Here is a 56455-nt window from a genome sequence, read left to right as displayed (position 1 = left end):
TGCACGGTGCGGTCGTCGGGTCGCTCGCTGGGCGGCGCACGGCGTTCCTCGCCCGGCACGGGGCGGGTCACCGGGTGCCGCCGAACCGGGTGAACGCCCGGGCGCAGCTCTGGGCTCTCGCGTCGCTCGGTGCGCGGATCCTCGTCTCGACCAACGCGGTCGGCGGCCTCGAATCCGACATGCGGCCCGGCGACATCGTCCTGACGGACCAGCTGATCGACCGCACGTGGGGTCGGGCCGATTCGTATTTCGACGGTGGTGAGATCGTCGAAGGCGTGCAGCATCTGCCCTTCGCCGAACCGTACAGTCGCGAGCTGCGCCGCATCGCCGCGAACGCACTGCGATCCCTGGGGGAGACTCCGCGCGAGCAGGCGACGAGCGTCGTGGTCCAGGGGCCGAGGTTCTCCACGCGTGCGGAGGCCGCCTGGCACCGTCTCATGGGCGCGAACATCGTCAACATGACCCAGCTCCCCGAGGCATCCCTCGCGGCCGAGCTCGGATTCGCGCACGTCAACCTCGCGATCGTCACCGATACCGACACCGAGCACGGCGCAGGCGACCAGGACCGGTCAGCCACCGCGGAGCGCGTCTTCCAGGTGATGGCCGAAGCCGAGCCGCGCCTGAACCGTGCGATCGCCGCCATCGTCGATGCGATCCCGGCGGGCTTCACGGAGCCGCCCCTGCTGTCTGAGGACGTCGTCCGCAGCATCCTGTCGGCCGAACCGCTGCGTCGGGACGGGGACAGCGGATGAGCCGCACGCTGCTCGTGACCGGCGGGCGCGGTTTCATCGGCGGCGCGGTCGTCGAGCAGGCGCTCGCGCACGGCTGGTCGGTCCGTGTGCTCGATTCGATGCGCCCCGACGTGCACGACCCGTCGGAGGGTCGACCGCTGCCGGCGGGCGTCGAGTTCGTGCAGGGCGACGTCCGCGACACGGACGTCCTCGCCGCGGCGCTGCGCGGGGTCGACGCCGTGTGCCACCAGGCCGCGAAGGTGGGGCTGGGCGTCGACATCGGAGACGCTCCGGACTACGTGGCGTCGAACTCACTCGGCACCGCGATGCTGCTCACGGCGATGCGCGATGCCGGCATCCGCCGCCTCGTCCTGGCATCCTCGATGGTCGTCTACGGGGAGGGCCTGTACCGTGACGGCGACCGGCAGCTGCAGGCGCCGCCTCGGCGGCTCGCCGACCTCGAAGCCGGCGTCTTCGACCCCCGCTCGCCCGAGACCGGACGCCTGCTGCAACCGGAGCTGATCGACGAAGACCAGCCGTGCGACCCGCGCAACACGTACGCTGCGACCAAGTTCGAGCAGGAGCTGCTCGCGCGGGACTGGGCCCGCAGCACCGGTGGTGCCGCGGCGATGCTGCGCTACCACAACGTCTACGGGCCGTGGATGCCGCAGGGCACACCCTACGCCGGGGTCGCGTCGCTGTTCCGCTCCGCGCTGGAACGCGGGGAGGCGCCGGACGTGTTCGAGGACGGGCAGCAGCGTCGCGACTTCGTCCACGTGACCGACGTCGCCGCGGCCAACGTCGCCGCGCTCGAGTGGACCGCGACCGTGGACGCGGGGGTGGCGAGGGCGTTCAACGTCGCCAGCGGCGACGTCCGCACGATCGGCGACTTCGCCCGTGCGCTCGCCGAGGCCATGGGCGGTCCGGCTCCACGCGTCAGCGGGCGGTTCCGCGCGGGCGACGTGCGGCACATCACGGCATCCTCCGCCCGCATCCGCGCCGAGCTCGGCTGGCGGCCGCAGGTCGCATTCGAGGAGGGTGTCGCGCAGTTCGCGCAGGATCCGTTGCGAGCGGCGGTCGAGCAGCCGTGAGCGTCGTGCGGCCACGGGTGGCGCTGTGGAGCGGGGCCGTCGCGGTCCTGCTGATCGCCGCCGCGATCGCGATACCGGCACTGACCGGGTGGAATGTGCGGGTCAAGTCGTTCCCCCCGTTGCACGCCGAATGGATGCCGAGGATCGGCCCTGGCCTGCCGGTGGCTGTGGCGGTCGGCGTGCTGGCGGTGCTGTTCGGTCATAGGCTCGCCGCCCGCGTGCGGTGGGTGCCGCTGCAGTTGATCGTGTTCGGCGCGGCGTTGGTGTGGCTGCTCTCGCTGGCGCTCGTCGACGGTCTCGACGGGATCGGGACGATCCTGAACCATCGCTACGAGTACCTCGGCACGGCGCGTGAGGTCACCGATTTCGGGGCGACCCTGCGCGAGTACGTCGAGCGCATCCCGTACGCGCACGAGGACAACTGGCCGGTGCACATCGCGGGGCACCCGCCTGGGGCGCTGCTGTTCTTCTACGTCCTCGTGCGCGTCGGGCTCGGCAGCGGACTCGCCGCCGGCCTCGTCGTGATCGTGCTGGGGGCGACCATCCCCGTCGCCGTGCTGGGCGCACTGCGCGCCCTGGGGGCCGAGGCATCCGCTCGCCGGGCCGCACCGTTCCTCGTCTTCACGCCCGCCGCCATCTGGATCGGGGTTTCCGGCGACGGCATGTTCACCGCGTTCGCCGCCTGGGGGCTGTGGGCGCTCGCCCGTGCGGCCACCTCAGCACGTCGCGGCGAGGGCCCGGTCGCGATGATCGCGTGGTCTCTGCTCGCCGGTGCACTGCTGGGCTACTGCGTCATGCTGTCGTACGGCCTGCCGCTGCTCGGCGTGCTCGCCCTCGCCGTCCTGTTCGCGGCGCGTCGATGGTGGCCGCTGCCGATCGCGGCGGGTGCGGCTCTCGTGGTCGTCCTGGCGTTCGCCGCCGGCGGCTTCGCCTGGTGGGAGGCGTTCCCCGTGCTGCAGCAGCGGTACTGGGACGGCGTCGCCTCGCGACGACCGCCGACGTACTGGATGTGGGGCAACCTCGCGGCGTTCGCGATCAGTGCGGGCCCCATGGTCGCGGCATCGCTCGGGGGAGCAGCCGATGCCGGCATCCGGCGTCGTCGTACCGGGCCTCCGAGCGACGACGGCGTGCGGGTCGTGCTGCTGCTCGTGGCGGCGGCGTGGCTGAGCATCCTGCTGGCGGACCTGTCGAACATGAGCCGTGCGGAGGTCGAGCGGATCTGGCTGCCGTTCGTGCCGTGGGCGCTGCTGGGCCTGGCGCTGTTCGGAAGGCGGACGCGCCAGGTCATGCTCGCGGTGCAGGTCGTGTTCGCGATCGTCGTGCAGTCGCTGCTGCACACCGGGTGGTGAACAGCAGCGACCGTCGCGGGGGAGATCGGATGGGAGGAGAACTCGCGGATGGGAGGAGCGATTCCGGCGATTCGGCCCTCCCGTGCAGGTGTTCTCCTCCGACGCGGATGCCGGAGATCGCGCGGCTTCGCCCTGAATCGCGCCCGCGCCCGCCGGGCTCAGCCGGCGATCGTCGAGGCGTCGATGACGAACCGATACCGGACGTCCGACGCGAGCACGCGGTCCCAGGCCTCGTTGACCTCGGATGCCGAGACGATCTCGACCTCGGGGGAGATGCCGTGCTCGGCGCAGAAGTCCAGCATCTCCTGCGTCTCGGCGATTCCGCCGATGTTGGAGCCGGCGAACGAGCGCCGCCCGCCGATCAGCGTCCCCACGTGCAGGCTGAGCGGCTCGGCCGGTGCGCCGACGTTCACGAGGGTGCCGTCGAGGGCGAGCAGCTTCAGATGCGCGTCGACGTCGATCGGCGCCGAGACCGTGTTGATGATGAGGTCGAAGGCGCCGCGGAGCTCGCGGAACGTCTCCGGATCGTTCGTCGCGAACGCACGGTCGGCGCCGAGCGCGATCGCGTCGTCCTTCTTCGCGAGTGTGCGGGTGAGCACCGTCACCTCCGCGCCCATGGCGTGCGCGAGCTTGACGGCCATGTGGCCGAGCCCGCCGAGCCCGACGACAGCGACGCGCGTGCCGGGGCCGGCGTTCCAGTGCCGCAGCGGCGAGTAGGTCGTGATACCGGCGCACAGCAGCGGCGCCGCCTTCTCGAACGGGATCTCCTCGGGCAGGCGCAGGACGAAGTCCTCGGTCACGACGACGCTCGTGGAGTAGCCGCCCTGCGTGATCGTGCCGTCGACGTCCTTCGCGCCGTAGGTGCCGATCGCGCCGTTCAGGCAGTACTGCTCCGAACCGGCCGTGCAGTTCGCGCACTCCCCGCACGAGTTCACCAGGCATCCGACGCCGACGCGGTCACCGACCCGGTGCTTCGTCACCTCGGAGCCGACCTCCGCGACGACCCCCGCGATCTCGTGCCCGACCGTCAGCGGGTACTGCTGCGGACCCCAGTCGCCCTTGATCGTGTGGATGTCGGAGTGGCAGATCCCCGCCCAGCGGATGTCGATGAGCACGTCGTGCGGCCCGACATCGCGGCGCTCGATGGTGCTGACGGTGAGACGGTCGGTGGCGGAGGGCGCGACGATCGCGGCGACGGTGCTTGGCATAAGGATGAGAATACGCCTTCCGGTCTCGACGCGCTCGAATCGATTCGATACAATCGGAGGTCGCACCTCTGCGTGTGCATCCCCGATCCGCCCCCTCCTGCCTGTCGAGCGACTGTGTCCCCTTCCCTCACCACCGGCGCGCCCTGGCGCGTCATCCTCGCCTTCTCCGTGCCGCTGCTGATCGGCAACGTCGTCCAGCAGCTGTACCAGTTCGTCGACACCATCGTCGTCGGACGTCAGCTCGGCGTCGACGCGCTCGCCGCCGTCGGCGCGACCGGCAGCCTGCTCTTCCTGCTGCTCGGCTTCGCGTGGGGTCTCACGAGCGGTTTCGCGATCCCGACCGCACAGGCTTACGGCGCCGGGGATGCCCGGGCCGTCCGACGCTCGGTCGCGGTCGGAACGATCCTCACCGGGGGGATGAGCATCGTGCTCACGATCGCCGCTCCGCTGCTCGCGGAGCCGGCGCTCGCGGCCATGCAGACCCCGCCAGAGCTCATGGACGATGCGGTCGTGTTCGCTCAGGTGAGCTTCCTGGGTGCCGCGGCGACGATGTTCTTCAACTATCTCGCCGCGATCATCCGCGCGATCGGCGACTCTCGCACGCCGCTGTGGTTCCTCACGCTCGCCTGCGCGCTGAACGTCGGCCTCGTCGTCCTGCTGGTCGGACCCGTCGGCTGGGGCGTCGCCGGCGCGGCCCTCGCGACCGTCGTGGCGCAGGCCATCTCGGTCGCGCTCTGCCTGGAGTACCTGCGCCGCCGCCTGCACGAGCTGCACGTCAAGCGCGATGACTGGCGCGTGACCCGCACCGAGATCTGGGAGCACCTGCGTCTCGGCCTGCCCATGGGCTTCCAGGCCTCGATCATCGCGATCGGCACGCTCGCGGTCCAGGTCGCGCTGAACGAACTCGGCGCGGATGCGGTCGCAGCATGGACCGCCGGGTCACGCGTCGACAGCCTCGCCTCCGCGCTGCTGGCCTCGCTCGGACTGGCCACCAGCATGTACGTCGCTCAGAACGTGGGTGCCGGACGCCCCGATCGCATCCGCCGCGGCGTGGTCCAGGCGACGTGGATCGCGGTCATCGGGTCCGTCCTCCTCGGCGTTCTCCTGATCACCACCGGCGCCGCCATCGTCGGGGTGTTCGTGGGCGACACCGCTCCCGTGGTCGTCGACCTCGCGCATCAGATGCTCATCATCAACGCGTCCTGCTACGCCATCCTCGGCGTGCTGTTCGTTCTCCGTGGCGCCCTGCAGGGACTCGGCCACGCGATGATCCCAACCGTCACCGGGGTCATCGAGCTCGTCGCGCGCGTCGTCGCCGCCGTCGTCCTGGGTTCGTTGTGGGGCTTCGTCGGTGTGGCTTGGAGCAATCCGCTGGCGTGGATCGGCGCCGTCGTCATCCTCATCCCGGCCTACGTCCGCGAGCACCGCCGCCTGGCACGCATGCCGATCACGTCCACCGTGTTCACCGAGACGACGCCGATCCCGGTCGTCGGCCCGACGAACAGCTCGCTCGTCGTCGACGCCGTCCTGACCTCGCCGATCCCGCTCCCCGGCGCGATCAACGCTCCGCGAGGAAGGCGAGGGCTGCTTCGCGGAAGGCGCGGGAACCGGGCGCGTTGAAATGATGCCGGTCCGGGATCTCGAGGAAACGGCCCTGCGGGGCCGCGGATGCCAGGCTCCGTGATCCCTCGATGATCGCGTCCTGCGATCCGGTCGCGAACAGCACCGGCTGCTGCGGTGCATCCGACTCATCCGGGTCGATCGTGCGGGACGCGCGCATGCCCTCCGCGAGGGCGAGCAGCGCGTTCAGGTCGTTGCCCGGCACCCGCTCGGTCAGCGCGATGTAGTTCTGCGTCGCGGCATCCACAACGGGCGTGCCGTCCGAGATGTACGCGCGCACCTGGTCGAGATCGAGCCGTGCCAGCGGGATGCCCTCCGGGACGCCACCGAGCACTGCGCGGGTGATGCGGGCCGGGAGGTCGACCGCGACCTGCCACCCGACCCTGGCCCCGAGCGAGTAGCCGACGTAGCACGCCTCCTCGACGAGGTAGGTGTCGAGCACGGTCTCCATGTCCGAGGCGAGGGCGCGGATGTCGTAGCCTTCCGGCTCGTGCGGCTTGTCGCTGAGGCCGTGCCCGCGCTGGTCGACGCCGAGCACGAAGTAGCCGGCGCGCTCCAGCATCCGTGTCCAGCCGGTCAGCACCCAGTTGTCGCGCGTGCTGGAGGCGAACCCGTGCACGATGACGACCGCCGGCGCATCGGGATCCCCCCAGGTGTAGGTCGCCAGGCGCACGCCTTCGCCGACGAAGACCATCTGCGGGTCCGGCATCCGATTCAGTTCCGAAAGAGGTACGGCCATGAACCCATCCTGCACCCGCACAGCATCACACCGGAGGATGACGCAGGGTAGTCCTTCCGGTGGATGTGCGGCGGCTCCGACTCGCCTACTCTGGAGATACACAGAGCGCATCGGGGGGTGCACGATGGTGACATCGTCAGCAGTGGCAAACGAATTGGCCGGATTGTTCGTACCGATCGGGGTGGCCGGAGCCGTGATCGCCGTGATCTGCGCGGTGATCGCGCTGGTCGCGCTGGCCCGCGGTTCCGAGGGCGTGGTCGGCGGCGCGATCGCCGCGTGGATCGTCGGAGCGATGCTGAGCGCAGCGGCAGGGTTCGCGCACAATTGGATCCCCGCTCTCGTGGCCGGCGCCGCGCTGGTCGTCGCGCTGACAGCGGGCGGAATCGTACGGGCGATCCTGGTCCGTCGGCCGGTGCGCGAGCCGAAGCCGATCACGGAGGCAGTGGCCGCCACACCGACCAAGCCGGTCACGGCGGAGGCGCCTCGGCAGCCCGCTTTCGAGGTTCCGCGCGCCGCGTTCGAGGCCGGCGCTTCGGCGGCGCATTCATAACTCCTCATCGATCGCGGCGGCTCGATCCGCGAGAGCGGTGATTCCGCGGTTTCCAGCCCGGCATCGCCGCTGGACAGCGCGGATCTGAGGAGTTGTGAACTCTCAGCGGTAGTCGCGGTCCAGGTGCTGCCCTGTGCGGTCCCCTCCGGCGGCGACCCGCTGCGCCTCGCGGGTGCGCAGCTCGACGCGGCGGATCTTCCCTGAAATCGTCTTCGGCAGCTCCGGTACGAACTCGATGATCCGCACCCACAGGTGCGCGGACAGCCGCTCGCGTGCGAAGGCGTAGATCGCGGATGCCGCGGCCGACTCGTCCCCGGCATCCGGCCGAAGGCACACGTACGCCTTCGGAACCGACAGCCGCGTCGGATCCGGGCTCGGCACGACGGCGGCCTCGATCACGAGCTCGTGCTCCAGCAGCACCGACTCGAGCTCGAACGGAGAGATCTTGTAGTCGGATGCCTTGAACACGTCGTCCGCTCGGCCGATGTAGGTCAGATACCCGTCCGCATCGCGGGTGGCGATGTCGCCGGTGTGATGGAACCCGCCCTCGCGGGACTCGGCGGTCTTCGCGGCATCCCGGTAGTAGCCGGCCATCAGGCCCACCGGCGCCTCGGCCAGGTCGAGCGCGATCTCGCCCTCGCCGTCGGTGACCTGGCCGGTGACCGGGTCCAGCAGGACCACCGGGTACCCAGGGAGCGGACGACCCATCGAGCCGTCCTTCACGACCTGACCGGGGGAGTTGCCGACGCAGGCGGTCATCTCGGTCTGCCCGAATCCGTCGCGAATGGTTCCGCCCCAGGCGTCGCGCACCCGCGCGATCACCTCCGGATTCAGAGGTTCGCCGGCGCCGACGAGCTCACGTGGAGGCTGCGCGAGCCGACCGAGGTCGGCCTGGATCAGCATCCGCCAGACCGTCGGCGGAGCGCAGAAGGTCGAGACGTGATGCGTCTGCATGACGTGCATCAGAGTGTTCGCGTCGAAGCGGTCGTAGTTGTAGACGAACACGGTCGCCTGGGCGAGGAACGGCGAGTAGAAGCTCGACCAGGCGTGCTTGGCCCACCCCGGCGAGGAGATGTTCAAGTGCACGTCCTCCGGTCGCACGCCCAGCCACCACATCGTCGACAGGTGCCCGACGGGGTACGACGCGTGGGTGTGCTGCACGAGCTTCGGACGGCTGGTCGTGCCCGACGTGAAGTACAGCAGGCTCGTGTCGGATGCCGGGGTGGGGCCATCCGGTTCGAAGGCCTCCGGCGCGCTCGCCGACTCGGCGAAGTCGGTCCAGTCGGCGGGCGCCCCGTCGACCGCGATCCGCAGGATGTCGCCGCCGACACGGTCAGCGAGCGATCCGAGCGCCACGACTGCGCTGGCCTCGCCGTGCTCGATGCGGTACGCCAGGTCGGATGCCGAGAGCAGTGTCGAGGTGGGGATGGACACCGCGCCGATCTTCGTGATCGCGAGCATGACCTCCCACAACTCGATCGAGTTGTTCAGCATAACGATGACGTGATCGCTGCGTCGGATGCCGAGACTCAGAAGCCAATTCGCCACCTGATCGCTGCGGCGGGACAACTCCCCGTAGCTCCACGTGCGAACGCTCAGGTCGGCGGAGACGATCTGCACCGCCGGACGCTCAGGGTGCTCACCGGCCACGACATCGAACCATTCGAGTGCGAAGTTGAACGCGTCGAGCCGCGGCCAGCGGAAGCCGCTCCTCGCGCCGTCGTAGTCGGTGGCGTGGTCGAAGAGGAAGTCGCGCATCTCGCGGATGGCGGTCGTGGCAGCGGTGGCAGGACGGCTCATGCCTTCCATCCTGCACCCCGAGCGGGCGGGCCCCGGATCGAGGATCAGTAGTCGGCGTGCCGTTCCTTCTGGATCTCCAGCTCGGTTTCGCAGTCCGCCCATGCGAGCAGCGCGCTGTCGAGCTGTCGTCGCAGCCAGACCGCATCGAGCTCATCGCCTCCGAGTCCGTGCAGCTGCGTCCGGCGGTCGTCGACCGTCCCTGTCAGGTCTGCCGGTATCGCGTTCGTCGTTCGTTCCATGGGATCGCCTTCCGATCAGTGAGTGGGTTGCTACCGGTTCCAGCGCCGCAGCTTGTCCGGGTTGCACACGACCCAGACGTTCACGAGGAGCTGGGATCGCTTCTCGGCCGTGAGAGCTCCGACGACACGCTGATCGCGAATGAGCGTGAGCCCCGGGACGCCGTTGATGGACGCCGCCGCCGTGCCGGTGCCGTTCGGCATGACCTGCAGCAGCTCGGATGCCGCTGCCTCCCTGCCCTGCACCGGAGCCGCCGCCGTGGGCAGGTGTCCGCCGCTGTCGATGACGACGGCGACGTCGGGATGCAGGAGCGCCCGGACCGCATCCTCGTCGTGGGAGCACAGCGCATCGGCGAGTTCTTCCAGGATGCCGTGGTCGGCGGCGCCGCGGCGCCGCCTGCGAAGCCACGCCGGGTAGTGCTTCCGGCTCATGCGCTGACCGCGCCGACGTGGTTGAGCTTCTGGGGACTCATCACCCACAGCAGCTGAAGGATGCTGTCGCCGGACGTCGTCGCCGTCACCATCGTCGTGATCACACCGTTTTCGGTGAGAGTCGCCGCCGGCTGCCCGTTGACGTGCACCCAGTCGATGGTCTTCCCGGTCCAGAAGTGGTGCGCGAAAGCCGCGACGAACTGAGCGACGCGTTCGCGCCCGATGACCGGGATGCGGGCGGCCAGCTTCGTGCCGTTGCCGTCCGTGTAGCTCACGACATCCGCGGCGAACAGCGCTTCGAGCTCGTGCGCATCCCCGTTCCGCGCAGCAGTGAGGAACGCCTCCAGCAGGCGTCGCTGCGCGGTGGCATCCGTCGGGACGTTCCTGGGGGAGGACAGATGGGCACGGGCACGGCTCACCAGCTGTCGTGCGCTGACGACGCTGCTGGAGATCACTTCGGCAATCCGGGTGTACGGGTAATCGAACGCTTCGCGCAGGATGTACGCCGCACGCTCCGTCGGCGTGAGCTTCTCCAGCGTCAGCAGGATCGCGAACTGCAGGGCCTCGGCACGCTCGGCGCCGAGCGCCGGGTCGTCGTCCGTGTTGACCGGCTCGGGAAGCCATGGCCCGATGTAGGTCTCTCTGCGTGTGTGGGAGGACTGCAGGACGTTGATCGCCAACCGGGTCGTGATGGTCGTGAGGAACGCCACCGGTTCCTGGATCTTCGAGCGATCCGTGTTCTGCCAGCGGATCCACGTCTCCTGGACGATGTCCTCCGCATCCGCCACGGTGCTCAGCATTCGGTAGGCGATTCCGAACAGACGTCGTCGATGCGCGTCGAAGATCCTCAGCGCTTCGTCGAGGTCGTCGTGTGCATCGAAAGCGTCGTCGACGGCCACGTCATGCTCACCCATGGCTCATCGAACCCCCGCCAGGCTGCGACGGCCTTCGTCGTGCATCCAGGTGTCGAGCGTCGTGGCCGCGATGCGCATGGGGTCACGAGGCAGCAGCAGGTCGCCGGAGATGTTGAAGCCCACCGGAGCGGTGTCGTCATCCGCCACGACGTAACGCGGGTCGTGATCGATTCCGAGGACGCGGCGCACGAACTCCGACAGCGGCATCCGCTCCGGCCCGCCGAAGTCGACCGCGCCGTTGAGGGGTCCTCCCAGCGCCAGCTCGACGAGAACGTCGGCGACATCGGATGCCGCGACCGGCTGCACCGGTTTGATGGGCAGGTGGACGGTGTCCTCGGCGGTGTTCCATTCGGCGATCCGGCGGGCGAAGTCGTAGAACTGCGTCGACCGGAGGATGGAGTGCTCGATCGGGCCGGCTTTCACCAGGTTCTCCTGCACGCCCTTGGCCGCGAAATAGCCGTCTTCGCCCGCGTGATCCGCACCGACGATCGACAGCGCGACGTGATGCTTCACGCCCGCTCGCCGCTCGGCATCCAGCACGTTGCGCGTCGTCGTCTCGAAGAACTCCCGTGCCGCCTCGCCGGACGGGTTCGGAGCGTTGGTCGCATCGATCACGGCATCCGCATACTCCAGGGCCGCATCCAGTCCGCGACCGGATCGCGCATCGACTCCGCTCGTCGGCGAGGCCACCACGACGGCCTGAGCGCGCCGTTCGAGCTTCTCGACGACCTTCCGGCCCACTTGGCCGGTTCCACCCAAAACAACGATTCGCATCTCGTCCGCTCCGTTTCTGGACCTGCGCCACTACGCAGACTGCCCTATATGCACTGACCGCGCAGTGGTTCGGTCTGTGACAGGGGGCGACTCCTCTCCCGAGATCTCGGTCGAGCGCGCAGCGAGGGCCGCTTTCACCCGGTCCTCCGGATCCGTCGTCGCTCGTATCCGAGCGTCGCCATGAGAAGTCCGAGTCCCACCGCGACGCCCGCGATCTGCGCTGGTGCGGCCGGGATGCCGAGGCCGACGATGAGGACGAGCGCGACGATCGCACCGCCGAGCACCGAGTTGACCGCTCCGATCATGCTGGCCATCGTGAACAGGAACGACGAACGGGCGTACCGCACTCCCAGCTCCCCGGTGCGCGGGTCGTCGAGGGCGATCAGCTCGGGACCCAGGGGATGCAGGCCCACGAAGTACTCGCGGATGCGTTCCATGCGCCGGCGTGCGGTGATGTTCTCGACGCTGTTGTCGACCAGTCGCACGACCGTGAACCAGCCGAGCATGAAGATCGTCGGGAACACCGTGAACGCGAGGGAGGCGAGCAGGGCCGGCGAACCGGAGGCGAATCCGATCGCCACCAGTCCGCTGGACAGCGTCGACAGATAGATGGCGCTGCGGGTTCCTGCTTCGTTGATCGTGGAGCTGGCGATCGCCTGCAGCACGAACAACTCCGTGCCGGCGGCGCTGTTCAAGGCGCCGCGGTCGGCGTCAGCGGTCGACATGGCCGTCACGCCGCCGATTCCGTCACGAACGCCCGCAGATCATCCGGCGCGAGGGCGTCCCGGGTCGTGATGAGCTTCTCGACGTCGGCGATCCGGTTGGGCGTGTTGATCGTCATCCCGGCCTGCACGACCCCCTTCTTCGTCCAGAACGCGACGAACGACGCCGCGTCGACATCTCCGCTGATCTGAAGGTCGTCATAATCATCCGCACCTCCGACGAAGCCGCTGTACTCCATGCTGATGTCGAACTGATCGCTGTAGAAATACGGCAGGCGGACGAAGTCCGCATCCGTGCCGAGCATCGATCTCGCGGCGTGCGGGCCCGTCCGCAGCGCCGTGGCCCAGTGCTCGACCCGAAGCGGACGGCCGTATCTGGCGGACGGAATACTCGCGATGTCGCCGGCGGCGTACACGTGCGGAGCGGATGTGGCCAGGCGGCCGTCCACCGCGACCCCGCCGCCCAGCGCTCGATCTCGCAGCGCGAGCCCCGCAGCACTGGCGAGCCCGATGTTCGGCGCGGCTCCCACGCCGACGAGGACGACGTCGGCGGGGATCCGCTCACCCGTGGAAAGGGTGACCCCGGTCACCCGGCCCGCCGTGCCTTCGATGGCGGCGACCTCGACCTGGCGCCGCAGCTGCACCCCGCGGCTCGTATGGACGTCGGCGTAGAAGGCCCCCATCCTCGCGCCGAGCACCTTCGCAAGCGGCTGCGCGCCGTGGCCGAGCACGGTGACCTCGAGCCCCAGCATCCGTGCGGACGCCGCGACCTCGAGTCCGATCCAGCCGTCCCCGATCACGACCAGACGCCCGGCGCCTGCTTCACGTGCGTCGATGAGTGCCGCCCGCAGGAGATCCGAGCTCTCCAGCGTGCGCAACGAGAGCACCCCCAGAAGGTCAGCACCGGGAAGACTCAACGGGCGTGGCGACGAACCCGTTGCCATGAGCAGCTCGCTGTACGACTCGGTGGACCCATCGGACACCGTCAGTGTGCGGCCGGCGACATCCAGATCGACGACCGTCGCCGCGGTGCGGACGATCACCCCGTTGTCGGAGTACCACTCCGGCACGAGGGTGAAGACGCTGGTGCGGTCGCTTTCGCGGCGCAGGTAGTCCTTCGACAGCGGTGGCCGCTCGTACGGGTGATGCGGTTCCGCGCTGATCACGGTGACATCGCCGTCGTGGCCGGCCCGACGGATGGCCTTCACCGCTCCGATGGTCGCGAGGCCGCCGCCCACGATCACGATCGGCGCGGCTGAATCGCCGGCGGTCCGTGTTGATGTGCTGGAGATCGACATGTTCACCTTTCGGGGCGGGTGTTCCGTGGAGTACGGCAGTCCTGCCATCAAAGACCGGGCAACGAGCGCGGTTGTGACGAACTGCATGGCGCGACAGAGCACTGTCACAGCACGGACGCGCTCCCTGTCACATTGACAGCGTCCCCCAGATCGGACGGAGACACCGTCGACCAGCGCCACGGATCAGGAGAGCACGATGAATGACAGACTCAACGGCAAAGGGGTCCTCGTCACCGGCGCATCGTCGGGGATCGGCCGCGCAACGGCTTTGGCGCTGTCCCGAGCGGGCGCGAGAGTCGTCGCGGCCGGGCGGAGGATCGACGAGCTGAACGCGCTGGTGGACGAAGCGCCGACGGAGATGCTCGCTGTGACGCTCGACGTCACCCGCCGAGACTCGGTCGACCACGCGGTCGCATCCGCCGTCCGTCGGTTCGGTCGGCTCGATGCGCTCGTCAACAACGCCGGGCAGATGCTGGCGGGCATGATTCTCGATGCAGACGTCGATCAATGGGTGCGGATGGTGGAGACGAATCTGCTCGGGTCGATGTTCAGCGTGCATGCCGCGCTTCCGCACCTCATCGAATCGCGGGGCGCGATCATCCAGGTCTCGTCGACATCCGGTCGAATCGCGTCGGCCGGCAGCGGCGTCTACGCGGCGACCAAGTTCGGCATCGCCGCCTTCACGGAGTCACTCCGTCAGGAGGTCACCGAGCGTGGCGTTCGCGTCGTCGTCGTCGAGCCGGGCTTCGTGGCCACGGAGCTGACGACGCACATCACCGATCCGACGATGAGGGCGGCAGCGGACAGCATCGGTCAGTCGATGCGCACCCTGCAGCCCGAGGACATCGCAGAGGTGATCGTCTTCGCGCTCGGCCGACCCGGGACGTGTCGGTGAACGAGGTCCTGGTCCGACCGACCGATCAGGTCCGCTGACTCGCTGGGACGGCGCGGTGCGACACCTGGATGGCGGCGCACCGCGCCTTCACGTCGTTCCCTCGCCGTCACCCGGCGGCTCTGCGACATCCGCCACCGCCTGAGCGAAGGCGTGCGGTGCCTCAGCGGGCAGGTGATGACCCGCGTGCGGGATCTGACGGTGCTCGCGAGGCCCGGTGAACAGGTGCGCGTGCTGCGTTCCGTCGGTGGCGGGGAAGTTGCCGTCCGCGGTCCCGTCGAGCGTGATCGTCGGGACGGTGATCGCGGGAGCCGTCGCCAACCGCTCCTCGAGCTCGACGTATCGGTCCGCTCCGGGCGCGAGCCCGAGCCGGTGCCGGTAGGAGTGGATGACGACCTCGACGTAGTCGGGATTGTCGAACGCGATCGCCGTGCGATCGACGTCTGCGGCGCTGAACGCCCATTCCGGGGAGTTGCGGCGCCAGATCACCTCGGCGATGTCGCGCCTGTTCGCCTCGAGCCCTCGACGCCCTCGTTCGGTCGCGAAGTACCAGAAGTACCAGAAGCCGGCCTCCAGGTCGGGGCGGATCGGCGTCTGCGAGGCGGCGATGTTCTGGATGAGGTAACCGTTCACGGAGACGAGGCCGGAGATCCGCTCCGGCCACAGAGCTGCGACCACGCATGCGGCCCGCCCTCCCCAGTCGTAGCCCGCCAGGACCGGTTCCTCCAGCTCGAGGGCGTCGATGAACGCCAGAAGATCCGACCCCAGTGCCGCCTGCTCACCGGTTCGCGGTGCGCGAGCATCCCGGAACCTGGTGGGTCCGTGACCGCGCAGGTACGGCACGACGACGCGGAATCCGGCTTCTACGAGCAGAGGTGCGACGTCGACGTAGCTGTGGACGTCGTAGGGGTACCCGTGCAGGAGCACCACGGGCTCCGCCTGCGGATCGCCGATATCCACGTAGGCGACCGAGAGATCGCCGGCGTCGATTCGGCGCACGTTCGTGAACGGTTCGGCGGTGATAGTCATCTTCATCCTTCCGTGGTGCGATGCCCCGCCCGGGGTGATCCGGGCAGGGCACCGCACGGTTCGGTCACGCGACGGTCGGCTGCAGGCTCGCGACGTACGCCTTGCCTGCCGAGGCGATGACCTCGGCGACGGCGTCGGGGTTCGAGACCGAGATCGCGTGCGATGCGCCTGCGATCTCGCGCGTGCCCTGCGAGGCGGCGCGCACGGCGCCGGCGCGATGGACGGCGACGGGAATGTTCAGATCCTGGTCTCCGAACACGTGCCAGGACGGGATGCTCTTCCACGCGGGGTTTCCGGTCGGCAGCGCTTCCGAGAGCGCCGCCTCGGTCGCCGGCCGCTGGGTGGCGGCCATGAGCGCTGCGACCTCTGCCGGCACGTCAGCGGCGAACTGGTGGTGGAACAGCTCCTGACGGATCACGAACTCGGTGCCGCCTGTGGCGACCGGGTAGGCGGCGAGTGCGTTTCCGAGGGTGCTGCCCGGTTCGCTCGTGGACAGTTCGAAGGCGCTCTGGCCGGTCTCGGGCACGAAGGCCGCGACGTACACCAGCCCGACGACGGACTCGTTATCCGAGGCGGCTTCGGTGATGACGAGTCCGCCGTAGGAGTGACCGACGAGGATGACGGGGCCTCCGATCGACGCGATCACGTCGCGGACGTACGCGGCGTCGCCCGAGAGGCTGCGCAGCGGGTTCGCGACCGCCACGGCGGTGACGCCGTGGCTCTGCAGGCGTTCGACGACGCCGTTCCAGGATGCGGATTCGGCGAAAGCGCCGTGGACGAGGACGATGGTGGGCTTCTGGCTGGTCATGATCTTCTCTCTGATTGGTGGTGGTGGCAGGCGGATCAGGCGGTGGCGAAGGCTTTGCGGAGGACGTGGACGGCCTGCTCGATCGCTGCAGTGCTGGCAGCGGAGCCGCGCAGCGGGTTGAGCATCATGAAGTCGTGGATCGTCGCGTCGTACCGGACGAGCGTGGTGCGCACGCCTGCTTCGATGAGCTTGCGACCGTAGGCCTCTCCCTCATCGCGCAGGACGTCGTTCTCGTCGACGATGAGGAGCGTCTCGGGCAGCCCCTTGAGCTCGTCGACCGGGGCCCGCAGCGGGGACGCGGTCACGTCTTTGCGTGCCTGCACGTCCGGGAGGTAGTTGTCCCAGAACCAGGCCATCGCATCGGCGCGAAGGTGGAAGCCCTCGGCGAACTCGCGATAGCTGTCGGTGTTCTGCCCGGCGTCGGTGACGGGGTAGTAGAGCGACTGATGGATGAACGCGACGTCGCCGCGCCGCTTCGCGAGGATGGCGACGACAGCCGCCATATTGCCGCCCACGGAGTCGCCGGCGATGGCGAGCCGGGAGGCGTCCAGGCCCTTGCTCGCCCCGTCGTTCATGATCCAGCGCGCCGTCGCGTAGGCCTGTTCGACGGCGACCGGATGCCGCGCTTCCGGTGACCGGTCGTATTCGACGAACACGATCGCCGCGTCGGCGCCCGTCGCGAGGTCGCGTACGAGTCGGTCATGCGTCCCGGAGTCGCCGAGCACCCAGCCTCCGCCGTGGATGTAGAGCACCACGGGCAGGTCACCCTCGGCGCTTGTCGGCTTGACGATGCGCACGCGCACGTCGCCGACGTCGGCGGACACGGTGATCCATTCGTCGATGACATCCGGCTTCGAGATGGGGGCGGATTGCACGTCGTCGAGCAACTGCCGTGCGCCGTCGACGCCGCGGTCGACGAGGGACGGCGGTTGGGCTGCGGCATCCGCGAACGCCTGAGCCTCGGGCTGCAGAATGTGGTCGGTCATGTCGGTCCTTTCGTATGAAGGTGAGGACTGGGCCTCGACCGCGACTGGTCACCTGCAGCCCATGCCAGACAAGACCGGGCAGCATCGTCCGCTGTGACGACGCGGACCGGTCGGATTCACATCGGGGCGATGTGTCACAGCTCGAGGCCGTGTCTTGTCAGATGAGTGCAGACGGATTCCCGTGGCAGCCAAGCGGAACGAAGGAGCGACATGAAAATCACGGTCATCGGCGGAACGGGTCTGATCGGCGCGCGACTCGTCAGGAGCCTCCGTTCAGCAGGCCACGAGGTCCTGGCCGCTGCTCGCTCGACCGGCGTCAACTCCTATACCGGCGAAGGCTTGGAGGATGCGCTGGAGGGCGCAGAGGTCGTCGTCGACGTCTCGAATTCGTCGTACACGGACGAAGCGGCGGCGCGCGAGTTCTTCTACACCTCGACCATGAACCTGCTCAGTTACGGCGAAGCCGCCGGTGTTCGCCACCACGTGGCGCTCTCGGTCGTCGGCACGGATCGGCTCGCCCGTGCCGAGGGCGGCTATTTCGTCGCCAAGGAGCAGCAGGAACGACTCATCATGGCCTCGCAGCGCCCGTACTCCCTCGTGCATGCCACGCAGTTCTTCGAGTTCATCCGCAACATCACCGACCACGCGGTCCGCAGCGGCACGGTCCGGATCGCTGACGTCCTCATCCAGCCCATGGCCGCAGACGACGTCGCCGAAGCGGTCGCTCGAACGGCACTGGGCAAGCCCCTCCACGGCATGGTCGAGTTCGGTGGGCCCGAGGTGTTCAGCCTCGAGGAACTCGCCGTCATCGACATGCGATCGCGCCAGGACGAGCGCGAAGTCGTCCCTGACCCGCTCGGGACGTATTTCGGGGCGCATCTCGCGAACCGCGATCTGCTTCCGGAGGCCACCGCGTCGATCGCTCCGACGAGCTACCACGACTGGCGCATCCAGACGCGTGGAGCGGTCTGAGCAGCTCGGTGGCATAAATAGCTTCCTATTTACTAGGAAGCGAGGTAATCTTTCGCTCGGTTGCATCCCGCAGCCTCTCAGGAGCGGCCGATGACACGGAATCCGCACGACGAGCCCCGTTCCGAAGACGAATCGCTCGCGGCGTTCGAAGCGCAGCGCCGGCGGCTCTTCGGGATCGCCTATCGCATCCTCGGAAGCGCCTTCGAGGCGGAGGATGTCGTGCAGGAGACCTGGATCCGCTGGCATCTGTGCGACCGATCGGCTGTCCGCGACGTGGGCGCCTTCCTCGCGACGACCGCGACCCGCATCGCCATCAACGTCCTCAACAGCGCGCGATCGCGGCGGGAGACCTACATCGGCCCCTGGCTGCCGAGCCCGGTCGATACGTCCGACGATCCGCTCCTGGGTGCGGAGAACGCCGAAGCCCTCGAACTGGCGACCCTGCTGCTGATGGAGCGGCTGACCGCGACGGAACGTGCGGCCTTCGTCCTGCGCGAGGCGTTCACGTATCCGTATCCGCGGATCGGTGAGATCCTTCGGGTCTCCGAGACCGCCGCGCGGCAGCTCGTAAGCCGTGCCCGCAAGCATCTCGCGGTCGATGCCATGCACGCCGTGGACACGAGCGCCCAGAAGCGCCTGTTCCGCGTCTTCCTGGACGCGGCCCGGGGCGGGGATGCCGGCGCGCTGGAATCCCTGCTGGCCGCGGATGCGGTGAGCTACACGGACGGTGGCGGGGCCGTCCGTCGTACCGCCCGCCGCCCGATCCAGGGCAGCGAGAAGCTACAGCGGTTCCTCCTGGGCGTCGCGACGTGGTTCTGGGACGACGTCACGGTCGAACTCGTCGACGCGAACGGACGGGCCGGAGCGGTGCTCTGGCGCGGATCGCGACCCTTCGCTCTGCTCACGGTTGCGATCCGTGATGAGCGCGTGACGCGGATCTTCTGGGTCATGAATCCGGCGAAGCTGGCATCGCTCGCACCACTCGCCCTCCCGGAGGGCATGTCGTGTTAGGTTCGGCCCGTGCCAGAAGAAGCCGGACCCTCGAACGTCGCCCTCGACGACATGGTGTGCTTCAACCTGCACGCCGCCTACCGCGCCGTCACCGCCGCATACCGGCCGCTGCTCGAACCGCTGGGCGTCTCGTACCCGCAATATCTGGTCCTCGCGGCGCTCTGGGATTCCGGTGACCTCTCGGTCGGGACGCTCGTGACCCGCCTGCAGTCGGACTATGGGACGATGACGCCGCTTCTCAAGCGCATGGAGAAGCAGGGGCTGATCCGCCGCACGCGGAATGCGCAGGACGAACGCTCGGTCATCATCGCGCTGACGGAGCACGGCGAAGCCTTGCGCGTTCATTCGCCCGGCATCTATCAGTCCGTCGTCGAGACGTTCGGCTTCACCCCCGAGCGGGCTCACGCCGCCCTCGAGGTGCTGCGCTCGATCACAGCCCACGTGGCCCCGAACGATCGCTGAGGCGACAGCCTCGTTTTCGGACTGCCGTCACATCGACGGCCCTCGCCTTGTCATACCTGGTAGGCGCCGACAGTGGCGCTCGTCCAGACCGAAAGGCATGAAATGGCAAAGATCGTCGTCATCGGAGGCACCGGCCTCATCGGATCCAAGGTCGTCGCGAAGCTGACCGCGCACGGGCATGAGGCGATCGCCGCTTCGCCGAACACGGGCGTCAACTCGCTCACCGGCGAAGGGCTCGCCGAAGCGCTCGAGGGGGCCAGCACCGTCGTCGACGTGTCGAACTCGCCCTCCTTCGCGCCGGACGACGTGCTCGAGTTCTTCACCACCTCGACCCGCAATCTGCTCGCGGCCGAGCGGGCGGCCGGAGTCACCCACCACGTCGCCCTCACGATCGTGGGCACGAACCGCCCCCAGAACATCCCGTACTTCGCGGCGAAGGTCGCCCAGGAAGAGCTCATCCGCGAGTCCGGCATCGCCTACTCGCTGGTCCATGCGACGCAGTTCTTCGAGTTCGTCGGCAGCATCGCGGACATCTCGACCACGGATGACACGGTCGTGCTCCCCGGGGCTCTCATCCAGCCGATCGCCGCAGAGGATGTCGCTACCGCGGTGGCCAGAGCGGCCGCCGGCGACCCGACCGGCGACATCGAGATCGCCGGTCCCGAAGCCTTCGGGATGGACGAGTTCGCGCGGCGCGCGCTGACCTTCCGGGGTGACTCGCGGACGGTCGTCCGCGACGACACGGCTCCGTACTACGGCGCGCAGATCGAGGAGCGCACGCTCATCCCGGTCGAGGGGGCGCACATCTTCGAGACCACCCTGGAGGAGTGGCTGCCGCTCAACCCGCCGCGCAAGTAAGCGGCACCGTGCTCGATCCGGAGGAGAACACGCGAATCGGAGGACCGTCTGGCGTCGAACGGACCTCCCGACCGCGTGTTCTCCTCCGGTTCGGTGTTCCGGGCGTCCCGTAGGCCGGGCTGTCGGGTGCAGCCCGCGCCCGCCCGCGCTCACCCCAGCAGTCCGCGTCCGTCCCGGAGCTCGAAGACCAGTTGCGTCTCGGTGCCTCGCACCACGGGATGCACCGTGATGTGCTCGAGGACGATGTCGCGCAGCGCCGCGGCATCCTGCACGGCGACGTGCACGAGGAAGTCGTCGACGCCGGCGACGTGGAAGACCTGCAGCACCCGGGGGATCGCGACGAGCGCGTCGAACAGCGCGGTGACCTTCGCGCCGGTGTGGTTCGCCAGACGAACCTTGATCATCGCCTGCAGCGGATAGCCGAGTGCGGCCTCGTCGAGGCGGATGCGGGTGTCACGGATGATCCCGCGTGTCCGAAGCGACCGGACGCGGTGCGCGCACGTCGACTCCGCCAGTGACAGACGGGCCGCGAGCGCCTTGTTCGTGATGTCGGCGTGCGCGCTGAGCGCGGCCAGGATCTCGAGATCGAGCTCGTCCAGCACCGCTGGTGTTTTCGACAAGGTCGGGCTCCTTCCGGCATCCGAATTCGCTTGAAATCTTGTTCTCATCACCAGAACTTGCGGATGTTGTCGAATCCTCCCATCTGTCTTGCGATGTGAGCAAGCATGGAGAGCATGCATCCCGACACGATGGCCGTGCACAGCGGCCGCGCCGACCTCACCGCCCTCGGCGTCCACGCGCTTCCGATCGATCTGTCGACGACGAACCCGCTGCCGGATGTCGAGCGCGGCGGAGAGTCCTATGAGGCCATGGCGACGGGCGGTCGTCCGCCGGCGAATGGAAGCATGGTCTATGCGCGGCTTTGGAACCCGACCGTCGCTCGGTTCGAGGATGCGCTCGCGGAGCTGGAGCACGCCGAGGCATCCGTCGCCTTCGGATCGGGGATGGCGGCGATGACCGCGGCGATCCTCGCGATGTGCGGTGCGACCGGACGCCGTCACGTCGTCGCGGTGCGTCCGCTCTACGGCGGGACGGATCATCTTCTGGGCTCCGGCCTCCTCGGAGTCGAGACGACCTACTGCGAACCGACGGATGTGGCCTCGGCCGTGCGGGCCGACACGGGACTCGTCGTCGTGGAGACCCCGGCGAACCCGACGCTCGACCTTGTCGACATCGCCGCGATCGTCGCCGCGGCGGACGGGGTGCCGGTGCTGGTCGACAACACGTTCGCCACCCCGGTGCTGCAGAATCCGCTGGATCACGGTGCCGCGCTGTCGCTGCACAGCGCCACCAAGTATCTCGGCGGGCACGGCGACGTGATCGCCGGCGTCATCGCGTGCAGTGAGGAGACCGCCGAGGCGCTGCGCCGCGTTCGGGCTGTGACCGGCGGGCTGCTGCATCCGCTCGGCGCCTACCTGCTGCATCGCGGACTCACCACCCTGCCGATCCGGATGCAGCGGCAGCAGGAGAGCGCGCAGCGCATCGTGCAGTGGCTGATCGATCGACCGGAGATCGAGGAGGTCTTCTTCCCCGGACTCGACGGCGACCCCCGGGGCATCCTCACGCGTCAGATGCGCGGCACGGGCGCGATGATCGCGATGCGCGTACGCGGTGGTTACGCGGCCGCGAGCGCCGTCGCGTCAGCCGTGCAGCTGTTCACGCACGCCGTCTCTCTCGGGGGAGTGGATTCGCTCATCCAGCACCCGGCGGCCCTGACGCACCGCCCGGTGCCGGCGGAGGCGCGACCGGCGGCCGATGTGCTGCGGCTGTCGATCGGGCTCGAGCATCCGGATGACCTCACCGCGGACCTCGCGCAGGCGTTCGCGGCCATGCCGTCGCTCACGCTCGCGCACTGAGCCGGAGCGGCGGCCCGGATGTCCGGGTTGGTGCGGGTGCGGGTGCCATCCACCCGCGCGAACCCGGACACGGGGAGGGGTGCTCAGCCCGCCAGCCACGCACCGAAGGCGTCGAACGAGTACGGCCGTCCGAGGAACGAGGCCACGAGATCCGCGGCATCCGCTGACCCTCCGCGCGCGAGCACTTCGTCGCGGTACCGGCCTGCGACCTCGGGGGCGAACAGATCCGCGGGGTCGAATGCGCTGAACAGATCCTTCGCGATCACCAGGCTCCACATGTACGTGTAATAGCCCGAGCTGTACGAGGTCAGGTGCCCGAAGCCGGCCTGGAAGTGCGTATCGGGCAGCAGCGAGATCACGGAGTAGCGCTGGGACAGCTCGCGCATCGCCGCGTCATGATCGGCCGGACGCTCCAGGTGCAGCCGGTAAGACACCGCCGCATAGAAGATCTGCGTCCGCACGGAGCGCCCGCGGTCGGAGTCAGCGGCTTCCCGCATGCGCGACACGAGGTCGGCGGGGATCGGGGCGCCATCGGCGTCCAGAGCGAAGGTCCGCAGGATGTCGGCATCCCAGGCCCACTCCTCCAGCATCTGCGACGGGGCCTCGACGAAGTCCCACTCGGTCGCGACGCCGGAGAACCGCGCCCAGACCTGGTCGCCGCCGAGCACATGGTGCAGCAGGTGACCGAACTCGTGGAACAGCGTCTTGACCTGCTCGTGCTCCATCAGACCCCGGGGGAAGTTGCACACCAGCACTCCTTCAGGGAGCTGGATGCCGCGCACACCCGTGACCAGATCGAACTGCGCCGCGTGCTTGTACTTGCCGTCCCGAGGATGCAGGTCGAGGTGGATGCGGCCGATGCGCTCGCCGTCGCGCAGGACGTCGTAACTGGCGACTTCGTCGGCCCAGACGGGAGCGTCGGGGACCTCGCGGTAGGTGAGCCCGAACAGGCGCCCCGTGACATCCAGCAATCCCTGGCGCACGCGCGAGAAGTCGAAGTATCGACGGACCTCCTGCGCGTCGACGTCGTACTGTTCGCGACGCAGGATCTCGCCGTAGTACTCGGCGTCGGCCGTCGTGATCTCGGTGATCGTCGGGTCGTCCCGGCGCGCGCGGGTCAGCAGCGCATCAAGATCGGCCGCGGCCCGGCCACCGGAGAGCTCGGCGATGCGCTCGATAAAGTCCCCGATCGCGGCGCCGGTGCCGATCATCTTCACCTCGGTGTCGAAGTCCGGCCAGGAGTCGTATCCCAGCAGCTGCGCCTGCTCGGCGCGCAGGTCGAGCAGCTCATGCAGCAGGGCGCCGTTGACCGGCCAGCCGCGATCGTTGTAGGCGCGGGCGATCTCCTCGCGCGCGGCGGCGTCATGGGCGTACGCACGGAACGGCCGGAAATCCGGATAGTCCGTCGTGATCTCGACGAGTCCGTCCTCGTCCTCCGGGTGCGCCGCGACGAAGTCCTCCGGGAGTCCCGCCAGACGTTCCGGCGCGATGCGGATGCTGCGGACGTCGTCGCGCACGTTGCGCGAGAACTCCTGGTCCACGACCGTGATGCGCGCACTGATCTCGGCGAGCCGGGTGCGCGTGGCGTCGTCCTGGTCGACGCCGCCTCGACGGAAGTCGCGGAGGATGCGCTCGAGCAGACGGGCGGCCTGGGCGTCGAGATCGTCGGCGTCAAGTGCCGCGAAGACCTCATAGAGCTCCCGGTCCTGGTCACGTTCGGTGACGAAGGCGGATGCCTCCTGCAGTGCCTGCTCGGCCAGTTCGCGGGCGGCGGCATCCGGGTGAACCTCGGCCAGCAGCTGCGTGAAGCTGGACGCGTTCGCCGTCGCGATCTCGCCGAGGTTCCAGAGCTGCAGCGTCTCGAGCGCCGTGCGGGACGTGCCGTCCTTGAGTCGTGCGACGACATCGCGGGCGGCCGAGAGCGAGGATTCGGAGCGTTCGGCGATGAACGCGTTCCAGTCGGCGGCGGGCAGGGCGAGCGGTTCCAGAGCCATGCGCTTCAGCTTATGGGGCGGGGTGCTTCCGTCCGGCGTGTCCGGGTTCGTGCGGGTGTGCGGCGGAGTTGGTCGCCTCAACCTGGACACGCCTGGAGGGCGTGTCCAGGTTCGTGCGCGTGCGGAGGTCGGTCACCCGCGCGAACCCGGACAAGCCAGTGCGCTTTTTCTCGTTCGTTGAGCGAGGACGTGCTCGCTCAACGCGCGAGGGAACGCCGCGCGAACACCCGCCGCCCGATCAGCCCCTGGCGCGGCGCGAACAGGTACACCAGCGCGAACGCCGCGCCCTGCACGACGACGACCAGTCCGCCAGGCGCCGCGTCGAGCCAGTAGCTGAGGTAGATGCCGGTGATGCTGCAGGCAGCAGACAGCACGGGCGCGATCAGCAGCATCCGACCGAACCGATCGGTCAGCAGCTGCGCCGTCGCGCCGGGGATGATCAGCATCGCGACCACGAGCACGACGCCGACCACCTGCAGCGCCACCACGGCCGTCAGCGCGAGGACTCCGAGCAGCAGCGCCCCCAGCATCCGCGGCGACAGGCCGATCGCGAACGCGTGCGTCGGGTCGAATGCGTACAGCGTGAGGTCGCGCCGCTTGACGATCAGCACGGCGAACGCGACGGCGGCGAGGATCCCCACCTGCACCAGGTCGCCCACCGAGACTCCGAGGATGTTCCCGAAGATGATGTGGTTGAGGTCCGTCTGACTGGGGGTCACAGAGATGAGCACGAGTCCGAGGGCGAAGAGCGTGGTGAACACGATGCCGATCGCGGCATCCTCCTTCACCCTGCTGGTGCCGCGGATCGCGCCGATCAGTGCGACCGCGAGGAAGCCGAACACAAGGGCTCCGAGCGCGAAGGGTGCTCCGACGACGTAGGCGATCACGACGCCCGGCAGGACGGCGTGCGAGACGGCGTCGCCCATCAGCGACCAGCCGACGAGCACCAGCCAGCACGACAGCAGCGCGCACACCACGGCCGCCATGACGGTGGTCGCCAGCGCCCGCACCATGAAGTCGTACTGCAGCGGTTCGAGGATCCAGTCCCAGATCACGGGGCGTCCTCCTCGGCATCCAGCCCGAAGGCTCTCGCCAACTGGGCCGGCTCCAGCGCTTCGGCGACCGCCCCGTGGAACAGCACGCGCCGCAGCAGCAGCACCGCCTCGTCGGCGAGCTCCGGCAGTGCGTGCAGGTCGTGCGTCGACACGAGCACGGTCCGGCCGGACGCCGCCAGCTCGCGCAGGAGCCGGACGATGGTCGCCTCGCTGCGCTTGTCGACACCGGCGAAGGGCTCGTCGAGCAGCAGGATGCGGGCATCCTGAGCGATGCCGCGGGCGACGAACGCGCGCTTGCGCTGCCCACCCGACAGTTGCCCGATCTGACGATCGGCGAGGCCCTGCAGTTCCACCCGTTCCAGCGCCTCGTCGACCGCCGCGCGATCGCCCGGCCGCGCGCGCCGGGTGATGCCCTGGCGTCCGTACCGGCCCATCATGACGACGTCGCGCACCGAGACGGGGAAGGTCCAGTCCACGTCCTCGCTCTGCGGTACGTAGCCGACGAGCCCGCGGCGCCGAGCGGATGCCGAGTCGCCGCCCTCAAGCCGGACCGTCCCTGCGGTGGGCCGCACGAGCCCCAGGATGGATTTGAACAGCGTGGACTTGCCGGAACCGTTCATGCCGATCAGTCCCGTCACCCGGCCGGTGTCGACCGTGAGCGAGACGTCGTCGAGCGCGACGATCTCGTCGTAGCGGACCGTGAGGCCGCTGACTTCGATCGCGCTCATCCCGTCAGCCCCGCGACGATCGTGTCGGCGTCGTGCCGGATCAGGTCGAGATATGTCGGCACGGGCCCGTCGGCCTCCGAGAGGGAGTCGACGTAGAGGATGCCGCCGAACGCGGCGTCCGTCGCCTCGGCGACCTGCTGCATGGGCTTGTCGGACACGGTCGACTCGCAGAACACTGCGGGGACGTCGTTGTCGTCGACGAACTCGATGACGTCCGCGATCTGCTGCGGGGTCGCCTGCTGCTCGGCGTTGACCGGCCAGAGGTAGGCCTCGGTGAGTCCGGCATCCCTGGCGAGATATGAGAAGGCTCCTTCGCACGTCACGAGGGCTCGCTGGTTATCGGGGAGTTCCGCGAGGGCGGCGGCGAGGTCGTCCTGCACCTGCTGCAGGTCGGCCTTGTAGGCCTCGGCGTTGGCGGCGTAGTCGTCGGCGTGCCCGGGGTCCAGTTCCGCGAAGGCCTCGGCCATCGTGTCGACGTAGAGCTGCGCGTTCGACGGACTCATCCAGGCGTGCGGATTGGGTTTTCCCGCGTAGGCGTCACCGGCGATGTCGATGACGTCGACGTCGTCGGAGACCACGACGTGCGGAACGTCGATCGTGTCGACGAACTGCGTGAACCACACCTCGAGGTTCAGGCCGTTGTCGAGGATGAGGTCGGCGTCCGCGGCCTTCCGGATGTCACCGGGGGTGGGCTCGTAACCGTGGATCTCCGCACCGGGCTTCGTGATCGACTCCACGCGCAGGTGGTCGCCCGCGACGTTCTGCGCGATGTCCGCGAGGACGGTGAACGTCGTGAGCACCAGCGGACGGTCGTCCTCGGAGGACGCGTCAGGGCCTGCGCATCCGGCGAGCAGAAGGGTGCCTGCCGCCAGGGATGCTGCGGCGAAACGAGGATTTTTAGGCACACCGAAAACATACCTTCCCGGTGTGTCCGGGACAACCGTGCGGTGCGAGGCGCGGGTGATGCGTGGGGTGTCGCGAATCGGCGCCTGGCGGCGCGGGAGACGACTATGCACGTCACCTCCAGGGGCGTTGCATCGTGGCGCCCCCAAGGGAGGGGGCGCGTTCTGCCGCATCGACTCCGGCGAGGCGGCCGTGTGCGCCACCTCCACGTAAGGCGGCCGCCCTGCTCACGGCGGATCCGCCCACGGCGGATTCGGGCCACAGGACGGATGTCGCGGCGCACGCTGGAGCCATGAGCGAAGAGAACCCCATCCCGCAGTTCGGTCCCGAGGCCAGACGCGCACTGTTCCACGAGCGCGTGCTCGTGCTCGACGGCGGCCTCGATGACGACAACGGCACGCTGCTGATGACGCAGCTGCTCACCCTGTCCGCGGAGGATCCCGTCGCGGACATCGCGCTGTGGATCCACTCGCCGGGCGGATCCGTGCCGGCGATGCTGGCCATCCGCGACCTCATGCATCTCATCCCGAATGACGTGTCCACGCTCGTCCTCGGGATGGCAGCCAGCGCAGGACAGTTCCTCCTCTCCGGAGGCGCGAAGGGCAAACGCCGCGCGCTTCCGCACGCTCGCGTGCTGATGCACCAGGGTTCGGCGGGCATCGGCGGCTCAGCCGTGGAGATCGAGGTGCAGGCGGGTGATCTCCGTCAGATGCGCGACACGGTCCTCGGGCTCATCGCCGGGGACACCGGCCAGGCGCCGGAGCGCATCTTCGAGGACTCCCTGCACGACCGGTGGTACACGGCATCCGAAGCCCTCGAGTACGGCTTCATCGACGAGATCATCACCTCGTCCGCCGACGTCTTCCCGCGTCGACGCGCACGGGTCGGACTGGGAGGACAGTCATGAGCAGCTACACCATCCCGAACGTCATCGCGCAGCATCCCCGCGGGGAGCGCATCATGGACGTCTACTCCCATCTGCTCGCCGAACGGGTGATCTACCTCGGAACGGGCATCGACGCCGGGGTCGCCAATGCGCTGATCGCCCAGTTGCTGCATCTCGACGCGGATGCCCCTGACGCCGCGATCCAGTTCTACGTCAACAGCGAGGGCGGTGATCCCGGCGCGGCGCTGGCGATCTACGACACCATGCAGCACATCCGTCCCACGATCGCGACGACGGTCGTCGGACAGGCGATCGGACCGGCCGCTCTGCTCGTGGCTGCCGGCGCTGAGGGGCAACGGGCGGCGCTGACGCACGCGCGGATCGTGCTGCATCAGCCGGCCGGTCAGTCGCGCGGCGCGATCCCCGACCTGATCCTCGCGGCCGACGAGGTCGTGCGCGTCCGGTCGGACCTCGAGGCGGTGCTCGCCCGGCACACCGGTCGTTCGGTGGATCTCCTCAGAGCCGACACCGATCGGGACCGGGTGTTCACGGCATCCGCTGCCCGGGAGTACGGGCTCATCGACACGGTGCTCGGCGCCCGCGGCTGACCACGCCGGGGCCGACACGCCGCCTGTCGGACGTTTCGACCGAGAATGGTCCGACATCCGGCGGGTCGGCCCCCGAAGCCGGACGGGCTCAGGCGGCGAGGGCGAAGACCCCGCGCCCACCGGAGGCGGAGGCGGAGACGGATGCCGGGGCCGACCGCAGCTCGTCGGCGATCGCGCTGGTGAGCTCGATGAGGCTGGTGTCGAGCGCGCCGGCGATCGCGGCGATCATCTCGCTGGACGGTTCCTTCAATCCGCGTTCGACCTCCGAGAGGTACTGCGGCGAGACGCCGGCGGTGTCGGCGGTCTCGGTGAGGGTCTCTTCGCGTTCGTGCCGGCGGCGACGCAGCTGGTCGCCCAGCAGGTGGCGCCAGAGCGGCTCCGGATGGCGATTCACAGGACGCGGGAACGGGACGATGTCGGCCATGCCTCACGATAAACCGCGCCGGCACGCACGATCGAGGCGTTCTGCTCAGAGCAGAACGACGGCGGCGACGTGCGGCGCACGAATCGGCCCCCATCCGCGGCACCGCTGTGGGAGGATCGGCCCGTGACCACCCATGTGAACGCCGACAACTTCGTCCGTGCCGAAACAGATCGGATGTTCCACGATCTGCAGCAGAGCGCAGGGGGCGTCAACGTCTTCCTGCACAACCGAGAACCCGCGGCGATCGATCGACAGACGGTCATCCGGCTGAACCGCGACACCCTGTACAGCTTCGCGGTCGTCGACGTCGCGAAGGGCGCCACTCTCTCGCTCCCCGACGCCGGCGAGCGCTACCTGTCCGCCATGATCGTGAACGAGGACCACTACGTGCAGGCGGTCTTCCATGAGACGGGCGATCACGAGCTCCACGCCGACGAACTCGGCAGCGACCACGTGGTGGTGGCCGTGCGGATTCTCGTGGACCCGGCCGACCTCGACGACGTGAGGGCCGTGGCGGGGTTGCAGGACGCGATCACTCTCACGAGCGGTTCCGCGGAGCCGTTCGAATACCCGGACTACGACGCGTCGTCGTTCGATGAGACGCGGAATGCGCTGTTGTCCCTCGCCAGGGACCTGACCGGGTTCGACCACATGTTCGGCGCCCGAGACGAGGTCGAACCCATCCGGCACCTCATCGGGACGGCGGCAGGATGGGGAGGCCTGCCCACCAGCGAGGCGTCCTACATCGGCGTGGATCCGCGTCTGCCGGTCGGACAGTACGAGCTCACCGTCGGCGATGTGCCGGTCGACGGCTTCTGGTCGATCTCGGTCTACAACGCCCAGGGCTACTTCGAGCCCAATGATCGAGACGCCTACACGGTCAACAACATCACCGCCGTGAAGAACCCTGACGGCTCCACGACCGTGCGTTTCGGCGATTACCCGCCGGAGACGCCCAATGCGATTCCGATCACCGACGGGTGGAACTACCTCGTGCGGCTGTATCGACCGCGAGCCGAGATCACCGACGGCACCTGGGTGTTCCCGACGATCAGGAGCTAGACGGAGGGCTGTGACGCGGCGGGCGTCTGCTGGCCCGCCGCCCAGCTCGCCACTAGACCGAGCCGTTCGGCGGACGGCGATCCGGGTTCTGCGGTGTAGGCCATGAGCACCTGACCCGGCTCGGCCGTGATCGCGAGCTCTTCGTAGGCGAGGGTGACATCGCCGACGATCGGATGACGGTACCGCTTGGTACCAGCTCCGTGCTGGCGGACGTCGTGCGCAGCCCACAGGCGGCGGAACACGTCGCTCTGCGTGGACAGCTCGCCGACGAGATCCTGCAGCGCCTTGTCATGCGGATCGCGGCCGGCTTCCGCGCGCATGATCGCGACGCACATCTCGGCGAACAGGTCCCAGTCCGGGTAGAAGTCCTTCGATGCCGGATCCAGGAACTGGAACCGCGCGAGGTTCGGCGTGCGGCCGCCCTCGCCGATCAGCGGCGAGAAGAACGCCCGTCCGAGCGGGTTCACGGCGATGAGGTCCTGGTGCTGGTCGCGGACGAAAGCGACGGCGCCGGTCAGGGCATCCAGCGCCCACTGCAGGCTGATCCGCGGGGCCGCACTGGATGCCGCGCGCCGCCGTGCTCGCCCGGAGGTCGGGATGCCGTCGGCGGCGCGCGCAAGATCGAACAGGTGCGCTCGCTCGGTGTCGTCCAGGAGCAGTGCGCGCGAGAGGGCGTCGAGCACCGACGACGATGCGCCGGCGATCGCTCCGCGCTCGAGCTTGGCGTAGTACTCGACGCTGACGCCGGCGAGCATCGCGACCTCGGTGCGCCGCAGCCCCGGTACCCGCCGGTTGGCGCCGCCGACGATCCCCGCCTGGTCGGGCGTCACCTTGGCGCGCCGCGACGTGAGGAACTCGCGGACCTCTGCTCGATTGTCCATGCAGCGATCGTAGGACGCCGGCTGCGCGCGAGGGGCGCTCTGCCGGTACACCCCTCGGCAGAACCTTCCTCGCGCCCGCGAAGCGGCGTTGACTGTCATCACCACACCCCAGGGAGAGAACAATGCGTGGAGTCATCATGCACGGACCCGGCGACGTCCGGGTCGAAGAGCGCGAGAAGCCGACTATCACCCGCCCCACCGACGCCGTCATCCGGATCGCCGCGACCTGCATCTGCGGCTCCGACCTCTGGCCGTACCGCGGCGCGGACAGCGTCGACGCGACCCCGATGGGTCACGAATACGTCGGCGTCGTCGAGGAGATCGGCGCGGAGGTGGCGAACGTGAAGCCGGGCGACTTCGTCGTCGGCTCGTTCTTCGCGAGTGACAACACGTGCGAGATCTGTCAGGCCGGATACCACTCCCGCTGCGTGCACGCGGTCCCGGTCGGCGCGTTCGGCACGCAGGCCGAGTACGCGCTGATCCCGCTCGCGGACGGCACGCTCGTCGCGACGCCCGGCCAGCCGGACGAGGATCTCATCCCGGCGCTGCTCGCGGCATCCGATGTCCTCGGCACGGGCTGGTTCGCGGCCGTCGCCGCTGAGGCCGGCCCCGGAAAGACGGTCGCGGTCGTCGGCGACGGAGCGGTCGGGCTGCTCGGCATCCTGGCGGCGAAGCAACGGGGAGCCGAGCGCATCATCGCGATGAGCCGGCACGCCGATCGCCAGGCCCTGGCGCGTGCCTTCGGTGCGACGGACATCGTCGAAGAGCGAGGGGATGCCGGAGTCGCGAAGATCAAGGAGCTCACGAACGGGCTCGGCGCGCACTCGGTCATCGAAGCCGTCGGCACCCAGGAGTCGATGATGCAGGCGATCCGTTCGACGCGCGCCGGCGGGCACGTCGGCTACGTCGGCGTCTCGCACGACGTGTCGCTCCCCGGCGAGGAGATGTTCTTCTCGGGCGTGCACCTGCACGGCGGGCCGGCACCGGTGCGGCGGTTCCTGCCCGAGCTCATCCAGCTCATCTGGGACCGGAAGATCGACCCCGGCAAGGTCTTCGACCTGACGCTGCCGCTGGAGGATGCCGCGGAGGGCTACCGGGCGATGGACGAGCGCCGCGCGACCAAGGTGCTGCTGACGGTCTGAACGTCGGACCCGGCAGCGGAGAGGAGCAAGCATGCACATCGAAGAGAGCCGTCCCACGGTCAAGAACCCGCCCGAGCAGTTCACCGGCGACGTCTGGTTCGACCCGATCATTGTCCCGCACGATGCCGACCAGCGGATGTCCGGCGGCCTCGTGCGCTTCGCTCCCGGCGCACGCACGGCCTGGCACTCGCACGCCCGCGGGCAGTATCTGCGGGTCACCGAGGGCGTCGCCCGTGTCGGAACCCGCGACGGGACGGTCGTCGAGGCGCACCCGGGGCAGACGATCTACACCCCGCCGGGGGAGGAGCACTGGCACGGCGCCACCGAGGACTGCTTCATGCAGCACCTCGCGCTGCTGGAGTCGGCCGACGATCCCGCCGAGACGACGACCTGGCTCGAGCACGTCACCGACGAGGAGTACGCCCGGCGGGTGTGAACCCGCGTCCTCGGCGTGTGCGGGTCAGAGAGATTCTCGACGGATCAGGGAGGTGGACAGCAGATGCTCCTTCTCGGCGGGCAGCCCGCGGATCGTCGCGAGGAGCGTGTCCGCCGCGGCACGGCCCATCTCTTCGAGCGGCTGGCGCACCGTCGTGAGCGGTGGATCCGACGTGCTGGCGATGAGGATGTCGTCGAAGCCGACGACCGAGACATCGGTCGGCACGCGGCGACCGGCAGCCTGCAGCACGCGGAGCGCTCCCGCGGCCATCAGGTCTGACGAGGCGAAGATCCCGTCGAGGTCCGGGGCCCGCTGCAGCAGCCGGGCCATCGCCGCGGTGCCGCTGTCGAGGGTGAAGTCTCCGTGCACGATCGGACCCGGAGCGATGCCGTGCCGGGCGAGCTCATCGGTCCATCCGCGGGTGCGATCCCTCGCCTGTTCGAGGTCGAGCGGCCCGGTGATGATGCCGATGGATCGGCGACCCGCCTCCACGAGCGCGCGAGCCGCGAGAACGCCTCCGCCGTAGTTGTCGGAGTCGATCACGATCGGCTCCGGGCCGATCTCGGCGTGCGGGCGCCCGACCCACGCGATCGGGACGGGCGAGTCGGCCAGTTGATCGACGAGGTGCGTGATCTCGTGCTGGAGGATGACGATCGCGCCATCGAGGGCGCCCGAGCGGAGGAAGCGCGGGATGCGGTCGAGATCCTCCTGGTCGGCGGGCAGCAGCACGGGCTGCACCTCGCCGGCGGCCAGCCCCTTCGCGGCGCCCTTGAGCACAGCGGTGAAGAAGGTGCCGCTGTGGCTCCCGAGCTCCTCGAACGCGATGATGAGTCCGACTGCTCCCGCACGACCGCCGCGCAGCACGCGGGCGGCGAAGTTGGTCTCGTAGCCGAGCCGCCGTGCCTCCCGTTCGACCGCCTGGGTCATCGCGGGGTCGACATTGGTCGCGCCGGCCAGCACACGGGCGGCGGTGGCGCGGGAGACTCCTGCCGCCTGGGCGACGTCGACGACGGTGGGTCTGGCCATGATTCTCTCCGCAGAGTTCGTTGACGGATCGAAGATCGTTCTCTTGCTGAAGAGATCTTTGCATGAATTCCGGAGAATCCTCGACACCTCGGCGTGTGCGCAGAACCCCGATTCTTGCGAGTCAGAGGTTGCCCTCCTCGATGATCTTGGCTACTGTGACCCGAACGAGAGATCGATCTCTCGGACGCACCGAAGAGTCGTCAGCACTCACATGTCCCCGAAGAAGAGGAGCTGTTGTGAACCGTCGCAAACTTGCCCTGCCCGTAGCCGCACTCGGCGCATTCGCGCTGCTGATCTCCGGATGCTCGTCCGGCGGATCAGGGTCGGAGTCCGGATCCGGCGATCCGAACGCCGAGTTCGAGTTCTGGTCGTTCACCGGGATCGGGCAGAAGGATTCCGTCGATCGGTACCTGGAGATCAATCCGGACGCCAAGGTGAAGCTGAGCGAGGTCGGCAGCACGACGGAGACGGCGACCGCCCTCACCGCCGCCCTCGCCGGCGGCCGCGTGCCCGACCTCGTCATGATCCAGAACGATGACCTCCCGAAGTTCGTCGAGAACCCGGGGAACTTCGTCGATCTGCGCACGCTCGGTGGAGACGACATCGGCGACGACTATCTCGACTGGGCGATCGACGGCGCGACCGCGGAGGACGGGTCGATCATCGGCATCCCGACCGACGTCGGCGGGCTGAGCTTCGCCTACCGTGCCGACCTGTTCGAAGCAGCGGGGCTGCCGACCGATCCGGCCGAGGTGGCGGAGATGTGGTCGACGTGGGACAAGTTCATCGAGATGGGGGAGAAGTACACCGCCGCCACGGGCGAGCCGTTCGTCGACAACGTCGAGACCAGCGTCTTCTTCTCCACTGTCAACCAGGTGAGCGAGAAGTACTACTCGCCGGACGGAGAGCTGATCTACGACACGAATCCGGAGGTCGAAGAGGCGTTCGATGTCGCCGTCCGCACCTACGAGGCCGGCATCAGTGCCAGCATCCCCGCCTGGTCTTCGGGCTGGGCTCCGGGCAAGGCGAACGGCGCGTTCGCCGTCACGACGGCTCCCTCATGGATGCTGTCCGGCATCCAGACCGACGCGCCGGACACTGAAGGGCTCTGGCGCCTGGCGTCGATCCCCGGCGTCGGCGGCAACTGGGGCGGCAGCGTCATCGCGATCCCGGCCCGCGCCGACAATCCGGAGGCGGCATGGCAGTACATCGAGACGATGCTCTCCCCGGAGGGCCAGACCGAGCACTTCGCGACGACCGGAACATTCCCCGCCGCGAATGCGGCTCTCGAGAGCGACGACGTGCGCAGCTACACCGACCCGTTCTTCGGCGACACCCCGATCGGGGCGATCATGAGCGACTCGGTGCTGCAGTTCAACTCGTTCTACAACGGCCCGGACACCAGCGCGATCGGGGCCGCGCTGCTGAACGCCCTGGTCGACATGGAGGCCGGCAACGTCGACCCGGCCGACGCCTGGCAGACCGGACTGGACAGCGCCAAAGCCGCGATCGGCGGCTGAGAACCGAATCGTCGATGGCCGGCCGGCGCCGCGGAGCGCCGGCCGGCCATCCCCACCGAGGTAGGACCATGACCGCCACAGAGACCGCCATCCCCGTCCAGAAGATCCGTCGGCGCGATCGGCCGCCGACACGCGAGATCAGGCAGCCGTTCGCCGAGCGCCTCGCGCCGTACCTCTACGTCGCACCCTTCTTCGTCATCTTCGCCGTCTTCGGCCTCTTCCCGCTCCTGTTCACGTTCTACGTGGCGCTGTTCGACTGGAACCCCATCGGTGAGCAGACGTTCGTGGGTCTGGCGAATTTCGAGCGGCTCGTCCAGGATTCACGGTTCTGGAACGCCTTCGTCAACACCTTCGGGATCTTCCTGATCTCCACGATCCCGCAGCTGCTGCTGGCGCTGGGACTCGCGCATCTGCTGAATCACGCCACGCTGAAGCTCGCGAACTTCTTCCGGATGGCGCTGCTCATCCCGTATATCACCTCCGTCGCGGCCACCGCGCTCGTGTTCGCGCAGATCTTCGACAAGAACTTCGGTCTCATCAACTGGATCCTCGGGCTCGTCGGGGCACCGGCGGTGAACTTCATGTCGTCGCAGCTGGGGTCGTGGATCGTGATCTCGTCGATGGTCATGTGGCGCTGGTTCGGCTACAACACGCTCCTCTACCTCGCGGGTCTCCAGGCTCTGCCACGGGAGATGTACGAAGCGGCGTCCGTCGACGGAGCATCCGGATGGCAGCAGTTCATCCACCTGACCATCCCGTCGCTGAGGCCGATCATCATCTTCACCGTGATCATGTCGACGATCGGCGGACTGCAGATCTTCACCGAACCGCTTCTCGTCGCACCCGAGTCGGGGCTCACATGCGGCGGCGGCCGTCAGTGCCAGACGCTCGCCCTCTTCCTCTACGAACAGGGCTTCGGGCAGTTCGAGTTCGGCTACGGCTCCGCGATCGGAGTGGCGCTGTTCGTCATCGTGGTCGTCGTGTCGTCGATCAACTTCTACCTCACCACCCGCACCAGGAAGGCTCGCGCATGACTCACGTGACCAGGGAGAAGGCACCGCTGTCGCCGGTGAAGCCGGAAACCCCCGCGCGTCGTCGTGGCCGAGGCGGCCGTGTCGGCAAGGTGTCGTGGTACGTGTACGCGTTCCTCATCGTCGCCGTTCTGATCAGCGTGTTCCCGCTGTACTACATGTTCGTCATCGCATCAGTGGGCGCCTCAGCCGTCACCTCGATGCCGCCACGGCTGTATCCGGGATTCAACTTCGTCGACATCGCCACGAAGGTGTTCGAGACCGTGCCGTTCCTGCAGTCGCTGCTGAACAGCGTGATCGTGTCTCTGGCGGTGGCCGTCATGACCTCGTTGCTGTGCGCATTGGCCGGGTTCGCGTTCGCGAAGCTGCGATTCCCCGGTCGCAACACCCTGTTCCTCATCGTGCTGTTGACGATGACGGTTCCGGCTCAGCTCAGCGTGATCCCGCAGTACCTGATCATCTCGTGGCTCGACTGGGTCGACACCCTGCAGGCGATCATCCTGCCGGGGCTCGCGAGCGCGTTCGGCATCTTCTGGATGCGTCAGCATCTGGCGACCACGCTGAACGACGAGCTGATGGCCGCCGCACGCATCGATGGTGCCAACAGCTGGCAGATCTTCTGGCGCATCGGGTTCCCCGTCGTGCGACCGGCGGCCTTCGTGCTCGGGTTGATCACGTTCACCAGCGTCTGGAACGACTTCATGTGGCCGTTCATCGTGCTGAAGTCGCCCGAGCTGTTCACCGTGCAGATCGCGCTGAAGCAGTTGCAGGCGAACCGCACGATCGACCTGGCGCTGACCATGGGCGGATCGTTCCTGGCGACCCTGCCGCTGCTGATCGTCTTCTTCTTCGTCGGTCGCCGCATGGTCGCAGGCATTATGGACGGGGCGTTCAAGGGATGACCATCGAGATGAGCGCCATCGATCAGGATCGGTGGCGCGATCCGACCCTGAGCGCGCGCGAGCGCGCGCAGGCCCTCGTCGACGAGCTGACCCTCGAGGAGAAGGCCGCGCAGCTCGGATCCATCTGGCTCACCGAGAACGCCGACGCCTTCGCTCCGCGTCTCGCCGACGATCTCACCGATGCCGTCGTCGACCCGTTCGCGCACGGTCTCGGCCAGCTCACGAGGGTGTTCGGCACCGCGCCCCTCGACCCCAGGGACGGTGTCGCGAAACTGCGCGCGCTGCAGCGCCGGGTAACGGACAACCAGCGCCTGGGGATCCCCGCGCTCGTGCATGAAGAATGCCTGACCGGTCTCGCGGCCTTCGGCGCGACGGCCTTCCCCGCGCCGCTCGCATGGGCCGCGACGTTCGACGATGACCTGGTGCGCGAGATGGCGCGCGCGATCGGCGAGGACATGCGCGCGATCGGCGTGCACCAGGGCCTCGCTCCCGTGCTCGACGTCGTCCGGGACTACCGGTGGGGGCGGGTCGAGGAGACCCTCGGCGAGGACCCGTATCTCGTGGGGCAGCTCGGCGCCGCCTACGTCGCCGGGCTCGAAAGCGCCGGGATCATCGCCACGCTCAAGCACTTCGCCGGCTACGCCGCGTCCCGAGGAGCGCGCAACCACGGGCCGGTCAGTATGGGGCCGCGCGAATTCGCCGACACCGTGCTGCCGCCGTTCGAGACGGCGCTGCGACAGGGCGGCGCGCGCAGCGTGATGACCTCCTACACCGACGTCGACGGCATCCCGAGCACGAGCAACCGTGCTCTGCTCGACGGCATCCTGCGCACGGAATGGGGATTCGACGGCACCGTCGTCGCCGACTACTGGGCCATCCCGTTCCTGGTCTCGATGCATCGGGTGGCCGCGGACGCGGCTGAAGCCGGGGCGCTCGCGCTGCGCGCAGGAGTCGACGTCGAACTGCCGTCGACCGTCGCGTTCGCCGCGTTGCCGCGCCTTGTCCGCGAAGGCGTCGTCAATGAGAGCGACCTGGATCGGGCGGTCATGCGTCATCTGCGGCAGAAGATCGAGGCGGGCCTTCTCGATGAGGGGCCCGTCGTGCCGGATGCCGCCGAGGACGTGGATCTCGACAGCGACCGCAACCGAGCGCTGTCCGCGCGGATCGCCGAGGAATCGATCGTGTTGCTCGAGGACGACGGCATCCTGCCGCTGGCGGCCGACGCCAGCGTCGCGCTGATCGGACCGGCCGCGGCGGAGTACCGGAGTCTGCTCGGATGCTACGCCTTCCCGAATCATGTGCTGACGAAGCACCCAGGGCACGACCCCGGGATCGCGATCCCGACGATCGAAGCGGCGATGCGCGCGGAGGCGGGCATCGGTGAGATCCGTCTCGTCCGAGGATGCGAGATCCTCGGCGGTGCCGAGGAGATCGCGACGGCTGTACAGGCGGCGCGGGAGAGCGACGTCGCCGTGGTCGTCGTGGGCGATGTGGCCGGGCTCTTCGGTGAGGGCAGCTCCGGCGAGGGCTGCGATGCCCCCGACCTGCGACTGCCCGGGCGCCAGCACGATCTGGTCCTAGCAGTGCTCGCCACCGGCATTCCGACAGTGCTGGTCGTGGTCTCCGGCCGGCCGTACGCGCTGGGCGAGTACGGCGCGGCTCGATCGATCGTGCAGGCCTTCTTCCCCGGGGCGGACGGCGCCGGGGCGATCGCGGGCGTCCTCTCCGGTCGGGTCGCTCCGAGCGGGCGCCTCCCGGTGCAGATCCCGCGCTGGAAGTCGGCGACGACCACCTATCTTCAACCGCCGCTCGGCCAGCACAACGCGGGCATCACGGTGGCGGACCCGACGCCGCTGTATCCGTTCGGATACGGTCTGACGCGCGGACGAGTCGAGTACGAGTCCATCGACGCCCCTGCGGCGCTGCGCACCGACGGCGCAGCCGAGATCGTCGTCAACGTGCGCAACGCGGGCGAGTCCGCGGTGGAGGTGGTTCAGCTCTACGCCTCGTTTCCTGCAGGCGCGGTCGTGCGCCCGCAGGCGCAGCTCGTCGGGTTCGCCCGCATCCGCGTCCCCGCGGGGGCCCGTCGAACCGTGCGCTTCACGCTCGAGGCCGCGCGCCTGGCTGCGACCGGGATCGACGGACGACTCGCTGTCGATCCGGGTGTCGTGGTGCTCGCGGCGGGGCCGTCGGTCGCGGATCGCGCGTGTGCGGCATCCGTCCGGCTCGTAGGGAACCGGCATCGTGTGCTGGCCCGCGCGGGGAGGACCGCGTGGGACGTCGATCATGGAGAGGACGAGGAATGAACACTCAGCAGCCGACGCGGGTGCCGGCGCGAGGCGAGAGCCGTCACGCTCTTGCGCCCTCCACCGTGCATCTCACGGCGGGGACGTTCGACCGACGCCGACGCCTCAATCGCGAGTACCTCGTGTCGCTGTCCGAGCGGAACCTGGTGCAGAACCACCTGATCGAGGCGGGTATCGGGGATCAGGCGTGGCACCTGCATCCGTCCGGCTCATCGATCGCGGACCGAGGGCTCGACCGGCACTGGGGCTGGGAGACGCCGGGCTCGCTGCTGCGCGGGCACTTTCTCGGACACTGGATGTCGGCGGCCGCTCGCGAGACGGCGACGACTGGAGACGTGGTGCTGCGCGCCAAGCTCGACGGCGTGCTCGAGCTGCTGGCGCGGTGCCAGGAGGAGAACGGCGGCGAATGGGTCTTCGCCACGCCGGTCTCCTTCCTTCGACGGCTGGCCGAGGGCCGCGACGTCTGGGCGCCTCAGTATGCGATCCACAAGACGTTCATGGGACTCGTCGACGTCTACCGGGATCTCGGTGACGAACGCGCGCTGCAGATCGCACACCGCGCCGCCTGCGCGATCGCGGAGTGGGCGCGTGGTTTCGAGCGCGAGAGATTCCAGCAGATCCTCGAGATGGAGACGGGAGGGATGCTGGAGGTGTGGGCCGATCTCCTCGAGGCGACGGGTGACGACCTCTACCGCGAGCTCCTCGACCGGTACTGGCACGCCTCTTTGTTCGACGCGCTGCTGGCAGGTGAGGACGCCCTCACGAACATGCACGCCAACACGACGATCCCTGAAGTGCTGGGCGCCGCCCGCGCCTTCGAGGTCACGGGGGAGGAGCGCTGGAAGCGCGTCGTCGAGCAGTACTGGGACTGGGCGGTCACCCGCCGCGGAACCTTCTGCACGGGCGGCCAGACGTCTGGCGAGATCTGGACGCCGCCGTTCTCCTTCGCAGCCCGGCGCGGGGCGAAGACGCAGGAGCACTGCTCGGTGTACAACATGATCCGGCTCGCCGATGTGCTGTACCGGTGGGGCGGCGACCCCGTCCATCTCGACTACATCGAGACGAATCTGCACAACGGACTGCTGGCGCAGCAGCACCCGGAGACGGGAATGGTCGCCTACTTCCTGCCGCTCGAGGGCGGTGCCCGCAAGCACTGGGGCACGCCGACGGAGGACTTCTGGTGCTGCCACGGGAGTCTCGTACAGGCGCACACCCGTGTCGCCCCGCTGGCGATCTATGCGGACGACGACGCGCTGACGGTCGCGCAGTACCTGCCGGTGCGCGCTGAGACGATCGCAGCGGGACAGCCGGTCGCAGTCGAAGTGCGCCTCCGCGACGATGCGAGCTACGTCGGGCCCGACGCCAACGGCGGGCCGGGCGGCGAGCTGCACCGTCCGAAGGCGCTGCGCGTGCGGGTTTCCGTCACCTCGGTCGAGGACGCCTCCGCACGGGTGCGTCTGCGGATCCCGGAATGGACGTCGGGAGAGCCGCTCGTGACGACGACCGTCTCATGGCGGCGCGACGGGCGGTTCTTGGAGATCGTCCACGACGGAGGCGAGTCGACCGTCGAGCTCGAGTTCCCGTTCGCGCTGCGTGCCGTGCCGATCCCGGATGAACCCGACACGGTCGCGTTCGTCGAGGGGCCGATCGTCCTCGCCGGCCTCATCGACAGGGAGGTCTCTCTCGAGGGGGACCCGACGGATCCGTCCACGCTCCTCGTCGCCGACGACGAGCGGCAGTGGGCCCAGTGGCTGGTGCGGTACCGCTCGCGTGGCCGGGATGCCGGAATCCGCTTCATCCCGCTCAACGAAGTGACTGATCAGCGGTACTCGGTCTACTTCCCGATCAGGCCGGCCGGCTGACCGGCGAGCGGGTCGAGCCGCGTTCGACGAGCTCGGTCGGCATGACGATGGGCTCGGTCGAGACCTCGTCGCCGTTCGTCGCCCGAGCAAGGATTCGCACGGCTGCCGAGGCCATCTCGCGGATCGGCTGACGGACCGTGGTCAACGACGGATGCAGCCACCGAGCGCCTCGTACGTCGTCGAAACCCACGACCAGGACGTCACGGGGGATGCTGCGGCCGCTGTCGGCGATCGAACGATAGGCGCCGGCCGCCATCTCGTCGGAGCAGGCGAACACGCCGATCGGTCCGCTTCCGGGCAGCTCGGCCAGTGCGCGGGTGCACGCCCGGCGGGCATCCCAGGCGCTCCAGTCCGCGCTCGTGCGCACACAGGGGGCGCCGGGCGCGATCTCGTCGATCGTGCGGACGAACCCGTCCACGCGCGCCCGTCCGTAACGGTACGACGGTGCTCCGCCGATGACGATGAACCGCTGCGCGCCGCGATCGACCAGGTGTCTGGCGGCGGCGGCGCCGCCCGCGCTGTCGGTCGTCCGCAGGCTCGGCAGCGGGCTCGACGCCTCCGAGGGCGGTTCCATCAGCACCAGGGGGATCGACGCGCGTCGCATGGCGGCGATCTGCGTGCTGGTCGGCACGATCAGGCCGACGATGACTCCCGCCGAGCCGCGGGACCGGATGCGTTCCGGCCAGTCGTCCGCCGGATCCTCCCGTTCGGCCGTCAGGACCAGGTCGTAGCCGAGCTCGGACGCGGTGGTGCGAGCGCCCGCCGTGATCTCCTGGGTGTACGGATCATGGAAGTGCCCGAGCACCAGGTCGAACATCAGCGACGTGCCGCGTCGTGGACGTCCTCGCTTCTGACCGGCCGTCGAGTACCCGAGCTCCGTCGCTGCGCGCAGCACGCGCGAGCGCGTGTCCGCCGCCATCTCGCCTCTCGCGCGCAGAGCGCGCGACGCCGTGGTAACGCTGACCCCTGCCCGTGCGGCTACATCGGTGAGCGTGATTCGCGCAGTGGCCATGTCACCATTTTTGCGCAAATTCTGTGCGCTACGCCATCGGTCGGTGGCATGGTTTCGGACGTTGCACATGCCCGTCGATGCGGAGGGACGAGTCGATGAAGACGACGCTGCCGACAGCGCTGAGAGCGCGCGGATCCGAGGTGCGCCCGCCGAGATCGGGCACCCGGCGGAAGGAACGGCCGTGAGCAGGCGCAGAGCGCTCGTGGTCCGAGGGGGCTGGGAAGGTCATCGTCCGGTCGAATCGACCGACATGTTCCTCCCGTTCCTCGCAGGCAACGGCTTCGACGTGAGGGTCGAGGACTCCAATGAGATCTACGCCGATCGCGAGGTGATGGATCGCACAGACCTCATCGTGCAGAGCGTCACCATGTCGGACATCTCGGACGAGGCGCTGAAGGGCTTGCTGGGAGCGGTCGAGAGCGGGACTGGTCTGGCCGGATGGCACGGCGGCATAGCCGACTCCTATCGCAACAGCTCCGACTACCTGCAGCTCGTCGGCGGTCAGTTCGCGACCCACCCCGGCAAGCACCCGGACGAGCGCGATGGCGGCGAGGCCGACAACTTCCTCTGCTACACGGTCGACATCAGCGACCTCGGCCGCGAGCACGAGATCACGGCAGGGCTCGAGGACTTCACCCTTCGCACGGAGCAGTACTGGGTGCTCGCGGACGACCTCAACGACGTGCTCGCCACCACCACCCACCCCGTGCAGCCGTACCACCCGTGGCATCGGCCGGTCACCTCGCCCGCCGTCTGGACGCGCGCGTGGGGTCAGGGCAGGGTCTTCGTGGCCACACCCGGTCACAGCCTGGTCGTCCTCCGCGATACGAGCGTCCGCACGATCATCGAGAGGGGGATGCTGTGGGCGAGTCGCACGGAATCGCATCCCCGTCACACCTGAGCACTTCTGGAGAACACGTTGACCACCACAACCGCCCGCGCGATCATCGATCTCGACGTGACCGGCGATCGCATCAGCCGGCACATCTACGGGCACTTCGCCGAGCATCTGGGCCGGTGCATCTATGACGGATTCTGGGTGGGTGAGGACTCCGAGATCCCGAACGCGCGCGGGATCCGTCTCGACATCGTCGAGGCGCTGAGGGCCCTCGACATCCCGAATCTGCGCTGGCCGGGCGGATGCTTCGCCGACACGTACCACTGGCGCGACGGCATCGGCCCGCGCGAGCTGCGGCCGCGGATCGCCAACACCAACTGGGGCGACGTGGTCGAGAACAACCACTTCGGCACGCACGAGTTCATGGACCTCTGCGATCTGCTGGGCGCGGACGCCTATGTCAACGGAAACGTCGGCAGCGGCACCGTGCAGGAGATGGCCGAATGGGTGGAGTACCTCACCCGCGGCGACGACAGTCCGATGGCACGGCTCCGGCGGGAGAACGGTCGGGACGAGCCGTGGAAGGTGCCGTTCTGGGGGCTCGGCAACGAGGCGTGGGGATGCGGTGGGAACATGTCGGCAGCCCACTACGCCGAGGAGGCCCGGCGCTACGCGACTTTCGCGCACAACCACGGCGACAACCGCCTCACCCGCATCGCCGCCGGCGCGAACGAGGACGACCTGGACTGGACTCGTGTGCTGATGAAGACGCTCATGGAGTGCCACGGCTGCACGCTCTACGGGAACCTGCCGTACCAGGCGATCTCGTTCCACTACTACACGCACTCCGGATCGGGGATCAACTCGGAGGATGCCGCGCCCTTCAGCGACGAGCAGTACTACGCCACGATGGCCTACGCCGCCGACATCGAGCGCGTCGTACGCGGTCACGTGGCCGTGATGGACTCGTACGATCCCGGCAACCGCGTGTCGCTGGTGTGCGATGAATGGGGCACCTGGTGGAACGTCGAGGAGGGGACGAACCCCGGCTTCCTGTTTCAGCAGAACACCGTCCGGGACGCTCTGGTCGCGGGGCTCCACTTCGATGTCTTCCACCGCTACGCGCGACGCATCTCGATGGCGAACATCGCGCAGACGGTCAACGTGCTGCAGGCGATGATCCTCACGGACGGAGACAAGCTGGTGCTGACGCCGACCTATCACGTGTTCGAGATGAACAAGGGGCATCAGGATGCGCTGCAGCTGCACACGCACCTGCGGGACGTGCCGACGGCCCGCGTGCGCGGCGGCGAACTTCCGCTGGTCTCCATGTCGGCCTCGACGCGCGAGGACACCGCACTGATCTCGCTGAGTCACCTCGCGCTCGACGCCGACTGCACGGTGGACGTCGACCTGCGGGGGCGAGCCGCGACGGTCACCCGGGCTCGTGTGCTCACCGGCGATGACGCGTCGGCGCACAACGATGTCGGCGCGCCGGACCGGGTGGCCCCGCGCGAGCTCGACGCGGTGTTGCGCGACGGGGTGCTGACCGTGACCCTGCCGCCGCACTCGTTCGCGACGATCGAACTGCAGCTGGAGCCGGAGCTCGCGGCGATCGAGTGAGAGGACGGCGCCCGGCGTCACTGTGACGGATCGGCGTTCGCGGCATCCGGGTCGGTGCGTGCGGCATCCCGCTTCCGCACGATCCGCAGTTCGCTCGCGAGGATGCCGAGCACCACGAGCGCTCCGCCGATGAGCGCCGTCGCGGGCAGGCGCTCGCCGGCGATGCGTCCGACGACACCGGCCCACACCGGCTCGCCCGCGTAGATCACGGTGGCGCGTGTCGGCGACACCGACTTCTGCGCCCAGTTCATCGTGAGCTGGATGAGGCAGCTGGCGGCTCCCAGCCCGATCGCGGCCACGACCCACACCCAGGAGAACGCCGGAACGCCCTCGCCGACCACGGGCATCGTCAGCAGGGACAGGAGACCAGCGACCAGCAGCTGGATGATCGTGATGCGACCCAGGTCGACCTTCCCGGCGAAGACGCTGATGAGGATGATCTCGCCGGCGATGGGCAGTGTGCTGAGCAGGGTCGCCACTTCCCCCTGGCCGAGCGTGAGGGTGAGAGCATCCGGTCCGGCGATCAGAAGGAGTCCGACGAACGCGAGCCCTGCGCCGACGAACGCCATGGTGTGCGGGCGCTTGCGGAACACAGCCCACTGCAGAAGCGGGACGAGCGGAACGTACATCGCGGTGATGAACGCCGACGTCGAGGAGTCGATCGTCTGCAGCCCGACGGTCTGCAGGCCGTACCCGAGGTGGATCATCAGCCCGATCGTTGCGCCGGCTCCGATGTCGGACCAGCGGATGCCGCGCAGCACGTTCCGGAAGATCACCGCGCTGATGAGACCGGCGACGAGGAAGCGGATCCCGACGAAGAACCACGGGCCGGAGTACTCCATCGCCCAGTGCACGACGAGGAAGGTGCAGCCCCAGACCGCGGTGATCGCGATGAGCGCGAGCTCCTGGGGGCGAAGGCGCATCCAGCGCAGACGAGAGGGCATCGCAGGCCTTTCTCGATGTGCCGCACAGAGTCTACGCCGCTGCGCGATTTCCCCGGCGCACCCGCACATAGTGACGGATTAGGATGTGTCGCGAGCTTCGCGCCATCCTCCCCCTTCTCTTCGCTCCGGTGGCATCGGTCATGCCGCCGGGACGGAACCGTCAGAAAGACTCCTCATGAGCGAAAACGCCGACAACCGCGACGAACGCGAGCCCGACTTCTTCGACCAGCTCGTTCAGGGCGGCGGGAGCGCTCCACGGGAGCAGGCCACCTTCACTCAGGCGTTCCGCGGCTACGACAAGGGCGAGGTGGATGCCGCGATCGCAACGCTTCGCGCCCAGCTGCAGCGTGCCGAGACCGACGTCTCGCTGGCGCGCAGCGGCGCGAGCGGCGAGGCCGACGCGGTCCGCGCCGAGGCGGAGGCCGCGCAGGCCGAGGCCGCGGAGCGGATCGCCGAACTGGAGGCGGCGGCCGCTGCCGCCCAGGCACAGGCCGCGGAACTCGAGCAGCAGGTCGCGACGCTGACCAGCGAGCTCGTCGACGCCCCGAAGAAGGACGGCGATGACGAGGGGTCGCGCCTGCAGTTCGAGGCCGTGCTCCGCGTCGCCGAGGAGCAGGCGACCGTCCTGATCCAGAACGCCGCCACGCAGGCCGAGCGCCTGCTCGAGGCCGCGCGCGAAGAGGCCGAGGCCAAGCGCGCCGAGCTCGCGGCGGACGTCGCCCGCATCACGGCCGAGGCCCAGTACGAGGCCGACCAGGTGCGTCTGCGCATCGACACCGAGTACACGGCGCACGAGGCGCGCATCGCCCGCGAGGCCGCCCACGCCGCCGAGAAGGTGACGCAGGCCGAGCAGGAGGCCGCCGCCGTCCGCGCCGAGGCCGAGAAGGGCTCCGCCGCGCTGCGCTCGATGGTCACGCGCGAGACGCAGCAGCAGCGCGCGGATGCCGAGCGAGAGGTGCGCGAGATGAACACGCGCGTGCTCGAATTCGAAGAGAGCCTGACGCGCCGCCAGAACGACGCCCAGCAGGAGTTCCTGACGCTGCACAATCAGGCCGTCGCGCACGCCGAGCGCATCACGAGCGACGCGAACGAGCAGGTGCAGTCCTCGCTCGAGCACGCACAGCGCATCTCGGCGAAGGCCGACGACTACGAGCGTCTGATGCGCTCGCAGGCCCAGACGATCGAGTCGGATGCCCAGGTGCGCGCACGTGAGACGCTCGACCGTGCACGGGTCAAGGCCCAGAAGATCGTGGAGACCGTGATCGGGCACACCACCGAGGTGCTGCGCGACGCGGAGGACCGCACGCGTCAGCTGCGCTGGCAGCAGCAGCAGCTGAACAGCTTCATGGCCGAGGTCCGAGAGCTCATCCGCCCCGACGGCGTGCTCACCGCCGGCCCGACGGATGACGCCGACGAGGATGATGCCGATGAGGACGAGTTCACCGAGGACGAGTTCACCGAGGACGAGTTCGAACCGTCCGAGGCCTCCGACGCGCGCTGAGCCGGTCGCCTCTCTCGTTCGTTGAGCGAGCGGAGTGCGTGAACCCGTTTCGGCTCGGTCGGCTTCGCCGACCTCGCTCGACGAGCGGCGAGGCCGTCCTACGCTGGGAGCATGTCCCATCTGGTGAGCGCCGCCGAGCTGTCCGAACTGATCACGAGCGGAACGCCGGTGCGGGTCCTCGACGTGCGGTGGCGGCTCGGCGGCCCCGACGGATACCCCGACTATCTCGAGGGTCATGTTTCCGGGGCGGTGTACGTCGATCTCCAGACCGAGCTGTCGCGTCACGGGCGGCCGGACGAAGGGCGGCATCCGCTCCCGGACACCGCGACGGTCCAGGATGCCGCGCGCCGGTGGGGCCTGAACGATGGCGACCGGGTCGTCGTGTACGACGACTACGGCGGTCTGGCGGCCGCGCGCGCCTGGTGGATCCTCCGGCACGGCAGCATCGACGTCCGTGTCCTGGACGGCGGCTGGCCCGCCTGGCGCGCCTCGGGTGCGCCAGTGGAATCCGGTGCGGTGACGGCCCACCCGGGCTCGGTGACGCTGACCGACATCACGGGTGACAGCCTCACGATCGACGAGGTCGCCGCGTATCCGGCATCCGGAGTCCTGCTCGATGTGCGGGCTCCCGAACGATACCGCGGCGAGACGGAGCCCTACGATCCGGTGGCCGGCCACATCCCCGGTGCGATCAACCTGCCGACCAAGGCTCACCTGGCAGCGGACGGCACGGCGCTGGACGGCGAGGCGATCCGCGCCACGCTGACTGCGTCCGGCGTCGACGAGGTGACCCCGGTGGCCGCCTACTGCGGTTCCGGTATCACGGCCGCGCACACCGCCCTCATGCTCGCCGAGGCAGGTGTCGACGCGAAGATCTTCCACGGCTCGTGGAGCCAGTGGTCGAACACCACCGGTCGTCCCGTCGCGACCGGGCCGCAGCCGGGCTGACCTTGCCGTCCGGCGCTCACTCGCGTTCGCCGTACCCCCAGCGCAGCAGCAGCATCCCGGGCCCGAACCGGCGGCGCATCTGCAGCACGCTCGAGCCCGACGAGATCGTGAGCGGGGTGGTCGTCGATCCGTCCGGCGTCTCCTCGACCTCCTCGATCCAGTCGGGCAGGGCATCCGGATGGAAGCGCGTCCACAGCACCAGGTCGCGGGCCTGACGGGACACGCCGTGGCCCGTCTCCCGGACCGACGGATACCCGGGTGGAACTTCGAACGACCACTCGATCATCGTGTACTGAGCACTGTCCACCGGCTGATCCAGCTCCATGGAGAATCCGTGCACCTCGCCCGAAGGGTGCGAGTACCGAGCCGCGATGCGACCTCCGCCGACAGCGCGGAACACCGGCGGCGGGGTCCGCACGCCCGGTGTCATGTCGACATACGGCACGTGCGTCAGCAGACCCGACATCGACTGGATCAGCGTTCTCGTGGTGCGGGAGATGACGTCGCCGTCCGCGCCGACGAGAGTCACCGCGTGCGTGCTGACGTCGCGGGACAGGTCGAACTGCGGTGTGCCGAGGGCTTCGAACACCTCGGTGACGGCGTTCTCCAGGATGCGCTCGTTCAGCGGGAACGCGGGGGTGCCGATCGGCCCGACACGCTGCGTCGGGCCGATCAGGCTCGACAGCGAACCGTTCTGCAGACGCAGCAGGCGCTCGATGTCGTCGATCGCCGACATCGACTGCGCGCCCTCGGGGCGCCTGGCTCCTGAGCGCCAGTAGCTCAACGTCGCCATCGACACCGGGTTGCCGTTCTCGCGCAGGCGCTTGTTGAGCCAGGCGAGTGTCACTCCGCGCGCGAGGATCGCTTCACGCAACGCCTCGGCGAAGCCGTTCCCGGCTGTTCGATGGAGGTCATCCCCTGCCATCACAGACCTCCCCCAGGTATGTGAACAGTGTTCTCGTAGATTCGAGCATACGACCAGGCGGTTTCGCCCAGGGGCTCCGGACGGAGCCGCAGGTCCCAGGGTCGGTCGAATCGCGAGCAGGAGCCCGATCGCGAGACGAACGGCCTCGCAGCGACGCCCCTATGCTGCGCACGCGTGGAGTCCGACGGTCCGCCTGGGGACGGCCGTCGGGCTCCGACGCCGTGCTCATGCCCCGCCGGCGGCCCCCTTCCGCGCCGGTAGACTGGGACGGACCACCATCAGGACCGAGGATCCGTCATGTCTGCCCCCGCCCGCGCCTTCACGGTGCGACACATCCAGCTGCTGCGCGCGGCGTTCGCAGCGATCGCGGCACTGATGGTGACGTTCTCCTCCGATCACTCCGCCGCCGTCGGACTCTCCGTGTTCAGCGGTTTCGCGATCGTCACCGGGTTCGTGCTCGCCCTGGGCGCCTGGCTCGCCGTCGAACCGGGGCGCCGTTGGTCGTACGTCCTGCTCGCCGTGATCGACGGCCTCGCGGGCATGGTCGCCGGCATCCCGCTGCTTCGGACCGAGGACATGTTCTTCATCATCGTGGTCTCGTGGGCGATCCTCTCCGGGGTCGTCGAGATCATCGCGGGCCTTCGCGGACGCCGTGAGGACGACCCGCTCGCGCGCGATGCGCTGTTGATCGGAGGCCTCGGCATCCTGCTCGCGGTCGCGCTGCTGCTCATCCCGGCCGGATTCTCCTCCGACTACACGGTCGACGAGGCCGGCACCTTCCAGCTCACCGGCATCATCCTCGGCGTCGGGATGCTGGGCGGATACGCCGCCCTGGTCGCCGTCTTCCTCGGCATCGCGGGCCTCACTCCGTCGCGTGACGCCCAGACCCCTGCCGCCGATGCGGCCCCGCTCTCCGGAGGTGCGGCATGACCGACGACAAGCCCACCCGCCGCGAACTGCTGCGTCCGCTGCACCTGCTCGGCATCGCCGCGGCCGCAGGCATCTTCGCCGCCGCCGTCACCTTGATCTCGACCGGCGCGTTCACCGCCCGTGTGAACACGGCGATCGCGAACGGCACCTACGAGGGCCTCAGCCCGGTCGCGCTCGGTCTGGTCGTCGGAGGCGGAGCGTTCATCGTGACCCTCCTCGGCATCGCGATGCTCATGCTCGCCGTCGACCCCGCGCAGTACGAGGACGAGGAGATCGACCGTCCGGTTCTGTACGACGAGGAACCGGATGCCGAAGGCGACGCCGCGAAGTCCTGATCGCGCCTGAGCCCTGGTGCCGAGCTTCGCTCACGCTTCGGATGGGTCACCGCACGCGTGACCGCCGACCCGTCGGGTCACGCTCGGTGAGGGATCTCGGATGCTGAGGTCGCCGCGCGCGTGACCGGACAGCGTTCGCGCGACCGCAGCGTGCGGTGATGCGAGCAGACGGGGTCCCCGGCCGCGGGTATCCCCGCGCGGCGACTACTTCGCGAGCTGCTCCGCGATGCCGGTGTACGTCGCGGGGGTCAGGGCGAGCAGGCGCTGCTTCGCGGCATCCCCGATCTCCAGCGTCTCGACGAAGGCAGCGAGCTCCGGGGCCCCGACGCGGTGTCCGCGGGTGAGCTCCTTGAGCAGCGCGTACGGGTCGGTGATCGTCGAGCGACCGGCGACGACCTCGGCGCGGATGACGGTCTGGATCGCTTCGGCGAGCACCTCCCAGTTGCCATCGAGGTCGTCCAGCAGTACGTCACGGCGCAGCGAGATGGCGTTCAGACCGCGGCGCAGGTTGTCCAGCGCGAGCACCGAATGCCCGAACGCGACGCCGATGTTGCGCTGCGTCGTCGAGTCGGTGAGGTCGCGCTGCAGACGCGAGGTGACCAGGGTCTGGCCGAGAGTCGCGAGCAGGCCGCCGGCGATCTCGAGGTTCGCCTCGGCGTTCTCGAACCGGATCGGGTTGATCTTGTGCGGCATCGTCGACGAACCGGTCGCGCCGGCGACGGGGATCTGCGCGAAGTATCCGAGCGAGATGTACGTCCAGATGTCGGTCGCGAGGTTGTGCAGGATGCCGCCGGCGTGACGCACCCGGTCGTACAGCTCGACCTGCCAGTCGTGCGACTCGATCTGCGTCGTCAGGATGTTGAAGTCGATGTCGAGCGACTCGATGAACGAGCGCGAGATCTCGGGCCAGTCCGCATCCGGCTCGGCCGCGATGTGCGCGGACCAGGTGCCGGTGGCTCCGGAGAACTTCGCCAGGAACTCGGATGCCGCGATCTGACCGCGGACCCGCTCCAGGCGCCATGCGAAGACCGCGAGCTCCTTGCCCATGGTGGACGGCGTCGCCGGCTGCCCGTGGGTGCGCGACAGCATCGGGGCGTCGGCGTGCTCGACGGCCAGTTCGCGCAGCTTCGCGATCACGCCGTCCAGCGCCGGCAGCCACACGCCGAGCACGGCGCGCTTGACGGTGAGCGCGTAGGAGGCCGAGTTGATGTCCTCGCTCGTGCACGCGAAGTGCGTGAGCTCGGCGATGCGGTTCAGGCCCAGCGTCGACAGCCGGTCGCGGACGAGATACTCGATCGCCTTGACGTCGTGCTGCGTGACGGCTTCCTTCTCGGCCAGCCAGTCGATCTCGGCCTGGCCGAAGTCGCGGTACAGGGCGCGCAGGCGCTCCTTGTCGGCATCCGACAGCGGCGACGTTCCGAACAGCGAACGGTCGGTGAGGGCGATCAGCCACTCGATCTCGACCTCGACGCGGGCGCGGTTCAGGCCCGCCTCCGAGAGGAAGTCGCCGAGACCGGCGACGGCGGTGGCGTAGCGCCCGTCGAGGGGGCTGAGCGGCTGGACGGGGAGCGGGGCGTGCGAAGTCAGGGGAGTCCTCCTGATCGGGGCCCCTCGTGTGCGGGGCGTCGTGCGGGCTGGCGCAGGGCGGGCTCGAGCTGGCGGAACAGGCCCCGAGTCGACGTCTCAATCATACCGAGCACGGCATCGAACATGTCCGGGCCCGCGTAGTAGGGATCGGGGACGTCGGTGGCCTCGGTCGACGGATCGAACGAGAGCAGCAGTGTGACCTTGCCCTCCTCGTCCTCGTCGTGCGCCCACTCGCGGAGGTTGCGCTCGTGCGTGCGGTCCAGCGCGACGACGAGATCGTTCTCCCGGAAGGATGCCGCGGTGAACTGCCGTGCCCGATGACGTGAGCCGTCGTAGCCGCGGCGGTCGAGAGCGGCCAGGGTGCGGTGGTCGGCGCGTTCGCCCAGGTGCCAGTCTCCGGTGCCTGCACTGCTGGACAGGATCCGATGCCCGAGTCCCTGCCGGTCGGCGAGGTCGCGGAACACCACTTCGGCCATCGGGGACCGGCAGATGTTGCCGGTGCACACGAAGATGACGCGGAAGGGTTCCGGGTCGGTCATGGATTCCATTCTGCCCACGGGTGACTGCTCCTGCACAGATCGGATTCTCAAAGGCTTGTTCCCGGATGCCGTGGAGCGCGCGGAATCGCGACACGGAGCGAGGGCGACGCGCGGCAATCTGACGGCATGTACTCCACCGAGATCGCAGGCGACTGGGCCCCGGAACAGATCTGGGGCTGGCACGCCGCACGTCGCTTCGTCAACGATGCCATAGAAGCTTTGGAAGATGCCGGGGTCCTCCTCGTGCCGCTCATCGCCGACACCGATTGGCAGACCGCGGGAGTCCGCAAGCTGAACGCGACCATCGACGGTTTCGCAGTGCAGTGCGCGTCAGTGGAGTCGTCGCTGCGCCTCCGGCTGTGGGAGCTGGAGGCCGCGCGGTGAGCGATGACGACGATCTCGAGATCAGCCACGGCGGGGCGATCTCGGTCGACACCGATGCCCTGCGGGATGCCGCGTTCCGGCTCGGATCGATCGGCACCCTCGTCGGACGGGCGGCGGATGCCGCGCACACCGCTCACCGGTGGATCGCTCAGACGGCCGAGCTGTCCGCCGCGATCGGCACGGTGGAGCTGTGGGAGGCGGGGGATCGGCTCGCTGCGATGCGCACGCGGATCGACGAGGTCATCGCGGGCACCCACCTCATGGCGGATGCCTACGAACTGGTCGAGCTGCGCACCGAGTACGACGCGCTCCTGCTGACGGATGCCGCGGCGGCCGAGCGCCTGCTTCCGCAGATCGTGGACCTCGAGGCCACCGATGCACGCCTCAGCGGCATGGCCGACCACCTCGTCGAACAGTGGGAGCAGGGGCGGTTCGATGGACTCGACAGCCAGTTCGACATCGCGACCACTGCGACAGGTCTGAACTTCGGGGCCATCACCTCCATGGCCGCGATCCTCGGCAGCTCGACCGTGTTCGGCACGCTCCTCCCCGGCGCGACCCTCAAGGGCGGCGCCGATCCCGTGCGCGTCGCACCGGTCGCCGCCTCGTCTCCGGTCGCGCCGCCGGCCTCGCTCGCCGACGGACTCCGGCGGTTCCCCCAGACCGAGGATGCCCAGGTCAAGGTCGAGACCTACACCTTCGAAGACGGCCGTAAGAGCTACGCCGTCTACATCAAGGGCACGCAGTCGGCCCTCTACGGAGCCGGCGAACCGTGGGACAGCAAGTCGAACACCGAGCTCTACACCGGTCGGATCTCCGCGTCGTATCAGGCGACGCTCGACGCGCTCCACCAGGCGGGCGCCGAACCGGGCGACCCCGTCGACGTCTACGGGCACTCGCAGGGGGCCATGGTCGCGTCGTACCTCGCGATGGACGATCAGTACGACGTGCGGACGGTGGTGACCGCGGGCAGCCCGGTGCAGCCGACGCTGCGCGACGACCAGCTGCTCATCGAGCTGCGGCACACCGATGACGTCGTCAACGCACTCGCCGGCGGCGGTGCACCGGGGAGCACCGGATCGGCCGACAGCATCGTGGTGCAGCGTGAGGGCGACCCGGCACCGAGCCTGAAGGATCTGATCCTCGAACCGCACATGACCGACACGTACACCGAGACGGCGGAGATGGTGGATGCCTCAGGCGACCCGCGCCTGGACGCATACCGCGCTCATCTGGCGCAGTTGGCGACCGCCGTCAGCATCGAGTCGACCGAGTACATCGGCGACCGCACCGGCTGGACGCAGTGAAGGGTCAGGCGTTGCTGCGCTTCTTCTGCGGACGGAGGATGAATCCGAAGACGGCGTTGATGATCGAGATCACCAGGGCGCCCACGATCACCCACCAGAAGTTGCCGACCTCGACACCCCAACCGAATCCGCTGGTGATCCACGCGGTCAGCCAGAGCAGGAAGCCGTTGATCACGAAGCCGATCAGGCCGAACGTGAGGATGTACAGCGGGAACGCGATGATCTTCACGATCGTGCCGACGATCGTGTTGACGAGGGCGAACAGCGCGCCGACGGCGAGCAGCGTCAGCACCATCTGCAGGTCCCCACCGGGCGGGAACGGTCGGACGGTGATCTCCAGCGCAGGGATCAGCGCCGCCACCCAGAAGGCGAAGGCGTTGATGACGACCTTGACGATGAAACGCATGATCGAACCAGTCTCGCATGCGAAACCGGGGACGAGCCACGGGGACGGCCACTAAACTGGGCACGAACCTGCCCGCCTGCGCCGTACGGCCGACGAGCCATTGAGGAGCCGCTTATGCTGACGCTCCTCGCGGTCTTCCTCCTGGCGTCGCTGGTCCTTCCCGCGCTGGTGCGCTGGCTCGGCGCCCAGGCCTTCGCGATCGCGGCGCTCGTCCCGACGGCGGCGTTCATCCACGCGATCGTCCTGACACCGCAGGTGCTCGGCGCCGACCCTTCGCCGTTCGAATCCGTCGCGTGGATCCCGCAGCTCGGCCTGAACCTGTCAATGCACATGGATGTGCTCGGATGGGTCATGACGCTCATCGTGACCGGCGTCGGCGCGCTCGTGCTGCTCTACTGCCGGTGGTACTTCCACGACAGCGCCGCGGGGCTCGGGCAGTTCGCGGGGGTCCTGCTCGGGTTCGCCGGCGCCATGTACGGCCTCGTGCTCACGGACGACCTCGTCATGCTCGTGATGTTCTGGGAGCTCACCAGCATCCTGTCGTACCTGCTCATCGGGCACTATCGGGGTCGTGCCGCCAGCCGTCGTGCCGCCCTGCAGGCGCTGCTGGTGACGACCCTCGGCGGACTGGTCATGTTCGTCGGCGTCGTCCTGCTGGTGGTGGACGCCGGGACATCCAGCATCTCCGCCATGCTCGCCGACCCTCCGACAGGGCCGATCGTGAACGCCGCGATCGTCCTGCTGCTGGTGGGCGCGCTGAGCAAATCCGCGATCTTCCCGTTCCACTTCTGGCTGCCCGGGGCGATGGCGGCCCCCACACCCGTCAGCGCATATCTGCACGCGGCAGCCATGGTCAAGGCCGGCATCTACCTCATGGCGCGGTTCGCGCCGATCTTCGCGCTCAGCGAGCCGTGGCGGCCGATCGTCATCTCGCTCGGAGTGTTCACGATGCTGCTCGGCGGCTTCCAGGCGCTGCGCGAGACCGACCTCAAGCGCGTCCTCGCGTTCGGCACGGTGAGCCAGCTGGGCTTCTTCACCGTCGTGGTCGGCTACGGCACGCAGGCCGCAGCCCTCTCCGGCCTTGCCCTCGTGATCGCCCACGCGCTGTTCAAGTCGGCGCTGTTCCTTATCGTCGGCGTGATCGACCGGCAGCTGTCCACGCGTGACATCACCGAACTCTCCGGCGTCGGACGGCAGGCGCCCGTGATGGCGACCGCCGCGTTCATCTCGATCGCATCCATGGCCGGCGTCGCGCCGACGATCGGGTTCGTCGCGAAGGAATCCGCGCTGACCGCCCTGCTGGATGACGCGCTCGCCGGTTCCCCCTGGGGCGTCGTCGCGATCATCGGCGTCTCGCTCGGCGCGGTGCTCACGGCGGCCTACGGCATCCGATTCCTGTGGGGGGCCTTCTGGACCAAGCACGACGCGCAGGGCGATCGGATGCCGGACACCCCGTGGCCCGATCCGCCGGTGGGCTTCCTGTCCGCGCCGATCATCCTCGCCGGAGTCACGCTCGCGGCCGGCATCGGCGCACCGGCGGTCGACGTCGCTCTGCAGGGGTACGCGGTCACCGCCGCCGAGGGACTCGGCGGCGAGGGCCCAGGGCACCTGGCGCTCTGGCACGGGCTCGAGCCGGCTCTCGCCATCTCGATCCTGTCGATCCTGCTCGGTTTCGGTGTCTTCCTGCTGGCGAGGGCGACGGGGTGGGATCGCAAGCCGAGGATCCTGCCCTTCACGGCATCCGACGTGTACTACCTGATCACCCGCAGCGTCGACCGGCTGTCGGTCTTCACGACCTCGCTGACCCAGCGCGGTTCGCTCCCGGTGTACGTCGGAACGATCTTCATCGTGCTCGTCGTCGCCGAGATCACTGCCCTGCTCGCCGCCGATGTCGATCGGCTCCAGCTGTCCGCATGGCACACGCCGACCCAGCTGGTCGTCGCACCCATCATGGCGGCCGCCGCCATCGTCGCGGTCCGTGCGCGCAAGCGCTACACCGGCGTCGTGCTCGT

Annotated in this window: 56 protein-coding genes (2 of these 56 cut by a window edge); 30 read left to right on the top strand and 26 right to left on the bottom strand. The window is 68.8% G+C overall.

The features are described 5' to 3' along the window. The 3 genes in view from OED01_RS15920 to OED01_RS15910 are tightly spaced (each overlapping or abutting the next) and all read left to right on the top strand, a layout consistent with a single transcriptional unit that may run on beyond the window. A protein-coding gene (locus OED01_RS15920) for an MTAP family purine nucleoside phosphorylase (RefSeq protein ID WP_264156259.1) crosses the window boundary here: on the top strand, nt 1–752 show its 3' portion. Its footprint begins 109 nt before the window's first position; 752 of the gene's 861 nt are visible here — the last part of the coding sequence; its start codon lies beyond the left edge, outside the window; it ends in the stop codon at nt 750–752. Beyond that, nucleotides 749–1822 (top strand): NAD-dependent epimerase/dehydratase family protein, encoded by a 1074-nt coding sequence (locus OED01_RS15915; RefSeq protein ID WP_264156258.1) that lies wholly within the window; start codon nt 749–751, stop codon nt 1820–1822. Before OED01_RS15920 ends, OED01_RS15915 begins: the two co-directional genes overlap by 4 nt. Further along, the gene (locus tag OED01_RS15910) at nt 1819–3171 is read left to right on the top strand and encodes a hypothetical protein (protein ID WP_264156257.1); all 1353 of its coding nucleotides are present in this window, start codon (nt 1819–1821) and stop codon (nt 3169–3171) included. Before OED01_RS15915 ends, OED01_RS15910 begins: the two co-directional genes overlap by 4 nt. Nucleotides 3172–3329: 158 nt before the next feature. Here the strand turns inward: OED01_RS15910 and OED01_RS15905 are convergent, their stop codons facing one another. Continuing rightward, nucleotides 3330–4379, bottom strand: coding sequence for an NAD(P)-dependent alcohol dehydrogenase (locus OED01_RS15905; protein ID WP_264156256.1), 1050 nt, complete (start codon nt 4377–4379; stop codon nt 3330–3332). 114 nt (nt 4380–4493) lie between these two features. Between OED01_RS15905 and OED01_RS15900 the strand changes: the two genes are divergently transcribed. Beyond that, a complete protein-coding gene (locus OED01_RS15900) occupies nt 4494–5999 on the top strand; it encodes an MATE family efflux transporter (protein WP_264156255.1) in 1506 nt (501 codons plus the stop codon). On the opposite strand, the gene OED01_RS15895 is transcribed toward OED01_RS15900, so the two are convergent. Continuing rightward, entirely contained in the window at nt 5938–6738 is an 801-nt protein-coding gene (locus OED01_RS15895) for an alpha/beta fold hydrolase (RefSeq protein WP_264156254.1), read from the bottom strand. The genes OED01_RS15900 and OED01_RS15895 overlap by 62 nt on opposite strands. A gap of 142 nt (nt 6739–6880) precedes the next feature. Between OED01_RS15895 and OED01_RS15890 the strand changes: the two genes are divergently transcribed. Further along, nucleotides 6881–7288 carry a hypothetical protein gene (locus OED01_RS15890; RefSeq protein ID WP_264156253.1) on the top strand — a complete coding sequence of 136 codons (408 nt, stop codon included), beginning with the start codon at nt 6881–6883 and terminating at the stop codon, nt 7286–7288. A gap of 102 nt (nt 7289–7390) precedes the next feature. Here the strand turns inward: OED01_RS15890 and OED01_RS15885 are convergent, their stop codons facing one another. The 7 genes from OED01_RS15885 to OED01_RS15855 form a co-directional block, all read right to left on the bottom strand. Next, nucleotides 7391–9088: an AMP-binding protein gene (locus OED01_RS15885; protein ID WP_264156252.1), complete on the bottom strand. Its 1698-nt coding sequence runs from the start codon at nt 9086–9088 to the stop codon at nt 7391–7393. A gap of 44 nt (nt 9089–9132) precedes the next feature. After that, complete coding sequence (locus OED01_RS15880; protein ID WP_264156251.1) at nt 9133–9327, bottom strand: hypothetical protein; 195 nt, start codon at nt 9325–9327, stop codon at nt 9133–9135. Nucleotides 9328–9357: 30 nt separating this feature from the next. Continuing rightward, nucleotides 9358–9756: a sigma-70 family RNA polymerase sigma factor family protein gene (locus OED01_RS15875; protein WP_264156250.1), complete on the bottom strand. Its 399-nt coding sequence runs from the start codon at nt 9754–9756 to the stop codon at nt 9358–9360. Beyond that, on the bottom strand, nt 9753–10670 hold the full coding sequence (locus tag OED01_RS15870) for an RNA polymerase sigma-70 factor (protein WP_264156249.1): 918 nt from the start codon (nt 10668–10670) through the stop codon (nt 9753–9755). The genes OED01_RS15875 and OED01_RS15870 overlap by 4 nt, the downstream gene beginning before the upstream one ends. A 3-nt stretch (nt 10671–10673) precedes the next feature. Then, complete coding sequence (locus OED01_RS15865) at nt 10674–11444, bottom strand: SDR family oxidoreductase (protein ID WP_264156248.1); 771 nt, start codon at nt 11442–11444, stop codon at nt 10674–10676. Between the two features lie 134 nt (nt 11445–11578). Continuing rightward, on the bottom strand, nt 11579–12169 hold the full coding sequence (locus OED01_RS15860) for a hypothetical protein (RefSeq protein WP_264156247.1): 591 nt from the start codon (nt 12167–12169) through the stop codon (nt 11579–11581). Between the two features lie 5 nt (nt 12170–12174). Then, nucleotides 12175–13464, bottom strand: a complete 1290-nt coding sequence (locus tag OED01_RS15855; protein WP_264156246.1) for an NAD(P)/FAD-dependent oxidoreductase — start codon at nt 13462–13464, stop codon at nt 12175–12177. A 196-nt stretch (nt 13465–13660) separates the two neighbouring features. On the opposite strand from OED01_RS15855, the gene OED01_RS15850 reads away from it, so the two are divergent. Beyond that, nucleotides 13661–14359, top strand: coding sequence for an SDR family oxidoreductase (locus tag OED01_RS15850; protein WP_264156245.1), 699 nt, complete (start codon nt 13661–13663; stop codon nt 14357–14359). Between the two features lie 87 nt (nt 14360–14446). Here the strand turns inward: OED01_RS15850 and OED01_RS15845 are convergent, their stop codons facing one another. The 3 genes from OED01_RS15845 to OED01_RS15835 form a co-directional block, all read right to left on the bottom strand. Then, entirely contained in the window at nt 14447–15385 is a 939-nt protein-coding gene (locus OED01_RS15845; protein ID WP_264156244.1) for an alpha/beta fold hydrolase, read from the bottom strand. A 64-nt stretch (nt 15386–15449) separates the two neighbouring features. Then, nucleotides 15450–16193: an alpha/beta fold hydrolase gene (locus tag OED01_RS15840; protein ID WP_264156243.1), complete on the bottom strand. Its 744-nt coding sequence runs from the start codon at nt 16191–16193 to the stop codon at nt 15450–15452. A 35-nt stretch (nt 16194–16228) separates the two neighbouring features. Beyond that, nucleotides 16229–17179, bottom strand: coding sequence for an alpha/beta hydrolase (locus tag OED01_RS15835; protein WP_264156242.1), 951 nt, complete (start codon nt 17177–17179; stop codon nt 16229–16231). Nucleotides 17180–17389: 210 nt separating this feature from the next. Between OED01_RS15835 and OED01_RS15830 the strand changes: the two genes are divergently transcribed. From OED01_RS15830 to OED01_RS15815, 4 genes are all read left to right on the top strand, one after another. Next, nucleotides 17390–18151, top strand: a complete 762-nt coding sequence (locus tag OED01_RS15830; RefSeq protein WP_264156241.1) for an SDR family oxidoreductase — start codon at nt 17390–17392, stop codon at nt 18149–18151. Nucleotides 18152–18241: 90 nt separating this feature from the next. Next, on the top strand, nt 18242–19162 hold the full coding sequence (gene sigJ, locus OED01_RS15825) for an RNA polymerase sigma factor SigJ (protein ID WP_264156240.1): 921 nt from the start codon (nt 18242–18244) through the stop codon (nt 19160–19162). Between the two features lie 9 nt (nt 19163–19171). Continuing rightward, the gene (locus OED01_RS15820) at nt 19172–19624 is read left to right on the top strand and encodes a MarR family winged helix-turn-helix transcriptional regulator (RefSeq protein WP_264156239.1); all 453 of its coding nucleotides are present in this window, start codon (nt 19172–19174) and stop codon (nt 19622–19624) included. Between the two features lie 102 nt (nt 19625–19726). After that, nucleotides 19727–20482, top strand: coding sequence for an SDR family oxidoreductase (locus OED01_RS15815; RefSeq protein WP_264156238.1), 756 nt, complete (start codon nt 19727–19729; stop codon nt 20480–20482). Nucleotides 20483–20631: 149 nt separating this feature from the next. Here OED01_RS15815 and OED01_RS15810 read toward each other — a convergent pair whose 3' ends face one another. Beyond that, nucleotides 20632–21102 carry an Lrp/AsnC family transcriptional regulator gene (locus tag OED01_RS15810; RefSeq protein WP_264156237.1) on the bottom strand — a complete coding sequence of 157 codons (471 nt, stop codon included), beginning with the start codon at nt 21100–21102 and terminating at the stop codon, nt 20632–20634. 114 nt (nt 21103–21216) lie between these two features. Here OED01_RS15810 and OED01_RS15805 point away from each other — a divergent pair, with 114 nt between their 5' ends. Then, complete coding sequence (locus OED01_RS15805) at nt 21217–22398, top strand: trans-sulfuration enzyme family protein (RefSeq protein ID WP_264156236.1); 1182 nt, start codon at nt 21217–21219, stop codon at nt 22396–22398. An 83-nt stretch (nt 22399–22481) separates the two neighbouring features. Here OED01_RS15805 and OED01_RS15800 read toward each other — a convergent pair whose 3' ends face one another. The 4 genes from OED01_RS15800 to OED01_RS15785 all read right to left on the bottom strand — a co-directional run bounded on the left by OED01_RS15800 (nt 22482) and on the right by OED01_RS15785 (nt 27080). Further along, nucleotides 22482–24392 (bottom strand): M3 family metallopeptidase, encoded by a 1911-nt coding sequence (locus tag OED01_RS15800; RefSeq protein WP_264156235.1) that lies wholly within the window; start codon nt 24390–24392, stop codon nt 22482–22484. Between the two features lie 197 nt (nt 24393–24589). Beyond that, a complete protein-coding gene (locus tag OED01_RS15795) occupies nt 24590–25405 on the bottom strand; it encodes a metal ABC transporter permease (protein WP_264157991.1) in 816 nt (271 codons plus the stop codon). Between the two features lie 38 nt (nt 25406–25443). After that, a complete protein-coding gene (locus OED01_RS15790; protein WP_264156234.1) occupies nt 25444–26175 on the bottom strand; it encodes a metal ABC transporter ATP-binding protein in 732 nt (243 codons plus the stop codon). Further along, entirely contained in the window at nt 26172–27080 is a 909-nt protein-coding gene (locus tag OED01_RS15785; protein ID WP_413231592.1) for a metal ABC transporter substrate-binding protein, read from the bottom strand. Before OED01_RS15785 ends, OED01_RS15790 begins: the two co-directional genes overlap by 4 nt. A gap of 290 nt (nt 27081–27370) precedes the next feature. Here OED01_RS15785 and OED01_RS15780 point away from each other — a divergent pair, with 290 nt between their 5' ends. Both OED01_RS15780 and OED01_RS15775 read left to right on the top strand, forming a co-directional pair. Continuing rightward, nucleotides 27371–27985, top strand: a complete 615-nt coding sequence (locus OED01_RS15780) for a ClpP family protease (RefSeq protein WP_264156233.1) — start codon at nt 27371–27373, stop codon at nt 27983–27985. Then, a complete protein-coding gene (locus OED01_RS15775; protein ID WP_264156232.1) occupies nt 27982–28572 on the top strand; it encodes a ClpP family protease in 591 nt (196 codons plus the stop codon). The genes OED01_RS15780 and OED01_RS15775 overlap by 4 nt, the downstream gene beginning before the upstream one ends. A gap of 88 nt (nt 28573–28660) precedes the next feature. Here the strand turns inward: OED01_RS15775 and OED01_RS15770 are convergent, their stop codons facing one another. Then, nucleotides 28661–28996, bottom strand: coding sequence for a helix-turn-helix domain-containing protein (locus OED01_RS15770; RefSeq protein ID WP_264156231.1), 336 nt, complete (start codon nt 28994–28996; stop codon nt 28661–28663). A 123-nt stretch (nt 28997–29119) separates the two neighbouring features. Between OED01_RS15770 and OED01_RS15765 the strand changes: the two genes are divergently transcribed. Further along, nucleotides 29120–30058, top strand: a complete 939-nt coding sequence (locus tag OED01_RS15765) for a DUF1214 domain-containing protein (RefSeq protein WP_264156230.1) — start codon at nt 29120–29122, stop codon at nt 30056–30058. Here OED01_RS15765 and OED01_RS15760 read toward each other — a convergent pair. Beyond that, nucleotides 30055–30939: a helix-turn-helix domain-containing protein gene (locus tag OED01_RS15760; RefSeq protein ID WP_264156229.1), complete on the bottom strand. Its 885-nt coding sequence runs from the start codon at nt 30937–30939 to the stop codon at nt 30055–30057. The genes OED01_RS15765 and OED01_RS15760 overlap by 4 nt on opposite strands. Before the next feature lie 122 nt (nt 30940–31061). On the opposite strand from OED01_RS15760, the gene OED01_RS15755 reads away from it, so the two are divergent. After that, the gene (locus tag OED01_RS15755; RefSeq protein ID WP_264156228.1) at nt 31062–32081 is read left to right on the top strand and encodes a zinc-dependent alcohol dehydrogenase family protein; all 1020 of its coding nucleotides are present in this window, start codon (nt 31062–31064) and stop codon (nt 32079–32081) included. A 31-nt stretch (nt 32082–32112) separates the two neighbouring features. After that, the gene (locus tag OED01_RS15750) at nt 32113–32517 is read left to right on the top strand and encodes a (R)-mandelonitrile lyase (RefSeq protein ID WP_264156227.1); all 405 of its coding nucleotides are present in this window, start codon (nt 32113–32115) and stop codon (nt 32515–32517) included. 24 nt (nt 32518–32541) lie between these two features. Here the strand turns inward: OED01_RS15750 and OED01_RS15745 are convergent, their stop codons facing one another. Then, complete coding sequence (locus OED01_RS15745; RefSeq protein ID WP_264156226.1) at nt 32542–33543, bottom strand: LacI family DNA-binding transcriptional regulator; 1002 nt, start codon at nt 33541–33543, stop codon at nt 32542–32544. A 236-nt stretch (nt 33544–33779) separates the two neighbouring features. Between OED01_RS15745 and OED01_RS15740 the strand changes: the two genes are divergently transcribed. The 5 genes from OED01_RS15740 to OED01_RS15720 all read left to right on the top strand — a co-directional run bounded on the left by OED01_RS15740 (nt 33780) and on the right by OED01_RS15720 (nt 41164). Further along, complete coding sequence (locus OED01_RS15740; RefSeq protein WP_264156225.1) at nt 33780–35063, top strand: ABC transporter substrate-binding protein; 1284 nt, start codon at nt 33780–33782, stop codon at nt 35061–35063. 68 nt (nt 35064–35131) lie between these two features. Next, nucleotides 35132–36097: a carbohydrate ABC transporter permease gene (locus OED01_RS15735; protein WP_264156224.1), complete on the top strand. Its 966-nt coding sequence runs from the start codon at nt 35132–35134 to the stop codon at nt 36095–36097. Beyond that, nucleotides 36094–36996: a carbohydrate ABC transporter permease gene (locus OED01_RS15730; protein ID WP_264156223.1), complete on the top strand. Its 903-nt coding sequence runs from the start codon at nt 36094–36096 to the stop codon at nt 36994–36996. Before OED01_RS15735 ends, OED01_RS15730 begins: the two co-directional genes overlap by 4 nt. Next, nucleotides 36993–39302 carry a beta-glucosidase family protein gene (locus OED01_RS15725; RefSeq protein WP_264156222.1) on the top strand — a complete coding sequence of 770 codons (2310 nt, stop codon included), beginning with the start codon at nt 36993–36995 and terminating at the stop codon, nt 39300–39302. Before OED01_RS15730 ends, OED01_RS15725 begins: the two co-directional genes overlap by 4 nt. Next, a complete protein-coding gene (locus OED01_RS15720) occupies nt 39299–41164 on the top strand; it encodes a glycoside hydrolase family 127 protein (RefSeq protein WP_264156221.1) in 1866 nt (621 codons plus the stop codon). The genes OED01_RS15725 and OED01_RS15720 overlap by 4 nt, the downstream gene beginning before the upstream one ends. On the opposite strand, the gene OED01_RS15715 is transcribed toward OED01_RS15720, so the two are convergent. After that, complete coding sequence (locus OED01_RS15715; RefSeq protein WP_264156220.1) at nt 41148–42176, bottom strand: LacI family DNA-binding transcriptional regulator; 1029 nt, start codon at nt 42174–42176, stop codon at nt 41148–41150. The genes OED01_RS15720 and OED01_RS15715 overlap by 17 nt on opposite strands. 181 nt (nt 42177–42357) lie before the next feature. Between OED01_RS15715 and OED01_RS15710 the strand changes: the two genes are divergently transcribed. Next, entirely contained in the window at nt 42358–43077 is a 720-nt protein-coding gene (locus OED01_RS15710) for a ThuA domain-containing protein (protein WP_264156219.1), read from the top strand. A gap of 18 nt (nt 43078–43095) precedes the next feature. After that, nucleotides 43096–44637, top strand: a complete 1542-nt coding sequence (locus OED01_RS15705) for an alpha-N-arabinofuranosidase (protein ID WP_264156218.1) — start codon at nt 43096–43098, stop codon at nt 44635–44637. A gap of 17 nt (nt 44638–44654) precedes the next feature. On the opposite strand, the gene OED01_RS15700 is transcribed toward OED01_RS15705, so the two are convergent. After that, nucleotides 44655–45581: a DMT family transporter gene (locus tag OED01_RS15700; protein WP_264156217.1), complete on the bottom strand. Its 927-nt coding sequence runs from the start codon at nt 45579–45581 to the stop codon at nt 44655–44657. A 175-nt stretch (nt 45582–45756) separates the two neighbouring features. On the opposite strand from OED01_RS15700, the gene OED01_RS15695 reads away from it, so the two are divergent. Together OED01_RS15695 and OED01_RS15690 are read left to right on the top strand one after the other, a co-directional pair. Further along, the gene (locus OED01_RS15695; protein ID WP_264156216.1) at nt 45757–47082 is read left to right on the top strand and encodes a DivIVA domain-containing protein; all 1326 of its coding nucleotides are present in this window, start codon (nt 45757–45759) and stop codon (nt 47080–47082) included. Between the two features lie 111 nt (nt 47083–47193). Continuing rightward, nucleotides 47194–48030, top strand: coding sequence for a sulfurtransferase (locus tag OED01_RS15690; RefSeq protein WP_264156215.1), 837 nt, complete (start codon nt 47194–47196; stop codon nt 48028–48030). Between the two features lie 16 nt (nt 48031–48046). On the opposite strand, the gene OED01_RS15685 is transcribed toward OED01_RS15690, so the two are convergent. Beyond that, complete coding sequence (locus OED01_RS15685) at nt 48047–48955, bottom strand: hypothetical protein (RefSeq protein ID WP_264156214.1); 909 nt, start codon at nt 48953–48955, stop codon at nt 48047–48049. A 297-nt stretch (nt 48956–49252) separates the two neighbouring features. Between OED01_RS15685 and OED01_RS15680 the strand changes: the two genes are divergently transcribed. Together OED01_RS15680 and OED01_RS15675 are read left to right on the top strand one after the other, a co-directional pair. Next, a complete protein-coding gene (locus OED01_RS15680) occupies nt 49253–49885 on the top strand; it encodes an acyl-CoA synthetase (RefSeq protein ID WP_264156213.1) in 633 nt (210 codons plus the stop codon). Beyond that, a complete protein-coding gene (locus OED01_RS15675) occupies nt 49882–50220 on the top strand; it encodes a hypothetical protein (RefSeq protein ID WP_264156212.1) in 339 nt (112 codons plus the stop codon). Before OED01_RS15680 ends, OED01_RS15675 begins: the two co-directional genes overlap by 4 nt. Nucleotides 50221–50424: 204 nt before the next feature. Here OED01_RS15675 and purB read toward each other — a convergent pair whose 3' ends face one another. Both purB and OED01_RS15665 read right to left on the bottom strand, forming a co-directional pair. Beyond that, nucleotides 50425–51822: an adenylosuccinate lyase gene (gene purB, locus OED01_RS15670; protein ID WP_413231634.1), complete on the bottom strand. Its 1398-nt coding sequence runs from the start codon at nt 51820–51822 to the stop codon at nt 50425–50427. Beyond that, nucleotides 51804–52346 carry a low molecular weight protein-tyrosine-phosphatase gene (locus OED01_RS15665; RefSeq protein ID WP_264156211.1) on the bottom strand — a complete coding sequence of 181 codons (543 nt, stop codon included), beginning with the start codon at nt 52344–52346 and terminating at the stop codon, nt 51804–51806. The genes purB and OED01_RS15665 overlap by 19 nt, the downstream gene beginning before the upstream one ends. 126 nt (nt 52347–52472) lie before the next feature. Between OED01_RS15665 and OED01_RS15660 the strand changes: the two genes are divergently transcribed. Beyond that, nucleotides 52473–52730: a hypothetical protein gene (locus OED01_RS15660; RefSeq protein ID WP_264156210.1), complete on the top strand. Its 258-nt coding sequence runs from the start codon at nt 52473–52475 to the stop codon at nt 52728–52730. Continuing rightward, nucleotides 52727–54037, top strand: coding sequence for an alpha/beta hydrolase (locus OED01_RS15655; RefSeq protein WP_264156209.1), 1311 nt, complete (start codon nt 52727–52729; stop codon nt 54035–54037). The genes OED01_RS15660 and OED01_RS15655 overlap by 4 nt, the downstream gene beginning before the upstream one ends. A gap of 4 nt (nt 54038–54041) precedes the next feature. On the opposite strand, the gene OED01_RS15650 is transcribed toward OED01_RS15655, so the two are convergent. Continuing rightward, a complete protein-coding gene (locus OED01_RS15650) occupies nt 54042–54443 on the bottom strand; it encodes a phage holin family protein (protein WP_264156208.1) in 402 nt (133 codons plus the stop codon). 114 nt (nt 54444–54557) lie between these two features. On the opposite strand from OED01_RS15650, the gene OED01_RS15645 reads away from it, so the two are divergent. Further along, a protein-coding gene (locus OED01_RS15645; protein ID WP_264156207.1) for a Na+/H+ antiporter subunit A crosses the window boundary here: on the top strand, nt 54558–56455 show its 5' portion. It continues 1033 nt past the right edge of the window; 1898 of the gene's 2931 nt are visible here — the first part of the coding sequence; its start codon is at nt 54558–54560; its stop codon lies beyond the right edge, outside the window.

The sequence above is a fragment of the Microbacterium sp. M28 genome, assembly GCF_025836995.1.
Classification (GTDB): domain Bacteria; phylum Actinomycetota; class Actinomycetes; order Actinomycetales; family Microbacteriaceae; genus Microbacterium.
Note: the sequence above shows the minus strand (reverse complement) of the source record. Positions and strands in the feature narration are given on the sequence as shown.

Coding starts and splice junctions, on each gene's coding strand:
- OED01_RS15915 (WP_264156258.1), top strand. CDS start 749: ATGAGCCGCACGCTGCTCGTGACCGGCGGGCGCGGTTTCATCGGCGGC.
- OED01_RS15905 (WP_264156256.1), bottom strand. CDS start 4,379: ATGCCAAGCACCGTCGCCGCGATCGTCGCGCCCTCCGCCACCGACCGT.
- OED01_RS15895 (WP_264156254.1), bottom strand. CDS start 6,738: ATGGCCGTACCTCTTTCGGAACTGAATCGGATGCCGGACCCGCAGATG.
- OED01_RS15885 (WP_264156252.1), bottom strand. CDS start 9,088: ATGAGCCGTCCTGCCACCGCTGCCACGACCGCCATCCGCGAGATGCGC.
- OED01_RS15880 (WP_264156251.1), bottom strand. CDS start 9,327: ATGGAACGAACGACGAACGCGATACCGGCAGACCTGACAGGGACGGTC.
- OED01_RS15875 (WP_264156250.1), bottom strand. CDS start 9,756: ATGAGCCGGAAGCACTACCCGGCGTGGCTTCGCAGGCGGCGCCGCGGC.
- OED01_RS15870 (WP_264156249.1), bottom strand. CDS start 10,670: ATGGGTGAGCATGACGTGGCCGTCGACGACGCTTTCGATGCACACGAC.
- OED01_RS15865 (WP_264156248.1), bottom strand. CDS start 11,444: ATGCGAATCGTTGTTTTGGGTGGAACCGGCCAAGTGGGCCGGAAGGTC.
- OED01_RS15860 (WP_264156247.1), bottom strand. CDS start 12,169: ATGTCGACCGCTGACGCCGACCGCGGCGCCTTGAACAGCGCCGCCGGC.
- OED01_RS15855 (WP_264156246.1), bottom strand. CDS start 13,464: ATGTCGATCTCCAGCACATCAACACGGACCGCCGGCGATTCAGCCGCG.
- OED01_RS15850 (WP_264156245.1), top strand. CDS start 13,661: ATGAATGACAGACTCAACGGCAAAGGGGTCCTCGTCACCGGCGCATCG.
- OED01_RS15845 (WP_264156244.1), bottom strand. CDS start 15,385: ATGACTATCACCGCCGAACCGTTCACGAACGTGCGCCGAATCGACGCC.
- OED01_RS15840 (WP_264156243.1), bottom strand. CDS start 16,193: ATGACCAGCCAGAAGCCCACCATCGTCCTCGTCCACGGCGCTTTCGCC.
- OED01_RS15835 (WP_264156242.1), bottom strand. CDS start 17,179: ATGACCGACCACATTCTGCAGCCCGAGGCTCAGGCGTTCGCGGATGCC.
- OED01_RS15830 (WP_264156241.1), top strand. CDS start 17,390: ATGAAAATCACGGTCATCGGCGGAACGGGTCTGATCGGCGCGCGACTC.
- sigJ (WP_264156240.1), top strand. CDS start 18,242: ATGACACGGAATCCGCACGACGAGCCCCGTTCCGAAGACGAATCGCTC.
- OED01_RS15815 (WP_264156238.1), top strand. CDS start 19,727: ATGGCAAAGATCGTCGTCATCGGAGGCACCGGCCTCATCGGATCCAAG.
- OED01_RS15805 (WP_264156236.1), top strand. CDS start 21,217: ATGCATCCCGACACGATGGCCGTGCACAGCGGCCGCGCCGACCTCACC.
- OED01_RS15800 (WP_264156235.1), bottom strand. CDS start 24,392: ATGGCTCTGGAACCGCTCGCCCTGCCCGCCGCCGACTGGAACGCGTTC.
- OED01_RS15795 (WP_264157991.1), bottom strand. CDS start 25,405: ATGGTGCGGGCGCTGGCGACCACCGTCATGGCGGCCGTGGTGTGCGCG.
- OED01_RS15790 (WP_264156234.1), bottom strand. CDS start 26,175: ATGAGCGCGATCGAAGTCAGCGGCCTCACGGTCCGCTACGACGAGATC.
- OED01_RS15780 (WP_264156233.1), top strand. CDS start 27,371: ATGAGCGAAGAGAACCCCATCCCGCAGTTCGGTCCCGAGGCCAGACGC.
- OED01_RS15775 (WP_264156232.1), top strand. CDS start 27,982: ATGAGCAGCTACACCATCCCGAACGTCATCGCGCAGCATCCCCGCGGG.
- OED01_RS15770 (WP_264156231.1), bottom strand. CDS start 28,996: ATGGCCGACATCGTCCCGTTCCCGCGTCCTGTGAATCGCCATCCGGAG.
- OED01_RS15760 (WP_264156229.1), bottom strand. CDS start 30,939: ATGGACAATCGAGCAGAGGTCCGCGAGTTCCTCACGTCGCGGCGCGCC.
- OED01_RS15755 (WP_264156228.1), top strand. CDS start 31,062: ATGCGTGGAGTCATCATGCACGGACCCGGCGACGTCCGGGTCGAAGAG.
- OED01_RS15750 (WP_264156227.1), top strand. CDS start 32,113: ATGCACATCGAAGAGAGCCGTCCCACGGTCAAGAACCCGCCCGAGCAG.
- OED01_RS15745 (WP_264156226.1), bottom strand. CDS start 33,543: ATGGCCAGACCCACCGTCGTCGACGTCGCCCAGGCGGCAGGAGTCTCC.
- OED01_RS15735 (WP_264156224.1), top strand. CDS start 35,132: ATGACCGCCACAGAGACCGCCATCCCCGTCCAGAAGATCCGTCGGCGC.
- OED01_RS15730 (WP_264156223.1), top strand. CDS start 36,094: ATGACTCACGTGACCAGGGAGAAGGCACCGCTGTCGCCGGTGAAGCCG.
- OED01_RS15725 (WP_264156222.1), top strand. CDS start 36,993: ATGACCATCGAGATGAGCGCCATCGATCAGGATCGGTGGCGCGATCCG.
- OED01_RS15720 (WP_264156221.1), top strand. CDS start 39,299: ATGAACACTCAGCAGCCGACGCGGGTGCCGGCGCGAGGCGAGAGCCGT.
- OED01_RS15715 (WP_264156220.1), bottom strand. CDS start 42,176: ATGGCCACTGCGCGAATCACGCTCACCGATGTAGCCGCACGGGCAGGG.
- OED01_RS15700 (WP_264156217.1), bottom strand. CDS start 45,581: ATGCCCTCTCGTCTGCGCTGGATGCGCCTTCGCCCCCAGGAGCTCGCG.
- OED01_RS15695 (WP_264156216.1), top strand. CDS start 45,757: ATGAGCGAAAACGCCGACAACCGCGACGAACGCGAGCCCGACTTCTTC.
- OED01_RS15690 (WP_264156215.1), top strand. CDS start 47,194: ATGTCCCATCTGGTGAGCGCCGCCGAGCTGTCCGAACTGATCACGAGC.
- OED01_RS15685 (WP_264156214.1), bottom strand. CDS start 48,955: ATGGCAGGGGATGACCTCCATCGAACAGCCGGGAACGGCTTCGCCGAG.
- OED01_RS15680 (WP_264156213.1), top strand. CDS start 49,253: ATGTCTGCCCCCGCCCGCGCCTTCACGGTGCGACACATCCAGCTGCTG.
- OED01_RS15675 (WP_264156212.1), top strand. CDS start 49,882: ATGACCGACGACAAGCCCACCCGCCGCGAACTGCTGCGTCCGCTGCAC.
- OED01_RS15665 (WP_264156211.1), bottom strand. CDS start 52,346: ATGACCGACCCGGAACCCTTCCGCGTCATCTTCGTGTGCACCGGCAAC.
- OED01_RS15660 (WP_264156210.1), top strand. CDS start 52,473: ATGTACTCCACCGAGATCGCAGGCGACTGGGCCCCGGAACAGATCTGG.
- OED01_RS15650 (WP_264156208.1), bottom strand. CDS start 54,443: ATGCGTTTCATCGTCAAGGTCGTCATCAACGCCTTCGCCTTCTGGGTG.